This is a genomic window from Streptomyces sp. NPDC016469 (genome assembly GCF_040632905.1).
In the GTDB taxonomy this organism is placed as follows: Bacteria; Actinomycetota; Actinomycetes; order Streptomycetales; family Streptomycetaceae; genus Streptomyces.
Window position 1 is genome coordinate 169,046 of record NZ_JBEYCQ010000011.1, and the last position, 54,772, is coordinate 223,817.

A 54,772-nucleotide genomic window follows, 5' to 3' on the forward strand; every position below is an offset into this window, starting at 1 on the left:
TCCGAACGAAGTGCGGAAAGCAGAAAGACGACCGTGCGTTCGCGCTCCGACCAGGCAGTCGTGTCGAGTTCGACGGACTGGAGGAGCGAGCAGGCGACGGTGTAGCCGTTTCCGGCCAGTGCGGCATTCAGTGCCTCGGCCTCGTCGCGGGTGGAGGCGTGCGTGACGATCCGTTCCGGCCTGCGGTCCGCGACGGCGGTGGCGACGGGGACACCGCCGCCTCCGATGCGTACGACATCGGGCTCGGGCAGCCGTTCCAGTACGTGCGGGGCGCGGCCCTCGACGACCTGGAGCTGTACGCCGAAGGCGCGGGCGGCGGCCGTGGTGCGGGCGCAGGCGTCGGGGTCGCTGTCCACGGCGAGGACCGCCGCGCCGAAGCGGGCCGCCTCGACGGCCAGCGCGCCGCCCCCGGAGCCGATGTCCCAGACGAGGTCGCCGGTGCGGGGGCCGAGGTGGGCGAGCTGGGCGGCGCGCAGGACGGGGCCCTCACCCTCGCCGCTCTCCCCCGTCGGGCGGGCGCCCGGGTCCGGGTAGGCGCCGGCGGGCAGGGCCCATCCCCGTACGCCCTGCGGGTAGGCGGGGTGGCGGCCGGCGATCCAGGCGCCGTCGGCCTGCCGTTCGGGGCCGCCGCCGATGACGATGACGACGTTGGGGTCGCGCCAGACGTGGTCGGCGGCGGTGTCCGAGGTGACGACGGTGACCTGTTCGCGGTCGGTGCCCAGCTCCTCGCAGATGACGAACGTGCGGTGGACGCCTTCGAGGAGCAGGGCCAGTTCGGCGGGTCCGGCGCCGGGCGAGGTGAGGACGGCGACCTTGTGGTGGGCGCGGCAGACGTTCACGGCGCGGCGCAGGGTGCGCGGGTGGGCGACGACCGTCTGGGCGTCCTCCCACGGCATGCCGGCGCGGGCGAAGGCGGTGGCGACGGAGGAGACGGCCGGGACGACCTCGACCTCCAGGCCGTGCTGCGGGGCGCGCAGGGTGCGGACGACGCCGAAGAAGCCGGGGTCGCCGTCGGCAAGGACGACGGCGCTGCCGCGGTGGCCTGCGATCCGGCGGGCGGCGAGGTCGACGGAGCCGAGGCGGATGCGTTCGGCGCTCCGGGGGACTTCCGGCAGGGCGAGGTGGTGGGCGGCTCCGGCGACCAGGGTGGCGGCCGAGAGCGCTGCGGTGGCCGCTCTGGTCAGCGGCGAGCCGTCCCAGCCGATCACTGTGACCCGGTCGGCCATCTTGGTGTCATTCTCCTGGAGTCGTCGCAGGCGGGGGCGGGTTGCCCGGGAGCAGGCAGGGTGAGGTTACCCGGTCGCCTCCGGCCCGGTGCCGGGGCCCCGGCGCGGGTCAGTTCCAGTCGTTGTAGGTGCCGTATCCGCCGGCGTCGGCGAGCTGTTCGGCGACGCCTTCCAGGTCTTCGGGGAGCAGGCCCCAGACGATGAGGTCGGTGCGGATGTCGGTCCATCCCCCGTCCGTGCCGTTCTCGGTCCGGGTACGCGATATGCGGGCGTTGCGCAGGACGCCCTCGCTGATGCAGCCGAGCTTCTGGGCGACCTGCTGGGAGGCGGTGTTGTCGGCGGCGGTGCGCAGTTCGATGCGTTCGAAGCCCTGGTCGCGGAAGAGCCACTGGGCGACGGCGAGCACGGACTCGGTGGCGTAGCCCTCGCCGCGGGCCCAGGGGGCGGTGATGTAGGCGGCCTCGGTGGACAGGGTGCGCCAGTCGGTGTTGCGGAGCCGTACGGAGCCGACGAGGCGCTGGGTGAGGAACTCGGTGACGGCCAGGGCGATCCCGTCGCCCTTGGTGCGGTGTGCCGGAGCGATTCTGCGCACCCAGCGTTCGGCGTCGACCTGGGTGTAGGGGTGGGGCGCGTCGGTCCAGGCGATGACCAGCTCGTCGTTCATCATCTCGATGTACGCGGGGATGTCCGCCATGTCGAATGGGCGCAGCACCAGCCGGTCCGTGCTGATGGAGATGTCCGGGAAGGTGGAAGTCATGCGCAGCTCCATGCCGAAGACCGTGTAAATGCACAGCATGCAGCATCGCGGGGGGCGCGTGCATGGCCGGGTGGGTACGGCGGAGCCCCGCACCCCCTGGTCGGGGTGTGCGGGGCTCCTTGCGCAAGTGGGGCGTACGGGTCAGGACTTGGCGTCACCGAAGGCGGGGACGACCGAGCCCTGGTAGGTGTCCTCGATGAACTTCTTGACCTCGTCGGAGTGGAGGAGCTTCACGAGCTTCTGGACGCGGGGGTCCTTCTCGTCGCCCTTCTTGACGGCGACGATGTTGGCGTACGGGTTGCCGTCGGCCTTCTCCAGGACGAGTGCGTCCTTCGAGGGCTTCAGCTTGGCCTCGATGGCGTAGTTGCCGTTGATGACGGCGGCGTCCACGTCGTTGAGGGCGCGCGGGACCGTCGCGGCCTCCAGCTCCTTGAACTCCAGGCCCTTCTTGTCGGTGATGTCGCTCAGCTTGGCGCTGGTGCCGACACCCGCCTTGAGGGTGATGAGGTTGTTCTCCGCGAGCAGCTGGAGTGCGCGGCCCTCGTTGGTGGTGTCGTTGGGGACGGCGATGGTCTGGCCGGCCTTGATGGAGTCGAGGCCCTTGACCTTCTTGGAGTAGAGGCCGAGGGGTTCGAGGTGGACGGTGCCGACGGAGACCAGGTGGGTGTCGTTCTTCTTGTTGAAGTCGTCCAGGTAGGGCTGGTGCTGGAAGAAGTTGGCGTCGACCTGGCCGGTCTCGGTGGCGGTGTTCGGCAGAACGTAGTCCGTGAACTCCTTGACCTCCAGCTTGAGGCCGGCCTTGTCGGCGAGGTTCTTCTTGACGAAGCCGAGGATGTCGGCGTGCGGCGTCGGGGACGCGGCGACGACGAGGGTCTTGGAGACGTCGGTGTCGGTGCCGCTCTTGGCCGACGGGTCGGAGTCGGTGCCGCAGGCGGTGAGGCCGAGGGCGAGGGCGGTGGTGGCCGCGGCGGCGGCGGTGATCTTGATGCTGGTACGCACGAAAAGTGCCTCTTTCAGGTGGTGATGGTGGTGCGCCCGGACAAGGAGTGCGGGCTTGGTGGGGAGGAGAAGTCAGGAGGTGCGGCCGCGGCGGGCCAGCAGGCGGACGGCGAGGTCGCCGATCAGCTGGACGAGGGTCACGATGACGATCAGCAGCGCGACCGTGATCAGCATGAACCGGTTGTCGAAGCGCTGGAATCCGTAGGTGACGGCCTTGGAGCCGAGCCCCTCGCCGCCGACCGCGCCGGCCATCGCGGAGTAGCCGATGAGCACGATGACGGTGGTGGTGATGCCGGAGACCAGGGAGGGCAGGGCCTGCGGGAGGAGGACCTTGCGGACGATCGTCGGGATGGAGCCGCCCATGGACTGGACGGCCTCCACGAGCCCGTGGTCGACCTCGCGGACCGCCGTCTCGACGAGCCGGGCGAAGAACGGGATGGCGCCGACGGCGAGCGGCACGATCATCGCGGTGGGCCCGATGAAGGTGCCGACGACCCAGGTGGTGAACGGGATCAGCGCGATCAGCAGGATGATGAACGGCAGCGAGCGGCCGATGTTCACGATCACGCCGACGACCTTGTTCACCGGGGTGTTCTGGAGCAGTCCGCCCTTGTCGGTGAGGACGAGCAGGACGCCGAGGGGCAGTCCGACCAGGACGGTGACGAGGGCGGACCACAGCACCATGTAGAGGGTGTCGACGGTGCCCTGCGTCAGCAGCGGCTGCATTTCGGACCAGGTCACTTCGCCACCTCCTTGGTGAGCGGTGCGGGTACGGAAACGGGGGTGGCGTCCACGACCTCGGCCTGGAGGCCCTGTTCGCGCAGGAAGCCGATCGGGACGACGTTCTCCTCGAACCGGCCGGGCAGTTCGATGCGCATGCGCCCGATCTGCTTGCCGCCCACGGTGTCCATGGCGGCGCCGAGGATCGAGATGTCGATGTTGTAGGTACGGGAGAGCTGCGAGATCACCGGGCGGGCGGCGGCCTCGCCGTGGAAGGTGACGTCCACGACGGTGCGGTCGGGCGCCGAGGCGGTGCCGCCGACGGGGAACAGCTCGTGGGCCAGCTCGGAGCCGGGGGTGGCGAGCAGCTCGCCGACGGTGCCGGACTCGACCACCCGGCCGCCCCGCATCAGCGCGGCGGAGTCGCAGACGGTCTTGACGACGTCCATCTCGTGCGTGATGAGCAGGACGGTGAGCCCGAGCTGCTGGTTGAGGTCGCGCAGGAGCTGGAGGATGGAGCGGGTGGTCTCGGGGTCCAGGGCGGAGGTCGCCTCGTCGGACAGGAGCACCTTGGGGTCGCCTGCGAGGGCGCGGGCGATGCCGACGCGCTGCTTCTGGCCGCCGGAGAGCTGGCCGGGGTAGGACTTGGCCTTGTCGGCGAGGCCGACGAGGTCGAGGAGTTCGAGGGCCTTGCGGGAGCGCTCGCGGCCGGTGACGCCGAGTATCTCCAGGGGGAGTTCGATGTTGCGCTGCACGGTGCGGGAGGCCAGCAGGTTGAAGTGCTGGAAGACCATGCCGATGCGGCTGCGCGCCTCGCGCAGTTCCTTGCCGGCCCGGCGGCCCCGGCCCGCGAGGGCGGTGAGGTCCTGGCCGGCCACGGTCACGGTGCCGGAGGTGGGGCGTTCCAGCAGGTTGACGCAGCGGATGAGGGAGGACTTGCCGGCGCCGCTGCGGCCGATGACGCCGTACACCTCCCCCTCGCGTACGTGGAGGTCGACGCCGTCCAGGGCGGTGACCTCGCGGTCGCGCGAACGGTAGACCTTCGTGAGGCCCGTCGTGGTGATCACAGGGGTTTCCGTCACTGTCGAGTGCGCGGCGCGGTGTCCGCCGGGCACGGGGCATGCGTCCGGGTGATCCGGACGTTTTCGATCGGACGTTCCGAGCGGTTTCCCGGGGCGTCCCGGCGCGGCGGTCACCGCGGGCCGGGGCCCGTGCGGGCGCGTTCCGCTGGGTGCGGACGGCCGGGGGGAAGGGGTCTCGCTTCGGGGCGCGAGGCTCGGTCGTGGGCCCTCAGAAGGCGCGCATTCGACCCATACAACGAGCACCGGGCGTCGTGATCGCCTCGGTCGCAAGGGTGCGGCTGCTCGTCGTGGTCATGGGCACAAGTAAAACAGACGCAAGTTCGCCGCCGGACCGATTGTCCGAATAGCGGACAGTCATGGATGGGGCGGCGCGACGGTCTCGTGTCGGCCGAAGCTTTCCAGCCACACCGCTCTGACCTGCGGCGATGCCCTCGTAGGGGCCCCGGCCACGCCACACCCCCGGCGCCCGGAAGCAGCGCACCCTGTGGTCAAGGCCACGATCCCCGGCGAACCGGGGGCGAGGACCGCGGGTCCGGCGCGCCGTAATACCCTCGGCTCATGCTCGACGCCCTGACGGTCGCGGTCGCCGTGGCCGCCCTCGCCCTCGCCGCCTGGTGCGGATACGCCGCCTACCGGGACCAGCCCACCAAGGACTGGCACTTCATCGGCATGGCCGCCGTCTCGCTGCTGGCGCTGGCGCAGCTGGTCACGGGCATCGTGCAGCTGACCCGCGGGGAGCGGCCCGAGCAGGGCATGACCATCTTCATCGCGTACCTCGCCGGGGCATTCCTCGCCGTGCCGGCGGCGGGGTTCCTGTCGCTGAGCGAGCGGACCCGCTGGGGCTCGGTGACGGTGGCGGCGGGCGCGGTCGTCCTGGCCGTCCTCGAAGTACGGCTCTACGACATCTGGGGAAGCTGACCGTGACCGACACCGACACCACGCAGGCGACGGCCGGCGAGAAGCGGCCCTTCGACCTCGGCACCGGTCCCGGCCGGGTCCTCGTCTGGTTCTACGGCGTGTTCACCGTGGCGGCGGCGTCCCGTTCGATCGTCCAGATGATCCTGGACTTCGGCCGCGCGCCCCTGGCGTACGTGCTGTCGGCGGTCGCCGCGGTCGTCTACGGCTTCATCACGTACTCGCTGGTGCGCGGCGGCGAGCGGGCGCGCCGGACGGCGCTGGTGTGCTGCGCGGCCGAGCTGGCCGGGGTGCTGATCGTCGGGACGTGGACGCTGGTGGAGCCGTCCGCGTTCGCCGACGCGACCGTGTGGTCGTACTGCGGCCGGGACTACCTGTTCATCCCGGTGATCCTGCCGGTCACCGGGATGATGTGGCTGCGCCGCGCCCGGACCGCTTGACGGCCGGGGCGCGGCGCTCGCTGTACGGGAACGGCTAGGCGCTGGCCACGTACGCGGTGGGCGCCGGGGCCTCCTTCTCCAGCAGGATCATCATGACCCCGTCGCTGCCGGTCGCGTTGCCCACGGCGGCGTATCCCGCGCGCCGGTAGAGCCTCAGGTTGCCCTCGCTGCGGTGGCCGGTGTGCAGCCGGAAGCGGGTGGCCGCCCGCTCGTCGGCGAGGCCCGCCTCCGCCGCCCGCAGCAGCCGGGCGCCGAGGCCGTGGCCCCGCAGGCGGGGGTGGACGCAGAGCTTGCCGATCCGGCCCGCGCCCTCCTCGTCGATCGAGCCCCGCACCGAGCCGACGACCTCGTCGCCGAGCCGCGCCACGTAGACCAGGTTCTCCGCGATCTCGGCCCGCACCGAGTCGAGGGTCTGGACGAGCGGGTCGATGCGGTAATTGCCGTACAGCTCCGCCTCGCTCTGGAAACAGAGGTACTGCAGCTTCAGAATCTCTTCGGCGTCCCGCACGTCCGCCGCCGAGATGATCACGCTCATGCCCATGTGCGCATGCCTCCCGCTCACCTGATCCGCCGGTTGTCTCCCGCTCCTTTCCCACGGTCCAGGAGCGACAACCTCCGCCGCGAGCATTCTGCGCAGACATCCAAGGCATCGGGAACGGATGGGGCCCAAACTCCCCTGTGACATAGCCAACTCCCCTGCGATGTGACGGGAGCGGGATGCTGACGGGGAGTCGGGCCCGCCGTCCTACTTCTTCGCCGCGAAGTCCGCCGCCGCGAGCAGGGCGGTGTCCGGGTTGTCGGAGAAGATCCCGTCGATCCCGGTCGCGAAGTACGCCGCGAACGCGCCGAACGCGTCGCCGTACGCGTTGGGGTCGCTGCCGCGCCGGAAGTCGGCGGGCAGGAAGGTGTTCTCGTTGCGCATCGTGTACGGGTGGAGGACGAGGCCCTGCGCGTGGGCGTCGCGCACCAGGGTGGTGGGCTCGGTGAGCCGGCCGGCGGCGTCCTTGGGGATGACCAGGTCCAGGGTGGGGCCGATGCCCTGCGCGAAGGAGGCCATCCACTTCAGGCCGGCCGGCTTCACCAGGTCGTCCGTGGTGCGCGGGTCGCCGGACACCTCGAAGTCCCAGGGCCTGGTGCCCGCGCCGGAGAGCAGGACGATGCGCGGGGTCGCGACGAGCCGGGCCAGGCGCTGGACGCTGCCGGGCTCGAAGGACTGGAGGATCACCGGGGACTGGGCGCGGTGGCGTCCGTAGCGGCGCAGCAGCTTGGCGAGCGGTTCCTCCAGGCCGAGCCCGAGGCCCCGGAAGTAGCTGGGGTGCTTGGTCTCGACGTACAGCCAGACGGGCTTCCCGCGGCGGCGGCCCTCCCGGTCGGCCCAGCGCAGGACCTCCTCGAAGGTGGGGACCTCCCAGCGGCCGTCGTACAGCGTGTTCTTCTGGCGGTTGGCCGGAATGCGCTCCTTGGCGCGGAGCGTCTTCAGCTCGGCGAGGGTGAAGTCCTCGGTGAACCAGCCGGTGAGCGAGACGCCGTCGACGGTCTTGGTGGTCCGGCGGTTCGCGAACTCGGGGTGCGCGGAGACGTCGGTGGTGGCGGTGATGTCGTTCTCGTGGCGGCAGACGAGGTGGCCGTCGCGGGTGGGGACGAGGTCCTGCTCGATGATGTGCGCACCCATGTCCAGGGCGAGCTGGTAGGAGCCCAGCGTGTGTTCGGGGCGGTAGCCGCTGGTGCCCCGGTGGCCGATGACGGTCGGGACCGGCAGGTCGAGGCGGTGGCCGCCGTGTCCGCCGTTCCGGTCGGCCGCCTGCGCCGTTGTGGTGACGCCCAGGGCGGCGGTGCCGAGGACGGCGGCCCCCGCCCCGACGACGGTCCGGCGTCCCGGCGCGGCCTGCGCACGCTCTGTCATGAATGCTCCTCGCATGTGATGTACGGCACCTGTCGAGCGAGGATCGAGCGTAGGCAGGGGTACGGTCCTGGGGGCGGCACCTGGACGAACATGGCGCGAACACATGTCAACACGGCGTATCCGATGCGTGAACCGATGTGCGATCGGCCGGTACCCGCGAGTATCGTCCTCACCTGCATGGACCTTCACCATCCGTCGCCTCGGCCGGGCCCGGCCACTACACCGGAGGAAGCGTTGTCCCGTCTCGCACTCATCAAGGCAGTGCTCGGACCGATCCTGCGCCTGATGTTCCGTCCCCGGATGGAGGGCATCGAGAACATTCCGGGCAGCGGGCCGGTGATCCTGGCGGGCAACCACCTGACGTTCATCGACTCGATGATCATGCCGATCTGCTGCGACCGTCCGGTGTTCTTCATCGGCAAGGACGAGTACGTGACGGGCAAGGGGCTCAAGGGGCGGCTGATGGCCTGGTTCTTCACGGGCGTCGGCATGATCCCGGTGGACCGGGACGGCGGGCGCGGCGGTGTCGCGGCGCTGATGACGGGCCGGCGGATCCTGGAGGAGGGCAAGGCGTTCGCGATCTACCCGGAGGGCACCCGCTCCCCCGACGGCCGGCTCTACCGGGGCCGTACGGGCATCGCGCGGCTGACGCTGATGACGGGCGCGCCGGTGGTGCCGTTCGCGATGATCGGCACGGACAAGCTCCAGCCGGGCGGCTCGGGTCTGCCCCGCCCGGGCAAGGTCACGGTGCGCTTCGGTGAGCCGATGGAGTTCTCCCGCTACGAGGGCATGGACCGCGACCGCTATGTGCTGCGGGCGGTGACCGACTCCGTGATGGCCGAGGTGATGCGGCTGTCCGGCCAGGAGTACGTGGACATGTACGCGACCAAGGCGAAGGCCGCCTGATCCGGCGGAACGCACGAGAGGGCCCGCTTTCCCCGGCCTGGGGCGAGCGGGCCCTCTCGTGCGCGTCCTACTCGTGGACGATGCCCTCCTCCAGCTCCTGTCCGCGCAGCAGGAACCAGGCGGCGACCGCCGTCGCCACCAGGACGACGGCGCCGATGACCGAGGCGAGGTGCAGCCCGTCCACGAAGGCGTCCTGGGCCGAGGAGACCAGCTCGTGGGCTTCGTGCGGCGGCAGCAGGTGCGAGGACTCCACGGCGCCGCCGAGCGATTCGTGCGCGGCGTCCGAGACGGCGGGCGGGGTGCCCGGCGGGGCCTGGAAGCTCTTGTAGGCGCCGGTCACGATGGAGCCGAGCAGCGCGATGCCGAGCGCCGCGCCCAGCTCGTACGCCGTCTCGGAGACCGCGGAGGCGGCGCCCGCGTGCTCCTTGGGGACGCTGGAGAGGATGACGTCGGACGTCACGGTGAACGCGAAGCCCGCGCCCACGCCGACGATCAGGAGCAGCGCGCCGATCAGGGGGTAGGCCGTGTCCCGGTGGACGGCGGCGACCGCGGCCAGCGCCAGGCCGATCGCGCCGAGCCCGCCCGACACCACCACCCGTACGGTGCACCGCCGGGCGACCGTGCCCGCCAGCAGGCCCGCGGTGACCGCGCCCACGGCGGCGGGCAGTTCGGCGAGCCCGGCCTCCAGTGGTCCGCGGCCCTGGACCAGCTGGAGGAACTGGGAGAGGAAGAAGACGATCCCGGACAGGCCGAGGATGGTCAGCAGGTCGGCGAGGACCGCGCCGGAGAAGCCGCGGTGGTGGAAGAGCCGCATGTCCAGCAGCGGCGCGGTGAGCCGGAACTGACGGCGTACGAACCAGATCAGCGCCAGCAGGCCGGCGACGCCCACCAGGGCGGAGGTCCAGCTCGGGCCGTGCGCGGCCATCTCCTTGACGGCGTAGACGACCCCGATCATGCCGACCAGTGAGAGGCCCACGCTCGGCAGGTCCCACGGCCCGGGCGCCGGGTTCTTCGATTCGGGGATCATCTTGATCCCGACCGCCACGAGCACCGCCATGACGGGGAGGTTGATCAGGAAGACCGATCCCCACCAGAAGTGTTCGAGGAGGAAGCCGCCGACGACCGGCCCGACGGCCGCACCGGCCGAGGCCATGGCGCCCCAGATGCCGATGGCGAGGCTGCGCTCGCGGGGGTCGTGGAAGAGGTTGCGGATCAGGGCGAGGGTGGACGGCATCAGGGTGGCGCCCGCGACGCCGAGCAGCGCCCGCGCCACGATCATCATCTCGGGCGTGTGCGCGTAGGCGTTGAGCACCGAGACCGCGCCGAAGGCGGTGGCGCCGCAGAGCAGCAGCTTCTTGCGGCCGATGCGGTCACCGAGGCTGCCCATGGAGACCAGGAGCCCGGCGATCACGAAGGAGTAGACGTCACCGATCCAGAGCAGCTGGGTGCCGGTCGGCTCCAGGTCCTCGCTGAGGAACGGGGTCGCCAGACCGAGCACGGTCGCGTCGACGGCCACCAGCAGCACGGCGAGGACGAGGACGGCCAGCGCGATCCACCGCCCGGGGCGGTACGGGTCGACGGGGGGCACCGGGCGCTCTTCGACACTGCTCATTGCTCCACGCTCCGGCGTGCGCCGCCGAGCAGCAACTCGGCGATCATGTACGGGAAGTCCCGCGGGGCCACCCGGCCCGCCTGAACGGCCCACGCCCCGCTCCCGATGAGCCCGTACAGCGCCTCGGTCAGCCAGGCCGGGGTCAGGTCGATGCGGAATTCGCCGCGCTCCTGGCCGCGCCGGAAGAAGGCGGCGACGCGGGCGTCCAGCCGGTCCCAGCCGGCGTTCTGGTCGTCGCCCTCGAAGAGCTGGTTCTCGGTCACGAGGAACGAGAGCAGTCCGGCGCTGGGCTCGACGGCGACGACGAACCGGCGCAGCGCCTCCTCGCTCGTGCCCTCGTCCATCCCGGCGGCGTCGAGCGCGGCCTCGAACTCCTGGATACCCAGCTCCTCCAACGCCCTGACCAGGGCGTCCCGCCCGGCGAAGTGCCGGTGCAGGGTGGCGCGCCCGATACCGGCCGCCTTGGCCACCTCGTCCATGGTGGCGGTGGATCTACGGGTCAGCAGGGCGGCGGCACTGCGCAGCACCTGCTCACGATCAAGAGTCATGGGACAACACTAACCCGAATGAGACATCATCGTCTCATCGGGGTTGGCCGTGTCCTGTGCCGTCAGCTCCAGGGCAGCGAGGCGCGGTGCCGCCAGTACGCCTCCGGCTCCTCCACCAGGGCCTCCAGCCTGGCGCGCCGTTCCTCGTCGAGCACGGGTACGGTCGCGTGGAGGTTGCCGGAGAGCTGGGCGACGGTGGCCGCGCCGGAGAGCACGACGCCGGCCCACGGCTGGTGGAGCACCAGCGCCAGGGCGACCGCGTCGCTCCCGAGCCCTTCCTCGTCGGCGATCTCCCGCACGACGGCGGGCGCCTGGTCGCCGGACAGCCTGCCGTTGGCCATGCCCTCCTTGACGATGACGGTGAGCCCGGCGGCGTGCGCCTCGGCGAGCGCGGGCCCCGCCGAGGTCTCCAGCGCGTTGTAGGTGGCCTGGACCGTACGGAAGAGGGGGGCGCCGTCGACCGTGACGGCGAGCGCGGCGAGGATCGCCTCGGCCTGGGCGGGACCGCTGGTGGACAGGCCGACACTGACCCCCTGGTCCGCCAGTTCGGCGAGGCGGGCGTGGAGCTCCTTGTCGGTGAGCGCCGGGCTGTCCGGGGTCACCGAGTGGATCTGGTAGAGGTCGAGCCGGTCGCCGAGCAGCGCGGCGGTCTCGGCGCGCTGGCGCTCGAACGCGGCGATGCTGTGGTCCTTGACCTCGTGCACCTCCGCGTCGAGGCCCCAGTCGGCGGTGTAGGTGTAGCCCCATTTGCTGCCGACGACGATGTCGTCCGCCTCGGGGTGCGCGGCCAGCCAGCCGGCCAGGAACTCCTCCGCGCGCCCGTAGGAGCGGGCCGCGTCGAAGTAGCGGACGCCCTGCGCGTAGGCGGCGTCGAGGAGTTCGTGCGTACGGTCGCGCAGGGCGTCGGGCGAGCGGCCGGCGGGCAGGTCGCGGTCGCGGTGGAGGTTGATGTAGCCGGGCCGGCCGACTGCGGCCAGGCCGAGCCCGATGTGGGCGGTGGGGGTGGTCGCTTCGGACAGTCGGGCGAACGGCATCGCGGGCTCCTCGTCGTCGGGCGGGACGCGGTGGGGTGTCCCCGAAGTCCCCCGCGCCCGCCGGGGACACGGGGACACCTCTCACCCTCCAACGTAGCCCGCGACGCGTCGACGACTACTTGCGCGCGTCCGCCCAGGCGTGCTGCACGGCGAGGTCGGCCTTGACCTCGGCCAGCTGGACGGCGACGGCCGAGGGGGCGGTGCCGCCCCGCCCGCTGCGGGAGGCGAGGGCGCCGGCCACGTTGAGGACCGTGCGGACCTCCGGGGTCAGGTGCTCGGAGATCTTCGCGAACTGCTCGTCCGTCAGCTCGTCCAGCTCGATGCCGTGGTGCTCGCACTCCTTGACGCACTCGCCGGCCACCTCGTGGGCGACGCGGAACGGCACGCCCTTCTTGACCAGCCACTCCGCGATGTCCGTGGCGAGCGAGAAACCGGCCGGGGCCAGCTCCTCCATGCGCTCCCGGTTGACGGTGAGCGTCGCCATCATGCCGGTGAACGCGGGGAGCAGGACCTCCAGCTGGTCGCAGGAGTCGAAGACCGGCTCCTTGTCCTCCTGGAGGTCGCGGTTGTACGCGAGCGGGAGGGCCTTGAGCGTGGCCATCAGACCCGTGAGGTTGCCGATGAGCCGGCCCGACTTGCCCCGGGCGAGCTCGGCGATGTCCGGGTTCTTCTTCTGCGGCATGATCGAGGAGCCGGTCGAGAAGGCGTCGTGCAGGGTGACGAAGGAGAACTCCTTCGTGTTCCAGATGATGATCTCCTCGGCGATCCGGGAGAGGTTGACGCCGATCATCGCGGTGACGAACGCGAACTCGGCGACGAAGTCCCGGGACGCCGTGCCGTCGATCGAGTTGCCCACCGAGCCCCGCTCGAAGCCCAGGTCGGCTGCGACCGCCTCCGGGTCGAGCCCCAGCGAGGACCCGGCCAGCGCGCCGGAGCCGTACGGCGAGACGGCGGTCCGCTCGTCCCACTGCCGCAGCCGCTCCGCGTCCCGGGACAGGGACTGCACGTGGGCCAGGACATGGTGGGCGAAGAGCACCGGCTGAGCGTGCTGGAGGTGCGTACGGCCGGGCATGGCGACGTCCGGGTGGGCCTCGGCGAGGCCGACCAGGGCGTCCTGGAGGTCGGCGATCAGGGAGCCGATGATCCGGGCGTGGTCGCGCAGGTACATCCGGAAGAGCGTGGCGATCTGGTCGTTGCGGGACCGGCCGGCGCGCAGCTTGCCGCCGAGGTCGGGGCCCAGCCGCTCCAGCAGGCCGCGCTCCAGGGCGGTGTGGACGTCCTCGTCGGCGATGGTGCCGGTGAAGGAGCCGTCGGCCACATCCGCTTCGAGCTGGTCGAGCCCGGCGATCATCCGGTTCAGCTCGTCCTCGGTGAGCAGGCCGGCCTTGTGGAGGACGCGGGCGTGGGCACGGGAGCCGGCGATGTCGTACGGCGCGAGGCGCCAGTCGAAGTGGACGGAAGCGGACAGCCGGGCCAGCGCCTCGGCCGGTCCGTCGGCGAAGCGGGCGCCCCAGAGACGTACGTCGCCGTTGCCGTTGCCGTTGCTCACTACGTGCTCCTCGGGAGTGCCACGATCAGTAATAGGCATAACTATGCAGTCGACTGCATGCTTTGTCAAAGCAGGTGTCGGAGCCGCATGGCCGCCGGTACGGTCGGTCTCCGGAGCACCTGGGGGGATCATGAACGAAGCCCGACCCGCTGCCGCTGCACCGGGAGCTGTGCACCGGGGATGCGGTCCCGCCGGGCGCCGCCGCCGGGCTCGGCGAGTGCGGGGACCGACGCGAGGACGCGGACACGCTGTGGGACCTGGTCCGTCACCCGGACCCGGCCGTGCGCGCCCAGGCGGTGACCGGGCTGCGGGCGCTGGACGCGGTGCGGCGGGAGGGGCCGGCGCCGTTGCTGGACGAACCGCCATCCGCCGTCGTACGGGCGGCGGCCCGGGCCCTGCTCCCCCACGCGGGCGAGTTCCCGGTGGAGTGGCTGCGCGAGCGCGACACCCCGGAGTCGCGCCGGGCGGTGCGGGTGGGGGCGCAACGGCTGCTGCGGGCGGCGGGCCGGCCCCGTTTCAGCTGACGGACCGTTTTTTTGCGGCGGTCGGACGAAACGCGGCCTAAAGTCCCTGGCATGCGAAGACTTGTGACAACCGCCGCCGTTCTGCTCGCCCTCGGCACCGTCGTCGGCGCCGGCCGCCCCCCGCTGGCCACCGCCCCGCTGCCGACCCGGCTCGCCGACACGGGCGGCGGCACCCAGCTGATCACCGCCATGGCGGACTCCACCTCGTCCACCGCCGGCACCCTCACCTGGTGGGACCTGCGCGACGGGAAGTGGGTCGCCGCCGGGACCGCTGCCGCCCGGTTCGGCTCGAAGGGGCTCACCGAGGGCAGCACCCGCCAGCAGAGCACCTACACGACACCGACCGGCCTGTACGACCTGCCGTACGCCTTCGGGGTCAAGGCCGCGCCCGCCGGCACCCGCTACTCGTACCGGCAGGCCACCACCAAGTCCTGGTGGTGCGAGGACAACGAGGCCGCCGCCTACAACCGCTGGGTCGAGCCGCTGCCCTCCGACTGCCGGGCATCGGAGTCCGAGCAGATCACCGCGTACCCCACGCAGTACGCCCGCGCGCTCGTCATCGGCTTCAACTACGACGAGCCGGTGCGCGGCCGGGGCGCCGGGATCTTCCTGCACGTCAACGGGAGCGGCGCGACCGCCGGTTGCGTCTCCGTACCGGCGGACGCGATGGACCGCATCCTGGCCTGGGCCGACCCGGCCCGCACCCCGCACATCGCGATCGGCACCGTAGGGGGCACGACCGCGATCACCAACTACTGACGGCTCCCCGCGACCGGACCTTGCCGCCCGGCTCCTCGCTACGACTCCCGCGGGGAGGGCGGCGGGGACGGCCGGCCGTGATCCGCCACGGATCCGACCGGCCCCCCGGCGAGCGGCGTGGAGTCCAGATAGCGGATCTCGTAAGCACGCTCGGCGAAGCGCCAGCCCTCCTGGGTGCGCCGGTAACGGTCGTGGTAGATCGCGTAGTTGAGGTGCGAGGCGCCGTCACGCAGCCGGATGATCTCGGAGAGGCAGGCCCGCCCGGTCGCGGTGTCCCCCGAGACGGTGACGACGCCGGGGTGGGCCGTCTGGACGAAGACGTCGAAGCCGGCCTCACGCCGCCGCCCGAGCCCTCGGATGCCGTCGCGGCCGACGGCCTCGATCCCGGCGTCAGGGATGCGGACGACGCCGTCCGGCACGAAGAGCGAGGCGAGTCGGTCGTGGTCGTTCATCATCGCCGCGTCCGTGAACTCCGCGCGGAGCGCCTCGATCTCGACGCGGTCCCGCCACCCGTCCGCCTCGCTGCCCGGTCCGTCGCTCACGAGACGGCCGCCGACCGCGGTGCGGTCGGCGCGGGTGGCGACGAGGTCGACGACCGTCCCGTCGCGGTGGTGTTCTCCCAGTGTCCTCGCGACCGCGTCCGTCACCGCGGCGACGAGCCGGGCCGTGGTCCGCGGCCCGTCGGTCCGGGTGAACGCGTCCTCCCCGATGGCGAACGTCACGGTCGGCGCCACCTCTTGGCGCGCCACACCGCCGACCGCCCAGCGGCCGACCGCGAGTCCGACGAGTCGTACGACCACGGGATCGCGGGCCCGCTCCCCGTAGACGGAGGTGACCGCTCCGGTGAGCCGGGCGATGAGGTCGCTCTCGTGGCCGTCGATCTGCGACTCGAGAGCGTGGACGGTGAGATGGGGCATGCTCGTTCGTCTCCTTCTGTACCGGTCGGGGGGAGGCGGCTCAGCCGGGGGAAGCCGTGCGGGCGCGGCGCAGGGGGGCCAGTGCCGTGGTCCAGCCGACTACGCGGTCGAGCAGGTCCTCCAGCGAGTGCGTCCGGGACGCGGCCGGCGCGAACACCCTGAAGTCCTCGAAGTCCGTGGCCAGGTGAAGAGAGACCTGGGCCTGCACGTCGGCGAGCCCGAGCAGACCGCACAGCTGCCGCAACTGGGCCGTGGACCCCGCGCCGCCGGCGACCCCGTAGGCGACGATCCCGGCGGCCTTGTCCGCCCAGCCGGCGTGCACGAAGTCGATGGCGTTCTTGAGCGCGGCGGGCAGCTGGCTGTTGTACTCCGGCGTGACGAACACGAACCCGTCGAACGACTCGACCGTCCGCACCCATGCCTGTGCCCCTGGTCCTCCGGTTCCTCCCATGGCGGGGGGAACGGCCTGGTCGAAGAGGGGGAGCCGGAACTCGGCGAGATCGACGAGCTCGAACGCGGCATCGGCCCTCCGCGCTGCGACTTCGTGCACCCACCCCGCCACCTGCGGGGCGAGCCGCCCCGGACGGGTGCTGCCGATGACGATGCCGATCCTGGTCATGCCGTGTCCTCCTGTCGCGATTCCTGCGTCGGACACGGGCAGGCGGTCGCCGTCGTGGCCGGCCGCCGTGCCCGCACCCGTACCGACGCGGCAGGGGCCCCGATCGTCAGGAGCCGGGCGGCGCCGCGTGGCCGCCTGACATCCGCGGGGGCTGGTCCGTCGTCTCTCACGGAGGATGCTCACGTGACGACTGGAAGGCGCTGACCCATGGAGATCACGGACGGGAACGAGGATGCCGCGGCGGGCCCCGGGGACGAACCGCTCCTCTCGGAACGGCGCAACCTCGCGAATCTCGCGTACCGCCTGCTCGGCTCGCTGACGGAGGCGGAGGACGCCGTCCAGGAGGCGTACGCCCGTTGGTTCGCGCAGTCCGCGGAGCGCCGGGCCGCCGTCGCGAAACCCGCGGCCTGGCTGACCACCGTCGTGAGCCGCATCTGCATGGACCAGCTCCGTTCGGCGCGGCTGCGCCGGGAGCGGTACGTCGGTGAGTGGATTCCGGAGCCGGTGCCGGCACGGGCCGAGTGGCCCGGCATGTCCCACGGATCCACGGCGAGGGATCCCGCCGACCACATCACGCTGGACGAGTCCGTCGAGATGGCGTTTCTGGTCGTGCTCGACGCGATGACACCGGCCGAACGCGTCGCCTTCATGCTGCACGACGTGTTCCGGGTGCCGTTCAACGAGGTCGCGGAGATCGTCGGCCGCACCCCGGGGGCCTGCCGCGAGCTCGCCTCCTCGGCGCGCCGGCGCGTGGCCGCCGCCCGCACCGGCGGGGCGCGGACCCGGCAGCGTTCCTTCGTGGTGGGCGAGTTCCGGCAGGCGTGGCAGGCCAAGGACGTGGACGCCCTGGTACGGCTCCTCGACCCGTCGGTCGTCGCGGTCGCCGACGGGGGCGGTCGCGCGACGGCCTCGCCGACGCCGCTCCGGGGCCATCTCCGGGTCGCGGAGTTCCTGGTGCGTCTGGCGGGCCTCGCCGGCCGGCTGGACCTCCGCGAGCGGACCGTCAACGGGCAGCCCGGACTCGTCGCGATGGACGGCGATCAGGTGCTGTCGGTGTACGCGTTCGACATCGAGGAGTCCCGCATCCTGCGCATCTGGGCGATCCGCAACCCGGACAAGCTGCGGCCGTGGAGGTGAGGCTCTCGCCGGCCTGCCTCCTGACAAGCGCCGCTGCGGAAACGTCGAACAGCCGGACCGCCGGCGCGCGGAGACGCGGCGCCCGGACCGGTCCGATCCGGATTCCAGGAAAGGAAGCACCGATGTCGTTCCACTCCCTCACCCTGCACCTGACCGTGCGCGGCGCGGACGAGGCGTCCGCCTGGTACCGACAGGCATTCGGAGCCGAGGAGCTCACCAGGCTGGAGGTCCCCGGCGGCCGGCTGATCCACGTCCAGGTCCGGGTCGGGCCGGTCACCCTGATGCTGGCCGACGAGTTCCCCGAAATGGATTCCTACGGTCCGCAGCACTTCGGCGGCACCTATGGCGCCCTCTATCTGCACGTCGACGACGTCGATGACGCCTGGCAGCGGGCGGTCGGTGCCGGAGCCACCGTGATCCGGCCGCTGGGCGATGCCTTCTGGGGCGAGCGGGAAGGCCAGCTGCTCGACCCCTTCGGTCATCGGTGGGGGCTCACTCAGCGTCTCCGTGACGTCCCGCTCGCGGAGCTGCAGGAGCTCACGACCGAAGCGTTCGCCGGCCTCACCGCGGACTGAACGCCCCGCCCGGCACCTTCGGCCGGGCCGCCCGGCCACCGCACACCACCGGGAGGCCGTCCGGCGGATGCCGCCCGGCCTCCGCGGCGTCCCCGCCGGCCGGGTCCTAACGCTCGTTCTGCGCCAGCCGCAGCAGATGGTCGGCGAGCTCCTGCCCGCCGGACGGATCGCGGCTGATCAGCATGAGCGTGTCGTCGCCCGCGATGGTGCCGAGGATGTCGTGCAGTTCGGCCTGGTCGATGGCCGAGGCGAGGAACTGCGCGGCGCCCGGCGGCGTACGCAGCACCACCAGGTTGGCCGAAGCCTCCGCCGAGATCAGCAGCTCGGCGGAGAGCCGGCGCATCCGCTCCTCCTTGGCGGAGCCGCCCAGCGGCGCCTGCGGGGTGCGGAAACCGCCCTCGCTCGGCACCGCGTAGATCAGCTCGCCGCCGGTGTTGCGGATCTTCACCGCCCCCAGTTCGTCCAGGTCCCGGGAGAGCGTCGCCTGGGTGACGCTCAGCCCGTCGTCCGCGAGGAGCTTGGCCAGCTGGCTCTGCGAGCGCACCGGCTGCCGGTTGAGGATGTCCACGATCCGGCGGTGGCGCGCCGTGCGGGTCTGCGGCACCGAAGGCCCGCCGAACTCGGATTCCTGCGCCTCGGTCATCGTCGTCGCCTCATTCTCCGGAGCGCTTCTCTCCGGATCGTCCGTCCCCATATGCCGCGTCGAGGGCGCCCGGCAGCGCCCGGAGGAACGCGTCCACCTCCGCGTCACCGATGGTCAGCGGCGGCATGAGCCGCAGGACGTCGGGCGCGGGCGCGTTCACCAGGAGGCCGGCACCCTGAGCCGCCTGTTGCGCCTGGGGCGCGAGGGGCTCGGTGAGCACGATACCCAGCAGCAGGCCGGAGCCCCGGACGTGGGAGACCAGAGGGTGCCCCAGCCCTTCCACACCCTCCCGGATGCGCTCGCCCAGCCGCTTCACCCGGTCGAGGGCGCCGTCGGCGGCGAGGGTGTCCAGGACCGCGAGGCCGGCGGCGCAGGCGACCGGGTTGCCGCCGAACGTCGTGCCGTGCTGTCCGGGTGCGAGGAGGTCCGCCGTCGCGCCGAAGGCGATCGTGGCGCCGATCGGGAGTCCGCCGCCGAGCCCCTTGGCGAGGGTGACGACGTCGGGATCGACGCCCTGGTGGGCCTGGTACTCGAACCACGTGCCGCACCGGCCGATGCCGGTCTGGACCTCGTCCAGGACCAGCAGGGTGCCGGTGGCCCGGGTGATCTCCCGGGCGGCCTCCAGATACCCCTTGGGCGGGACCACGACGCCGTTCTCGCCCTGGATGGGCTCGATGATCACCAGCGCGGTGTCGGTGGTGACGGCGGACCGCAGCGCCTCCACGTCCCCGTACGGCACATGGCTGACGTCGCCGGGGAGCGGGGCGAACGCCTCGCGCTTCTTGGGCTGGCCGGTGAGCGCGAGCGAGCCCATGGTCCGGCCGTGGAAGCCGCCGTCGGTGGCGACCATGTGGGTGCGCCCGGTCAGCCGGCCGATCTTGAACGCGGCCTCGTTGGCCTCGGCGCCCGAGTTGCAGAAGAAGACCCGGCCGGTGCGGCCGAAGAGCGCGAGGAGCCGTTCGGCGAGCGCGACGGGCGGTTCGGCGATGAACAGGTTGGAGACGTGCCCGAGGGCCGAGATCTGGGCGGTGACCGCCTCCACGACGGCCGGGTGGGCGTGGCCCAGCGCGTTGACGGCGATGCCGCCGACGAAGTCGAGGTACTCGGTGCCGTCCGCGTCCCAGACGCGGGCGCCCTCGCCGCGCACGAGGGACAGCTTCGGAGTGCCGTAATTGTCCATCAGTGCGTGCTGCCAGCGCTGCGCGAGTTCGGCGTTGCTCATGACTCCCCCTGTGCGTCGGGCACGACCATCGTGCCGATTCCCTCGTCGGTGAAGATCTCCAGCAGGATCGAGTGCTGGACCCGGCCGTCGATGACGCGGGCGGTCTCCACCCCGTTGCGTACGGCGTGCAGGCAGCCCTGCATCTTGGGCACCATGCCGCTGGACAGGTCGGGCAGCAGCTTCTCCAGCTCGGTGGCGGTGAGCCGGCTGATCACGTCGTCGCTGTTGGGCCAGTCCTCGTACAGGCCCTCGACGTCGGTGAGGACCATCAGCGTCTCGGCGTTCAGCGCGGCGGCGAGTGCGGCGGCCGCGGTGTCGGCGTTGACGTTGTAGACGTGGTGGTCGTCGGCGGACCGGGCGATGGAGGAGATGACCGGGATGCGGCCGTCGTCCAGCAGGGCCTGGATGGCGCCGGTGTCGATGGCGGTGATCTCGCCGACCCGGCCGATGTCGACCGCCTCGCCGTCGATGGTGGGCCGGTGCTGTACGGCGGTGATGGTGTGGGCGTCCTCGCCGGTCATGCCGACGGCGAGCGGGCCGTGCTGGTTGAGCAGGCCGACCAGCTCGCGCTGGACCTGGCCGGCGAGCACCATGCGGACGACGTCCATCGCCTCGGGCGTGGTGACGCGCAGCCCGGCCTTGAACTCGCTGACCAGGCCCTGTTTGTCGAGCTGGGCGCTGATCTGGGGGCCGCCGCCGTGCACGACGACGGGCTTGAGGCCTGCGTGGCGCAGGAAGACGACGTCCTGGGCGAAGGCCGCCTTCAGCTCCTCGTCGATCATGGCGTTGCCGCCGAACTTGATGACGACGGTCTTGCCGTTGTGCCGGGTGAGCCAGGGCAGGGCCTCGATGAGGATCTGCGCCTTCGGGAGTGCGGTGTGCTTCCGCGCCGTCGTCATGAGCTGTACGCGCTGTTCTCGTGGACGTAGTCCGCGGTGAGGTCGTTGGCCCAGATGACCGCCGACTCGGTGCCGGCGGCGAGGTCGGCGGTGATCCGGACCTCCCGGAAGCGCATGTCGACCAGCTCGCGGTCCTCGCCGACCGCGCCGTTGCGGCACACCCAGACGTCGTTGATGGCGACGTTGAGCGCGTCCGGCTCGAAGGCGGCCTTCGTGGTGCCGATGGCGGAGAGCACCCGGCCCCAGTTGGGGTCCTCGCCGTGGATGGCGCACTTGAGGAGGTTGTTGCGGGCGATGGAACGGCCCACCTCGACGGCGTCGTCCTCGGTCGCGGCGTTCACGACCTCGATGCGGATGTCCTTGGAGGCGCCCTCGGCATCCCCGATGAGCTGCCGGGCCAGGTCGTCGCAGACGGTGCGGACGGCCTCGGCGAACTCCTTCTGCTCCGGGGCGATCCCGCTGGCGCCGGAGGCCAGCAGCAGTACGGTGTCGTTGGTGGACATGCAGCCGTCCGAGTCGACCCGGTCGAAGGTGGTGCGGGTCGCGTCGCGCAGCGCGGCGTCAAGACCGGCGGCGTCCACGTCGGCGTCGGTGGTGAGCACGACGAGCATGGTGGCCAGGCCCGGGGCGAGCATGCCCGCGCCCTTGGCCATGCCGCCGACGGTCCAGCCCTCGCCGCCCGCGACGGCGGTCTTGTGCACGGTGTCGGTGGTCTTGATGGCGATGGCGGCCTTCTCGCCGCCGTGCTCGCTGAGGGCTGCCGCGGCCTTCTCGATGCCGGGGAGCAGCTTGTCCATGGGGAGCAGGATGCCGATGAGCCCGGTGGAGGCGACGGCGATCTCGCCCGCGCTGTGGCCCTTCAGGACCTCGGCCGCCTTCTCGGCGGTGGCGTGGGTGTCCTGGAAGCCCTGCGGGCCCGTACAGGCGTTGGCGCCACCGGAGTTGAGGACGACGGCGGAGACCTCACCGCCCTTGACGACCTGCTCGGACCAGAGGACGGGCGCGGCCTTGACGCGGTTGGAGGTGAAGACGCCCGCGGCGGCGCGGCGCGGACCGTTGTTGACCACGAGGGCCAGGTCCGGGTTGCCGTTCTCCTTGATTCCGGCGGCGATGCCCGCCGCCGAGAATCCCTGTGCTGCCGTGACGCTCACGGTGCGACTCCGATCGTGGAAAGACCTGTGTCCTCGGGCAGTCCGAGGGCGAGGTTCATGGACTGCAGGGCCCCGCCCGCGGTGCCCTTGGCAAGGTTGTCGATGGCGCTGATCACGATGATCCGCCCGGCCGCCTCGTCGTACGCGACCTGGATCTGCACGGCGTTGGAGCCGTACACGGCGGCGGTGGCGGGCCACTGCCCCTCCGGGAGCAGGTCCACGAAGGGCTCGTCCGCGTACGCCTTCTCGTAGGCGGCGCGTACGCTTTCGGCGCTCGTCCCGGGCTTCGCCTTCGCGCTGCACGTGGCGAGGATGCCGCGGGGCATGGGCGCGAGGGTCGGGGTGAACGAGACGGTGACCGGCTCTCCGGCGGCGGCGCTGAGGTTCTGGATCATCTCCGGCGTGTGGCGGTGGACGCCGCCGACGCCGTACGGCGACATGTTGCCCATCACCTCGGAGCCCAGCAGGTGCGGCTTGGCCGCCTTGCCTGCGCCGGAGGTCCCGGACGCGGCGACGATCACGGCCTCGGGCTCGGCGAGCTGCGCCACGTACGCCGGGTACAGCGCGAGCGACACGGCGGTCGGGTAGCACCCCGGCACCGCGATCCGCTTGGTCCCGGCGAGGGCGGCGCGAGCGCCGGGGAGTTCGGGCAGGCCGTAGGGCCAGGTGCCGGCGTGCGGCGAGCCGTAGAATTTTTCCCAGTCGGCGGCGTCCCGGAGGCGGAAGTCGGCGCCCATGTCGACCACCAGCACCTCGTCGCCGAGCTGTTCGGCCACGGCGGCGGACTGGCCGTGCGGCAGGGCGAGGAAGACCACGTCGTGCCCGGCGAGCACGTCCGCGGTGGTGGGCTGGAGGATGCGGCCGGCCAGGGGGCGCAGGTGCGGTTGGAGCGCGCCGAGGGGCTGGCCCGCGTTGGAGTTGGCGGTGAGTGCGCCGATCTCCACCTCGGGGTGGGCGAGCAGCAGACGGAGCAGTTCCCCGCCCGCGTATCCACTCGCTCCTGCCACTGCTGCGCGTACCGCCATCAAAAGCCTCCTCGTCGATGGCATGACTATACGCAGTGATGCACTTTTATGCAAAGAATGATCCGTGGAGCGGCGCCCGATCCGGCCCCTAGGGTGAGCGCATGGCAACGATCAAGCATGTCCAGGTGACCTTCGACTGCGCGGACCCCGAGCGCGTGGGGCGCTTCTGGTGCGAGGTGCTCGGGTACGTCGCGCCGGAGCCGCCGGAGGGGTTCGACTCCTGGGACGCGTACAACGCCTCGCTGCCGGCAGGGGAGCGGAACACGTGGTTCGCGGCCTCCGACCCCACCGGGGCCGGCCCGCGCATGTACTTCCAGAAGGTTCCCGAGGGCAAGGTCGCCAAGAACCGGCTGCACCTCGATGTCCGGGTGGGCACCGGCCTCGTCGGCGAGGAGCGGCTTGCCGTGCTGGAGTCCGAGTGCGCGCGGCTCCTGCCGCTCGGCGCGGTGCGCGGGAAGCTGCTGCCGGCCGACGAGGAGAACGAGTCCTGCCTGAACATGCAGGATGTCGAGGGCAACGAGTTCTGCCTCGACTGACGCTGCCGGTCCGGCGCGCCCCGGGCACGTACGCTCACGCCATGCCGGCCCCCTCCCCCAGCCCCCGTCTGCACCGTGTCGCGGTCCTCGTGCTCGACGGGGCGAAGCCGCTCGACGTCGGCATCCCGGCCCAGGTGTTCACGACCCGGGCGAGCATGCCGTACGAGGTACGGGTGTGCGGCGCGGCCCCGGGGCTGGTGACCGGGGGTGACGGTCTCGCGTACCACGTCACGCACGGGCTCGCCGCGCTGGCCTGGGCGGACATCGTCTTCGTACCCGGGTACCGCCAGCCGGACCGGGAGGATCCGCCCCGGGCCGTGATCGACGCCCTGGTCGCCGCGCACGAGCGGGGGGCGCGGCTCGCCGCCATCTCGACCGGGGCCTTCGCGCTCGCCGCGACCGGGCTGCTCGACGGCCGCCGGGCCACCACGCACTGGCACTACACACGGGCGCTCGCCGCGAAGTACCCGCTGATCCGGGTGGACGAGAACGTGCTGTTCGTCGACGAGGGCAGCGTCCTCACCTCGGCCGGCGCCGCGTCCGGGATCGACCTGTGCCTGCACGTCCTGCGCGGCGACCTGGGCGTCGCCGCGTCCAACCATGCGGCCCGGCGGCTCGTCGCGGCTCCGTACCGCAGCGGCGGGCAGGCTCAGTACGTGCCGCGCAGCGTGCCCGAGCCGCTGGGCGAGCGGTTCGCGGCAACGCGTGAGTGGGCGCTGCACCGGCTCGGCGAACCCCTGACGCTCGACGCGCTGGCCCGGCACGCGGCGGTGTCGCCCCGCACCTTCTCGCGGCGGTTCGCCGAGGACACCGGATACACCCCGATGCAGTGGGTGATGCGGGCCCGTATCGACATGGCCCGCGAACTCCTCGAACGCTCGGAGCGGGCCGTCGAGCAGATCGCCGCCGACGTGGGGCTCGGGACCGGCGCGAATCTGCGGCTGCACTTCCAGCGCATCCTGGGCACCACACCGAGCGAGTACCGGCGCACCTTCGCCCAGGGCGAATAGGGCATACCGCCGCCCGGGGCCGGCTGGCGGGATCCTTGCGGACCGTGGCGATCACGCCGCTGTCCGGGGCGCGCGGCGCGCGCGATCGTTGAGGGCGAAGAGAGAAGGGACATCTCACGTGACTCGCATCGCCATCAACGGATTCGGCCGCATCGGACGCAACGTGCTGCGCGCGCTGCTCGAACGCGACAGCGACCTCGACCTGGTCGCCGTCAACGACCTCTCGGAGCCCGCCACCCTCGCCCGGCTGCTGGCGTTCGACACCACCGCGGGCCGGCTGGGCCGCCCCGTCACCGTGGACGGCGACACCCTCGTCGTGGACGGCCGCCGCATCAAGGTGCTCGCCGAGCGGGAGCCCGCGCGGCTGCCCTGGGCGGAGCTGGGCGTCGACATCGCCGTGGAGGCCACCGGCCGCTTCACCTCGGCGAAGGCGGCCCGCGCCCACCTCGACGCCGGAGCGAAGCGGGTGCTGGTCGCCGCGCCCTCGGACGGGGCGGACGTGACGCTCGCGTACGGCGTCAACAGCGACGCGTACGACCCCGAGCTGCACACGGTCGTGTCGAACGCCTCCTGCACGACCAACGCGCTCGCCCCGCTGGCCAAGGTCCTGGACGACCTCGCCGGCATCGAGCACGGCTTCATGACGACCGTGCACGCTTACACCCAGGAGCAGAACCTCCAGGACGGCCCGCACCGCGACGCCCGCCGCGCCCGTGCCGCCGGCGTCAACATCGTGCCGACCACGACCGGCGCAGCGAAGGCCATCGGGCTCGTGCTGCCCCGGCTCGACGGCAAGCTGTCGGGCGACTCCATCCGGGTGCCGGTCCCGGTGGGGTCGATCGTGGAGCTGAACACCACCGTGGCGCGCGACGTGACCCGCGAGCAGGTGCTCGACGCGTACCGGGCGGCGGCCGAGGGCCCCCTGGCGGGCGTGCTCGAATACTCTGAGGACCCGCTCGTGTCGGCCGACATCACCGGCAACCCGGCGTCCTCCATCTTCGACTCGGAGCTGACCAGGGTCGACGGCCGCCACATCAAGGTGTCCGCCTGGTACGACAACGAGTGGGGCTTCTCCAACCGGGTGATCGACACCCTCACCCTGCTGGCCGGCCGCTAGAACGGAACACGGGGGCGGTCACCGGCCGCCCCCGACTCCCTTGGCCGCGCGCCGAGTTCACCTTCCGTTCGCCGTGCAACCTTCTCCGCGTCGTACGTGTCTCCTATGCGAGCCCTCACACCTCGTACGCCATTGGCTCCACGTACGCGACCAAGGAGAATTTTGTGGGCATTCGCACCATGCTGACCGTGGCCGTATGCGCCGCCACGGCGCTGACCGGCGGCGTGGCCGTCGCGGCGCCCGGCGGCGCGCACACGGGCACGGCCGGGGGAACGGCAGGCACCACCGTCCGCGAGGACTTCAACGGGGACGGGTATCAGGACGTCGTCGTCGGCGCGTCGGACGCGCCGGTGAACGGGCAGCTCTACTCCGGATACCTCACCATCGCCTACGGTTCGGCGCAGGGCCTGAGCGCCGCCCGCACCATGACCATCGACCAGAGCACTCCGGGCGTGCCGGGCGCCCCCGGCGAGGGCAATCTGTTCGGCTTCCGGCTGGTCCCCGCCGACCTCGACCACGACGGGCTCACGGACCTCGCGGTATACACGAACGAGGCCCTCCCGACCAACCGCGGCTCCGTCATCGTGCTGTGGGGCCGCACCGGCGGCATCACGGGCGAGGGCGCGGTCCGCATTCCCGGGCCGGAGTCCGGCGAGATGGGGAACAACGTCATCGCCGGCGACTTCAACGGCGACGGCGACGCGGACCTGATGATGGCGCACGGCTGGGGGGACGGGGACCTCGAACAGCGGAGCGTGCTGTACGGGCCGTTCAGCCGGGCCGGGAAGCCCGTCCGCGAGCAGCGCATCACCATGTTCACCTCGGACAACTACATGGGCAACCCCGCCGTGGGCGACTTCAACGGCGACGGCATCGACGACCTGTGCACGTTCTTCAGCTACGAGGAGCACGCCGAGGGAGGGAGCCTGTGGCTGGGCACCCCCCAGGGCCTGTCGACGACCTCCACCCGGCTGCCCTCCGGCTCGTCCCCGGCGGTCGGCGACTTCGACAAGGACGGCAAGGACGACCTCGCCGTCCGCGTGGTGCCGAACGGCATCTACGAGGACTTCCCCACGGACCCGGGCACCGTCAAGATCTACTACGGCTCCGCGTCCGGTCCCAGCACCACCCGGACCAAGGTGATCACCCAGGACACCGCGGGCGTGCCGGGGGTCGGCGAGAAGGGCGACCAGTTCGGCGCCCGGCTGAGCGCGGGTGACGTCAACGGCGACGGGTACGACGACCTCGCGGTGGGCGTGCCGTTCGAGGCCCTGGAGTCCAAGGCCGGCGCGGGCGCGGTGGTGCTGCTGAGGGGCGGACCGGGCGGTCTGAGCGGCACCGGCGCCAAGTCCTTCCACCAGGACACGACGGGTATGCCGGGCGTGGCCGAGGCCGGTGACCACTTCGGCGGTTCGGTGCGGCTGCTGGACGTGAACAAGGACGGCAAGGCGGATCTGACCGCCGGTGCCCCCGACGAGAACCTGGAGGCGGTCGCGGACGGCGGCGCGATCTGGTCGCTGCGCGGCGCCTCGACGGGGCTGACGACGACCGGCGCCCTCGCCTTCAACCCGGTGGACCTGGGCACCCTGGTGAAGAAGGCCCGTTTCGGCTCGAACCTGGCCGGCGACAACGGGGCCGGCCTCTACAGCTACTGAGCAGAGCCGGGAGGGCCCGTTCCGCGGTCGCGGAACGGGCCCTCCCACGTCTCTCCGGCGTCAGGCGCGCTCGTCCCGCCCCTTGGCCTCGCGCTCGGCGTTCCGCTCCTTGATGCGGATGTTTTCCTTGCGGACGTCCGCCTGGGTGGCGCGCTCCTTGCGCAGCCACTCGGGGTTGTCCTGCTTCAGGGCTTCGATCTGCTCGGTGGTCAGCGCCTCGGTGACCCCGCCCCGGGCCAGGCCCGAGATGGAGACGCCCAGCTTGGACGCGACGACCGGGCGGGGGTGCGGGCCGTTGTCGCGCAGGTCGCGCAGCCACTGGGGCGGATCGGCCTGGAGGGCCGCCAGCTCGGCGCGCGAGACGACACCCTCCTGGAATTCGGCGGGGGTGGCGTCGAGATACACACCCAGCTTCTTCGCCGCGGTCGCGGGCTTCATCGTCTGGGCGGTCTGGTGGGACTTCATGGGGACAAGGGTATCCAGCGCGTGCGGTGCCCTCGACCACGGCCGGTAACCTGGCGGGGTGACAGGCCCCGAAGCAACCCCCTCGTTCCGGCTGGCGTACGTCCCCGGAGTGACCCCCGCCAAATGGGTGCGGATCTGGAACGAGCGCCTGCCGGACATCCCCCTGACCCTCGTCCAGGTCCCCGCGCACGGCGCCCAGGAGCTGCTGCGCGCCGGTGACGCCGACGCGGCGTTCCTCCGGCTGCCGGTCGAGGGCACGGACCTCAGCGCGATCCCGCTGTACACGGAGACCACGGTCGTCGTGGTCCCCAAGGACCACCTGATCGCGGCCGTGGACGAGCTGTCGGTCGCGGAGCTGGCCGACGAGATCGTGCTCCACCCGATGGACGACGCCCTGCCCTGGGAGCAGCTGCCCGGCCGCCCCGCGCTGGAGCGGCCGGCGACCACGGCGGACGCCGTCGAGCTGGTCGCGGCGGGCATCGGCGTCCTCGTCGTCCCCCAGTCGCTGGCCCGGCTGCACCACCGCAAGGACCTGACGTACCGGACGCTGACGGACGCGCCGGAGTCGCGCGTCGCACTGTCGTGGCCGCAGGAGAAGACCACCGACCAGGTGGAGGACTTCATCGGGATCGTCCGCGGCCGGACCGTGAACAGCTCGCGCGGCCGGGCGGGAGCGGCGTCCGCCGCCCAGCCGAAGGACAAGGACAAGGCGAAGCGCGCGTCCGGTGCGGGGGCCGGTAAGGGCTCCCGGGGCGGATCGGGGGCTACGGGCGGCGCCAAGAACGCCCGGGGTGCGCGGAGCGGTGCGGCGCCGAAGCGGGGCAAGCCGCGCCGGAGGCCGTAGAGCGGGACCCGCCGGGCCGCCGTTGTCAGACCCGCCTGGCAGCATCGGGAAGCATGACGCACACCGAACGCCCGATGCCGCCTCTCGACGCCGACGAGCGCACCGGCCTGGAGAGCTGGCTCGACTTCTACCGGACCACCGTGGCCCAGAAGTGCGAGGACCTCACCGACGAGCAGGCGCGCAGTGCCTCCGTACCGCCGTCGTCGCTGACGCCGATGGGGCTCGTCCAGCACCTCGCGGAGGTCGAGCGGAACTGGTTCCGGCGGGTCCTGTCCGGCGAGGACGTCCCGCCGGTGCACGGCGGACCGGTCCGGCCCGAGGGCCACGACGGGGGCTTCGAGCTCGCCGGGGGCGCCACGCTCGCCGGTGCCCTCGCGGCCTGGCGGGAGGAGGTCGCCGTGTCCCGCGCGGTCTGCGCCGAGCACTCCCTGGAGGACTCGGCGCCCTTCATGGGCGGCGAGGTGAAGCTCCGCTGGATCTACCACCACATGATCGGCGAGTACGCCCGCCACAGCGGTCACGCCGATCTGCTCCGTGAGCGGATCGACGGGAGCACCGGTGTCTGACGGGCCGGGCGTCGGCGCCGTTCGGGCGGATGTCAGGATGGTTGTATGACGAGCCAGGTTTACTTCGACATCACCATCAACGACGAGCCCGCCGGGCGGATCGTCTTCAATCTGTTCGACGACATCGTTCCCAAGACCGCCGAGAACTTCCGCCAGCTGGCGACGGGCCAGAACGGCTTCGGTTACAAGGGCTCCTCCTTCCACCGGGTCATCCCGCAGTTCATGCTCCAGGGCGGCGACTTCACGCGGGGCGACGGCACGGGCGGCAAGAGCATCTACGGCAACAAGTTCCCCGACGAGAACTTCGAGCTGGCGCACACCAAGCCGGGCCTGCTCTCCATGGCCAACGCCGGCCCGAACTCGAACGGTTCGCAGTTCTTCATCACGACGATCGTGACGTCCTGGCTGGACGGCAAGCACGTCGTCTTCGGTGAGGTCGCCGACGAGGACAGCATGATCCTGGTCAAGCGCATCGAGGGCCTCGGCTCGCAGAGCGGCCGCACCCAGGCGAAGATCACCATCGCGGACTCCGGCATCCTCTGATCCCGGATCCCCTGCGCACCGAACGCGCCGTCCGACGTCTTCCGTCGGGCGGCGCGTTTTCGCGTGCGGAGACGCGTGCACTGTCAACCGATAGTTGACACTCTCCGACTGTCAACTTATGGTTGACACATGACGAATCCCGTAGTCCCCTCGCAGCCCGTCCGTCTCGACGACCTGATCGCGGCCATCAAGAAGGTGCACTCCGACGCCCTGGACCAGCTCCAGGACGCCGTCATCGCCGCCGACCACCTCGGCGACGTCGCCGACCACCTGATCGGCCACTTCGTGGACCAGGCGCGCCGCTCCGGCGCCTCCTGGACCGATATCGGCAAGAGCATGGGCGTGACCCGCCAGGCCGCCCAGAAGCGCTTCGTCGCCAAGGACCCGGGCGAGGGCACCCTCGACCCGAGCCAGGGCTTCGGCCGCTTCACCCAGCGCGCCAAGAACGTGGTGATGGCCGCCCAGAACGAGGCCCGGGCGGCCGGCAACACCCAGATCGGCACGGAGCACCTCGTCCTCGGCCTGCTCAGCGAGCCCGAGGGGCTCGCGGCGGCGTTCATCAAGGCCCAGGGCGTGGTCCTGGACGCCGTCCGGCAGGCGGCCACCGAGGCGCTGCCCCCGGCCACCGAGGGCGAGATCCCCGAGCTGATCCCGTACAACGGTGACGCGCGCAAGGCGTTGGAGCTCACCTTCCGCGAGGCCCTGCGGATGGGGCACAACTACGTCGGCACCGAGCACATCCTGCTCGCCCTGCTGGAGCACGAGGACGGCTCCGGCGTGCTCAACGGCCTCGGCATCGACAAGGCGGCCGCCGAGCAGGCCATCGCCGAGGCGCTGTCCATCCTCACGGCCGGCAAGCAGACGCCCGCCCAGGAAGGGTGACCCGACCGCCGCGCCGCCGGAGCCCGCCCCCTACTCCAGGCGGAGGCTCCAGCGGCGCGAGCGGCCGGTGAGGGTGACGGTGGAGAGCGGACCGACGTCGACGTTCCAGTACGTGGACGGCGGAGCCTTCAGCGCGTACACGAGGGCGGCGCGGACCACGGCGGGTTCGGCGACGGCGACGATCGCGCCGTCGCAGGCGGGCCGGGTGTCCAGCCAGCCGCCTATCCGCGAGATGAAGGCGAGCAGCGGCTCGCCGCCGTGCGGCGCGGAACGCGGGTCCGCCAGCCAGGCGTCCACGGCCGCCGGCTCCCGGGCGGTGACCTCGGCGAGGGTACGGCCCCGCCACCGCCCCATGTCGCAGTCGCGCAGGGCCGGCTGGACCAGGGGATGGAACCCCAGCGCCTCACCGGTCGCGCGGCTGCGCGGGGTCGGCGAGCAGTAGCGCAACTCGGCGGAGCCCAGGGGCGCCAGGGCCGGGGCGGCGAACCGCACCGCGTACCACCCGGCCTCGTCGAGCGGCCGGTCGTCATCGAAGCGCTCGCCGAGCAGGGCGGAGCCGCGCGCCGCGGCGAGGAGCGTGACCCGAACACTCATGGCCGCGATCGTGAGGCGGAATGCGACCCGGGTCAAGGGGTCGTTCGCGCACACCTACGCCCGAGTAGGTCAGGGGGCGGGCGGCCGGGCCGCCGGGGTCCCCTCCCAGGCCGTACGGAGCCGGCGTACGCCCTCCGTGATCTCCGGCGGCCCGGCGACCGAGGCGAAGCTCAGGCGGATGTGCGGTGCCGGGGGTTCGGCGGAGAAGTACGGGCGCCCCGGGGCGACGGCCACGCCCGCACGCAGGGCGGACTGGACCATCGCGGACTCGTCCGTACCCGCCTCGGAGCCGGGCAGGGTCAGCCAGAGGTAGCCGCCGCCGGCCGGGACGTGGGGCAGTCCGAGGCCCGGCAGGGCCACCCGCAGGGCCGCCGTCATCGCCGCGCGACGGGCGCCGAGTTCGGCCGATACCGCGCGCAGGTGGCGGGCCCAGGCGGGCGAGCCGACCAGTTCGAGCGCGGCCTCCTGGAGCGGCCGGGGGACGAAGAAGCTGTCCACGATCTGGATGGAGCGCAGCCGTTGCAGGGCCGGGCCCCGGGCCGCGACCGCGCCCACCCGCAGGCTGGGCGAGGCGGCCTTGGTGAGCGAGCGGGTGTGCACGACGACGCCGTCGGGGTCGTCGGCGGCGAGCGGCCTCGGCAGCGGGCCCGCGTCGTCGTGCGCGAGGAGGCGGGCGAAGTCGTCCTCGATGACGAAGGCCCCCGTCTCCCGGGCGATCCGGACGACCTCGGGGCGCCGGGCCTCGGAGAGCACCGTGCCCGTCGGGTTCTGGAACAGCGGCTGACAGACGAAGACGCGGGCCCCGGTCGCCCGGAACGCGGCGGCGAGCAGGTCGGGCCGGACGCCCTCGGAGTCCACCGGGACCGGCACCGGCCGCAGTCCGGCCGCGCGGGCGGCAGCCAGCATGCCGGGGTACGTGGGCGACTCGACCAGCACGGGCGCGCCGGGCGGGGCGAGGGCCCGCAGCGCGGTGGCCAGGGCGCTCTGCCCGCCCGCGGTGATCAGCACGTCGGCGGCACCGAGCGAGGGCCCGATGTCGCGGGCGAACCAGGCGCGCAGTTCGGTGAGCCCGTCGATGGGCGGGCGGCTCCACGCGCCCGGGCGGCGGCCGGCCCGGGCCAGGGCGGCCGCCAGGGCCCGTTCGGGCTGGAGCGAGGCGTGCAGATAGCCGCCGTTGAGCTCGATGACCCCGGTGGGCGGGGCGGCGAGGCTGAACAGGAGGCCGGACACGTCGACGCTGCGGGGCACCGCCTCCGGGGACCCGTCGCCGCTGAGCGACACCTCCTGCCAGGAGGTGTCACCGGCCGGGGGCGCCGGGCGGGCGGCGGGCTGCGCCCGGTAGGCGCCGGAACCGGGGCGGGTCACGACGAGCCCTTCGGCGGCGAGCTGGGCGATGGCCCGCGACACCGTCACCGGGCCGGCCCGGAAGCGCTCCACCAGGGACCGGCTCGACGGCAGCTTCTCACCCGGGGAGTAGCGGTCGAGCTCGGACCGCAGGGCTGTGACCAGATCCGCCACACTGCTACGCTCATGCATGAGAGCAGAGAGTAGCGCTACTGCGCCCAACACGATAGCGGTCACCCCCGCCGAGAACCGCCCGCGCCCGTCCGCTCCGGCTTCCGCCCCGGCCCGCCGGGGAACGCTGCTCGCGCTGCTGGGCGTGGTGACGTTCTCGCTGACCTTCCCCTCCACCGCCTGGGGCCTGGAGAGCTTCGGCCCCTGGTCCCTGGTCGCGTTGCGCAGCCTGCTGGCGGCCGCGCTGGCCGGCGGCTTCCTCGTCGCGGGCCGGGTCCGGGTGCCGGCCCGGGAGCACTGGGCGGGGCTGGCCGTCGTGGCCGGCGGGGTGGTGGTCGGCTTCCCGCTGCTGACGACGCTGGCGCTGCGGACGTCCACGACCTCGCACGCCGCGGTGGTCGTGGGGCTGCTCCCGCTGACCACGGCGGTCTTCTCCTCGCTGCGGACCGGGACGCGCCCGCCCCGCGCCTTCTGGGCGGCGGCGGTGGCCGGGGCGGGCGTGGTGATCGCCTTCACCGTGGCGCAGAGCGGCGGGGCGCTGTCGGCCGGGGACCTCTTCCTGTTCGGCGCGCTGCTGGTGTGCGCGGCCGGGTACACGGAGGGCGGCAGGCTGGCGAAGGTGATGCCGGGCTGGCAGGTGACCGGCTGGGCGCTGCTCCTCACGCTGCCGCTCAACCTCGCGGGCGCCGCCGTCGCGCTGGCGCACGAGCCGGTGCGGCTCAGCGCGCACGGGGTCGTCGGGCTGGTCTGGGTGTCGGCCGTCTCCACGTTCCTCGGGCTGTACGTCTGGTACCGGGGCATGGCGGAGATCGGGGTCGCCCGGGCCAGCCAGCTCCAGCTCGCCCAGCCGCTGCTGACGCTGATCTGGTCGTTCTTCCTGCTCGGCGAGGAGGTCGCGGCGGCGGCCCCGGTGGCGGCCGTCGCCGTCCTGGTCTGCATCGCGCTCACCCAGCGCGCGTCCCGCACCCGGACCTAGACTGGTCAGCACGGCACGCAACGCCACCCGCGAGGAGGTCACTCCCGATGGAGGCACACCAGGGCGACCGGCTGCTGACGCACGGCAGGACCGTGGGGCAGCACGACCGGGTCGCGGAGGTCGTCGAAGTGCTCGGGTCCGGGGGCTCTCCCCCGTACCGCGTCCGCTTCGAGGACGGACACGAACATCTGCTCGCACCGGGCCCCGACACCGTCGTGCAGCACACGGGCTGCGCGTCGGGCCGGGACGCGGACATCACGTAACCACTAACGCGGCGGCCTGGCACGGGACCGGTAGTGGTCGGCGACCACCCGGTCCATCGCGCCGATCCGGTCCGCCGTCACGCTCTTCGCCGAGAAGTACGCGTGGCCGCGGACCTGGTCGTGTGCGGCGGCGAGGGCGAGGTGGCGGGACAGCTCCGCCGGGTCCTGCCAGGCGGCGGGCTGGGCCGGGTCGCCGCACTTGTACAGCGCCTCGCCGATGAAGAGGTCGACGCCCGTGCCGCGTACCGTGTCGGACCACCACGGCACGAGTTCGGCATAGTCCGCGGCGGCGTTGCCGATGTGCCAGTACAGCTGCGGGACGACGTAGTCCAGCCAGCCCTTCTTGATCCAGCCGCGCGTGTCGGCGTACAGGTCGTCGTACGTCTGCACCCCCGCCCGCGTACGCGAGCCCGCCGGGTCCGTGTCCGCGTTGCGCCAGACGCCGAAGGGGCTGATCCCGAAGCGGACGCCGGGCTTCAGCGACGCGACGCGCTCGGACATCTCGCGCACCAGCCGGTCCGTGTTGTCCCGGCGCCAGGCCGCCCGGTCGGGGAAGCCGGCGCCGTACTTCTCGTAGGCGGCGCCGTCCGCGAAGCTCTGGCCGGCCACCGGGTACGGGTAGAAGTAGTCGTCCCAGTGCACGGCGTCGATGTCGTAGCGGCGGACCGCGTCGAGCATCGCGTCCTGGACGAAGGCGCGGACCTCGGGCAGGCCCGGGTTGTAGTAGAGCTTGCCGCCGTACGGGAGCACCCAGCCGGGATTGCGGCGCGCCGGGTGGGAGGCGGTCAGGCGGGACGGGTCGGTGTGGTTGGCGACCCGGTACGGGTTGAACCAGGCGTGCAGCTCCAGGCCCCGGTCGTGCGCCTCCCGCACGGCGGTGCCGAGCGGGTCCCAGCCGGGGTCCTTGCCCTGCGTCCCGGTCAGGCACTCGGCCCACGGCTCGTACGCGGATGGCCACAGCGCGTCGGCGGTCGGGCGGACCTGGAGGATCACCGCGTTCAGCCGCCGCGCCACGGCCTGGTCGAGGAGGGTGACCAGCTCGTCCCGCTGCGCGGCGGCGGACAGCCCCGGCTTCGACGGCCAGTCCGTGTTGGCGACGGTCGCCACCCACATGCCGCGCAGCTCGCGCCGCACCACGTCCCGCCCGGCGGCCGGACCGGGCAGGGCCCGCGCCCTCCGGGGCCGCGCGACGGCGTCACCGGCCACCGTCGCCGCCCCCACCGCTCCCGCGGCCGCCCCGGCCGCACCCGTCACGAACCCTCTCCGGGCCATTCCTCGCATCGCGTCGCACCCGCTCTCTCTCCGTACACGCCCGATCCCTGCCGTATTCCCGCATTCCGGGCACAGGGGGTGTCCAGAGCCGAGCATGCACGCCCCGGGCTGCTATCCCTGGTAAGGCGCGGAGTAACGTCGGGGAGTCGTGGTGGAGCCCGGAACCAGACGGAAGCCGCCGAACGGGAACAGCGAAAGGCACGAGGTGACGGACTCTATGGCCGACATTGCACGCGTCGGAGTGGTGGGCTGCGGCCAGATGGGCGCCGGCATCGCGGAGGTGTGCGCGCGCAGCGGCCTCGACGTCAAGGTGGCCGAGACGACCGGCGAGGCGCTGGAGATCGGCCGGACCCGGCTCCACAACTCCCTGTCGAAGGCCGCCGAGCGCGGCAAGATCACGGCGGAGGAGCGCGACGAGACCCTGGGCCGGCTCAGCTTCACCACGGACCTCGGCGAGTTCGCCGACCGCGATCTCGTCATCGAGGCCGTCGTGGAGAACGAGCAGGTCAAGACCGAGATCTTCCAGGTGCTCGACCAGGTGGTGACCCGCCCGGACGCGATCCTGGCCTCCAACACCTCCTCGATCCCGCTGGTGAAGCTGGCCGTCGCGACCTCCCGCCCGGACCAGGTCATCGGCATCCACTTCTTCAACCCGGCGCCGGTGCAGCGGCTCGTGGAGCTGATCCCGGCGCTGACGACCTCCGACGAGACGATCAAGCGCTCGGAGGCCGTGGTCCAGGACATACTGGGCAAGCACCCGATCCGCGCCCAGGACCGCTCCGGCTTCGTCGTGAACGCCCTGCTGATCCCGTACCTCCTCTCGGCGATCCGGATGTTCGAGTCGGGCATCGCCAGCCGCGAGGACATCGACAACGGCATGGAAATGGGCTGCGCCCACCCGATGGGCCCGCTCAAGCTCGCGGACCTCATCGGCCTGGACACGGTCGCCTCGGTCGCCGACTCGATGTACGCCGAGTACAAGGAGCCGCTGTACGCCGCTCCCCCGCTGCTCCAGCGCATGGTCGACGCGGGGCGCCTGGGCCGGAAGTCGGGGTCGGGGTTCTACCCGTACGCGTGACGGCCCGTCGGCAGGCCCGGCGCTGACGCTGCCGGGCCTGTCTGCCGGGAACGCATGGCCCGCGGCCGGACGGACCGCAGGCACAACGGCGCTCCTTGAGCAAAGAGCGTTCAAGTGGAAAGCTCCCCACTGTCAGCATTCCCTGCCAGGACCCTTCTCCAGGAACGCTCGCTCCAGAGCCTCGCGAAGACCGACCCGCCGGCCCTCCTGATGCGCACGCATGAACTCGGTCGCCCCCAGCGCTTCGCGGGCGCGTCCGATGCAGTGCTCCCGGTGTGCGGCGAGGAGGGCGAATCCGAAGAGGCGCGGGGCACCTGCCGGATGCCAGGCTCTGTCCACAGCGCCGAGCAGGACCGCGGCCGGACGGGAATCACCGCGCAGGGAGAGCACCCAGGCCAGGGTCTCGCCGAGTGCCGCCTCCCCCATGTTCTCGTCGATCTCCCTCATGTGCCGGAGCGCGCGGCGGAGATACCGCAAGGCGATCTCCGACCGTCGTGCTTCTCCGTGGTCCACTGCGAGAGCCCACAGGAGGTAGCAACGATGCCAAGTGTCACCACGGGTTTCGGACATCTCCAGTGCCTGTTCGAGAAGGCGGGTGGAGCGGTCTCTGTCGCCCTGGATCACGGCGGCGAACCCGAGCTGGGCGACGCATTGCGCCTCGGTCAGCAACGAATCGGAGAAATGCCCGGCGGCCAAGGCCGAGTGCGCGTGCTTCGCCGTGGCCTCCATGTCTCCGGCGACCAGGGCCACCAGGCTGCGCATCTGCAGGAAGGCGGCGGAAATCTTGTTCCGGTCCGTCCCTTCCCTCGCGGAGCCGGCGGAGCCCTCGAACGCAGTGTCGGCCAGAACGCGTTCTCCGCGACTGATCATGTCCTGGGCACCCCTGTGGTCTCCGTGGAGCAGCAGCAGGAAACTGGACACCCAGGCGGCTCGGCACCAGGCGATGGTGGCCTCCGGAGACGGGGGGTGCGGATGCCGTTCGAAGATCTCTCGCATCCATCCCGCTCCCTCGCCCACGTTCGCCGAGGTCAGGCAGTGGAGCCAGAAGCCGAGGGAGGCGTGCAGAACGGTGTCCGGCGCTTCCCCGGCCAAGGGCGGCGCGGTGACGATCTGACGCAGGTTGGCGTGTTCCACGCGCAGACGGCGCAGCCAGCCCGCCTCTTCCGACGATCCGTACGCAGCCCCGGCCTGTGCGGCAAGGTGGAGGTACCAGGCGCGGTGCCGGCGCCACGCATGCTGTGCCCGGCCGCTGTCCGCGAGGCGTTCCTGCCCGTAGGCGCGAACGGTTTCGAGCATGTGCAAGCGGGTCCGGGTGCCTGTGACGACTCTGGTGAGCAGCGATTTGTCCACCAGACCTGCCAGAGCCTCGAAGGCGCCGTCTTCGGCGTTCGCTCCTGAGCTGTCCTGATCGACCGGTCCGCAGAGGCGCTCGGCATCTGTCAGCAGCACCCCACCGGTGCAGAGCGACAACTGCTGCCAGGCCCGTCGCTCGTCCTCGGTGCACCACTCGTAGCTCCAGTCGAAGAGCGCGCGCAGCGCCTGGTGCCGCGGATGTGCGGTGCGCTCGGATCCGCCGGGCCCGAGCAGCCGGAATCGGTGGTTGAGCCGCTCCAGAAGCTCGTCCGGTGTGAGCGTGCGAAGCCGCCGCGCGGCGATCTCCAGGGCAAGGGGCAGGCCGTCCAGCTTCTGGCAGACGCGGGCGACAAGATGCCGATTCTCGTCGGTGATGCGAAAGCCTGGTGAGGCGGCCTCGGCCCGATGGGAGAAGAGAACCATGGCAGGCGAGGCCGCCCACTCCTGGTCCTCGGTACTCGCACCGTCCGGGTGGCCGGCCATCGAAACCCTCAGGTCCAGCGGGTTGACCTGCAAGACGTACTCCGCCCCCATGCCGAGGGGCTGTCGGCTGGTAGCGAGGACACGCAATTGCGGCAGCCGCGCGAGCAGGTCACTCACCGTGCGGGCGCATCCGGTCAGCACATGCTCGCAGTTGTCGAGCAGCAGCAGGACCTCACGTCCGCGCAGCGCCTCGGCCAGGGCGGCGATCCCGTCCTGGCCGGAGGCGACTTGAACACCCACGGCCGAGGCGATCGCCTCGGTGATCGCATGCTGGTCCATGAGGTCTGCCAGTTCGACGCCATGCACACCGCCCGCGAACCGCTCCCGCACGTTCCGGACGACCCGCCCGGCCAGCCGGGTCTTGCCCACCCCGCCGACCCCGGTCAGGGTAACGACCCGGTACCTGTCCAGAAGCTCCTCGGCGGCTGCCAATTCGGCCTCACGACCCACGAAGCTGGTGGCCTCCGTTTCACCGAAGCTGTACGGGAGGGCGCCGACGGCCGCCGGGGGCGCCCCCTCCGCGTGCACCGCGAGTCGCAGCCGCTCCCAGCGCCTCTCCCAGTCACGAGGTTCGCCACCACAAGCGCTCACGTAGGCGAGCACGACGTCCCGGGTGGGAAGCCGGTGCCCGGCAGCGGCCTGCGACAGCGCGCTGGAGGAGAAATGGGAAGCACTCGCCATCTCCGCGTAGGTGAGTTCCGCGCTCTCCCGGAGGGCCCGCAGCCCCAGGGCGAAGCGTTCCAGTGGCCCCGCCTCGGGATCCAGCGGCCTCTCCCGGCGCCCCGGCCTGCCTGCCAACTGGTTCTACCTCCAGGTGAATGGGGTTGATTAGTTGATTATGGCCAGGCCCGGGGAGTGGTGAACAAACTTCGTCAACCTCGATGCTCGACGTCATCATGTCCCGCCAGGAATGCGAGCACTGATGACCCCTGAGACCGTCGTCCTCCTGCAGGGTGGTGCGCTCACCCTGGTCAATCTCATGGCCACCGACGCATGGACCCACGCCCGTGAGAGGTTCGCCCGTCTGCTCAGCCGCGGCACCGGTGACGGCGACGAGGTCGTCCTCGAACGCCTGGACACAGCCCGACGGGAGGTGATCACCGCACACGCCGAGCAGGACGCGAAGACTCTGACCGCCATCGAGGGCGAGTGGCTGCTTGCCCTGCGTCGTGCTCTCGTCGCGGACCCCGAAGTGCTTGCAGGGTTGCGATCCTTCGTCGCGGATTTCGGCGCACCCCCGTTCAGGGGTGCCGCGAGCTTGGCGTCCGGAACGTTTCACAACTCGCCCGTACAGGGCAGCGGAACGCAGACCATCAACTACGGGTCCGGGTCCATCGGCGGAGCGGAGCAGTGAGCGAGAAGGACGGGATCCCCTCCATCACCGGTGCGTTCGATCATTCACCGGTGCAGGTCTCGGGCACACAGAACATCACCTACATCGCGCACCGCCCGGTGCCGAGTAGGCGTGAGGCTTTCGCGGCACTGGAAAACAGCCAGTACGAGACGGCCTTCACCACTTTCAGCACATTGCTCGTCCGACAGGCGGACGACGCAGAGGTGCGTCTTGCTCTCGCGCTCTGCCTCCTGCGAGGACGCCATCCCTGCCGTTGCGATTCTCGGACCCTGGAACAGGTCAACGCCCACCTCCGGGTGGCTCAGCGCTCGGCGCCCCACCTTCCTGGCCCTCGCCTGGCCTTCCTTCTCCTCCGTGACGCCCAACTGTTCCGCTGGAACGCCCAGCGTCGCGGGCCCACGCAGGAAGACCATCGTCTGCTCTGCCGGATGAAGCCCGAGCCGGCGGCGATGCTGCTCAAGCACGTGCCTGCCCAGGAAAGCGTTCTGTGGCAGGAGTTGGCCCGGATCGCCGTCGGCGAGAAATCCAGAACCCGCACTGCCACTGCGCCGGCTCACCGTTCGCACAGGCCGCCCAGAAAGAGAAATCGTCCATGAGCCAGTCCCGACTGCGCGCAGGATCGGTGCGCAGGTACTTCATCGACTCGCCGGATCCCGAGTCTCTGGTTTCGGCCCGGGGGAGGCTGGCCGAGGCCGACGCCTCACGGACGAAGGCGCTCGACAGGACGCACGTCGAGGCCGAGTGCCGCAAGCTTCGGGACCACCGACTCATCGGTGCGGGTCTGTGCGTGGCCGTACTTCTCGTCTGCGTTCTCAGCGAAACGCACTGGCTCGGTTTCCTCTCCGCGATCGGGGCCTTCGTCTGTGCGGTGAGAGCGTTCGTCTCGCCGCGTCAGCACGCGGCGAAGGCGGGGGAAGCGATGCGAGGGGCCCTCGCTGAGGCCGAGTGGAGAAGGAGCGAAGCCGAGGCAGCCATCCATGAGTACCAGCGGCTGTACGACCTTGCCGAACCCAAGCCCAGCGACGAAGCGATGGACCGGATGCTCGAACAGGACGTCGAGGCGGTACGTGCGCGCGCGATGCGCAGTCTCTCACTGGACACCGACGACCTCGTCCGACCGATTCGCGCCGGAGCGCCGGACGACGTCGACTGGTCGCCCTTCAACTCAAGTAGTCCGCAGAAGCCCCTCGTCGTCTACGGGCCGGCCTTCGGTGAGGGCCTGAAGGTCTCGTCGGCCGTCGGCAAGGACGGCCGACGGCGCTACGGCCGCTACTCGGTCATGGTCATCTGCACCACCCGCTACCACATCGCCGTCTATCGCTGCGTCCTCGACTTCTTCACCGGGCAGCTCAACCACGAGAGCACCATGGAGATGCACTACCAGGACGTCGTGTCGGTCCGTACGCACTCCGACCCCGACCCCGGCCGGCGCATCGAGATCGAAATACGCGAATCGCAGAAGCACCTCTTCCCCCGGGGGACCGAGCGGTGCTTCGAGCTCATCGTCTCCGGCGGCATCACGCTCCGCATGGTGACCGGTCTGACCCACCGCGAGACCACGGACTTCCGGACCTCCGGTGAGGGCGGAGTGGTCTATCAGGGCGAGGACCCCGACTTCCAGGCGGTGGCCGATGCCGTTCGCATGATGCTCCGGGAGAAGAAGGGCGGCGTGGAGGGACCCTCGCTCTTCGGCTGAGGACCTACCGGTTTTTTGAGCACGTTCGGCCAGAGCTACACATGCGGGGAGAGGGTTATGTGGAAACGCATTCTGTACTGGAGCCTGGTGTTCTTCGGGACACTCGTGACGATGGGACTCATCACATGGGCGCTCCTCGGCGATCTGGACCAGGCCGGTCAGGTGGCGAGCGTTTGCGGTGCGATCGCAGGTGTCGTCTCCGCCGCGGTCCCGCTGATGATCCTTCTACGGACCCCGAATGGCACACCGCCGGTCATCACCATGCGTGCCGGTCGTGGTTCGCTCCTGGCCCAGGGAAGCATCGAGCGGTCACACGCCCGGGCGCCTCACGGCGCCCGCTCGCAGCCCGACGCTGACGAGAGTGTGCAGATGGCTGCAGGCGACGGCTCCGTTCTCTCCGGCTCCGATATGCGCGATGTAACGGCTGGAGAGGAAAGCGCCACGCGATGACACGGAAACCAGACTTCGACGCACGCCCAGAACGGCCCCGGCCCGTGCCACCACCCCCTGCCCATCCTCCCGTGACCGTGTTCACCGCGGGTGACGGGGCGACCATGGCCGGCCGGGACATCAACTCCACCACTCATCACACGACGAAGAAGGGCGGCCGCGGCGCGTGGTGGATCGTGCTCGGGATCCTGGTGGTTGCCGGAACCGGCGCGGGTGCCTACTGGGCCGCGCGCGGAGACGGGGTGTCCGTCTCTCGGATCGGGGCTCAGCCGGGCGAAGCCGGTGTCCGCGAGACCTGGGCCGCAACGACCGAGGCGGTGCGGAAGCGCGACGCGGAGACCGTTTGCGCTCTGATGACCGTGGAATATCGCGCGCTGCTGGAGAAGACGACCCCGGGCACGTGTGCCGATGCCGTGGGCGAACTGTTCTCCAGCTCGGAATCTTCAACGCTGAACGCTGCCGGCTCGGGCAGCCTGCAGAAGGTGACGGTACAGGGAGGGTGGGCGGAAGTTGCTCAAGCGGGCCCCGGCTCCGCGGAGCCGTCGTACAGCTACATGGAACGGTTCGGCGACAGATGGCGCTGGACTCATCAGGTCCTTTTCGCTGAGTTCCATCCGGACGAGTGCCCCGAGGCCAACTGGAACAACGTGTCGTCACGGGACCCCCGTTGCAGCCGGACCACGCTCTTCCCTTCCGGTACTCCTTGAACAGGAGGAGGGACTCCGCTACGGGGTCCCCGGGGCCCGTACGCGCGGGGACCGCGGATCCCTCGCGCGTACGGAGCCGGGGTCAGCCCAGTCGTAAGTGGTGCAGCATCATCAGCCCGGCCGCCATGCCCGCCGCCGGGACCTCGCCGCGGGCGATCAGGTCGGGGACCAGCTTCAGGGGTATCCATTCGCGGCGTGAGGATTCGAAGGCGTCGCACGGTTCACCCGTCCAGTCGGCCTCCTCGCCCCAGTAGAAGTGGTGCCGGGCGTCGGTGAGGCCGTTGGAGGGTTCCACGGTCAGGAGCGGGTGGAGCGGGCCCGGGCGCCAGCCGGTCTCCTCCTCCATCTCGCGGGCGGCCGCCGCCACCGGTGATTCGCCGTCCTCCACGACGCCCGCCGCCAGCTCCCAGCCCCAGCTGTCGGTGATGAAGCGGTGTCGCCACAGCAGCAGCACCTCGTTCGCCGCGTTGACGACGGTGGCCGCGGCCACCGGGCGCAGCCGGATGACGTAGTGGTCGAGCCGGCCTCCGTCGGGGAGCTCGACGTCGGCCAGGTTGACCCGGAACAAACGGTTCTCGTACACGGGTTGTTCGTTCAGGTTCATCCACTGCACGGTTCTGCCACCCTTCGATCGTTGGTGGCCGTATCGCAGCAGAGTTCGGCTCACAGCGGTACGCGCAGCGCCCCTTCCACGCGTTCGGCGGCCCGTTCCGCCTCGGTACTTCCGCTGGCGGCCAGGTCCGCGCGGACCGCCCGCAGCCGGTCGCGCAGCCGCTGCGACTCCATGCCCCGGGCCCGGTCCGCCATTTCGACCGCCGTGGCCGCCGCCCGGTCCGCCTCGCCCCGGCGCAGCTCGACCGTGGCGAGCATGGCGAGGCGGTGGACCCGGCCCCGGTCGTGCGCGGGGGTCCGGACCGCCGCCACCGCGTGCTCCCGGGCCGCCGGCAGGTCCCCGAGGCTCAGCAGCGCCTCGGCCACCTGCACATCGACCAGGCCCGGCTGCACGTAGCCCGTCTCGTCCGGCTCCCGGCCCGGCCTGATGCGGGCGGCCTCGGACTCGGCGCGGCCGATGCACGCCAGCGCGCTGCCCCGGTCCCCGAGCCGGGCGTACGCCTTGGCCTGCATCGCGTGGAGGTCGGAGGCGAGCGCGGGGGTGATCTCGCGGCCGGCCGCGCGCAGGGCCGCCTCCGCGAAGGCGACGGACTGGCGGAACTCGGCGAGGAACAGCGACTGGTTGACCAGGAGCGCGATCACGTAACCGCCGAGCGCCCGGTCTCCGCTCGCCTTGGCCAGCCGCAGCGCCTGGTGGAAGTAGCGCTGGGCGAGGCCGTGCGCGTCGGAGTCGTAGGCGCAGATGCCGGCGACGGCCACCAACGCGCCTGCGGCGCGGTGCAGCTGACGACCCGTCGCGTCGCTGTAGCCGCCGCGCAGCAGCGGGGCGGCCCCGGCGTTGAGGAAGCCGACGACGCGCGCCCGGGTCGCGATCCCGCCCGCCTTGCGGTACATCAGTTCGTAGTGGTCACGGGCGGCCCGCAGGGTTGCCAGATCGGCCGCACCGACCCTGGACGGCCCGGCCCGCGACACATCGGCGTCCTCCGGCGGGTTCTCCCACTCCCAGACGGGCATCACGGCGCCGGTCCCGGTGACGGCCGGGGCGGCGACGACGTGCGGGCGCTGCTGGGCGTCGCAGCGCCACACCGCGGTGGCCCGTTCCACGAAGCCGGTGAGCGAGGAGCCCTGGACGGGCGGGCGGCCGCCGTCGGGGGCCGCCATGCCGATGTCGTCCAGCGACACGGCCCTGCGCAGGCGGTCTCCCAGCACCTCGCAGATCAGGTCGGGCACCTGGCCGCGCGGGCGCTGGCCCTTCAGCCAGCGGGCGACGGCGGTGTGTTCGTACCGCAGCCCGAGACCACGCGCGCGGCCGGCCCGGTTCACATGGGCGGCCAGTCCCGCCCGGGAGACACCGGCCTCCTCGATCAGGGCCTCCAGCGCGGTGTTGGGCTCCCTCGGCCCCATGTCCCCCTCCGGTGGTTCGGCACGCCAGGACGTGTCGCCCCAGTGGAGCACGATTCACACGGGGTGTGAACGGAATGCCCGAACCGTCCCTCCGCGCACGCTGCCGGAGCGGCCGGTGGCTCGCTTGAATGAATGCCCTCGCAGGGCGCGGACGGGCCGTCTGCTCCCCCTCGTACAGCAAGGCGGCCCGCAGCCGCGCTGTCCACCCCGCCGGCCTGCCCGACACTCCGCGGCGGAGGCGGACGGCGAGCACACAGGAGGGGCGTGTCCGGTGGCCGGACACGCCCCTCCTTCTCGTGTTTCGCGCGGGGTGACTACGCTCCGCGCAGTACCGCGCCCGTACGCTCGGCGGCCAGGGTCACCGCCGCGTCACGGGCGGCGCTCGCCTCGTCGACCGTCAGGGTCCGGTCGGTGGCGCGGAAGCGCAGCGCGTACGCCAGGGACTTGCTGCCCTCACCGATCTGCTCGCCCGTGAAGACGTCGAACAGCCGCAGCGACTCCAGGAGTTCCCCCGCGCCCTCGCGGAGCGCGCGCTCCACGTCGGCGGCGGGCACGTCCTGGCCGACGACCAGCGCGACGTCCTGGGTCGCCACCGGGAAGGTGGAGATCCGCGGGGCCCGCAGGACGCCGTCGACGGCCTGCTCCAGGATGTCGAGGTCGACCTCCATGGCGCAGGTGCGCTCGGGCAGGTGGAGCTCCTTGATGACGCGCGGGTGCAGCTCACCGGCGTGCCCGAACAGGGTCTCCTCGCCGGCCACGGTCACGTACAGCGCGGCGCAGCGGCCCGGGTGCCAGGGGGCGTGCCGGTCGGCGCGGACGGTGACCTCGACCCCGGCCTCGCGGGCGACCGTACGAGCGGCCTCGACGGAGTCCGCCCAGTCGGCCGGGCGGCCCTTGCCCCACCAGCCGGCCTGCTCGCGGGCGCCCGCGAGGACGACGGCGGCACGGCGCGGCTGACGCGGGAGCGCGGCGTCGAGCGAGGCGATGTCCTGCTCCGAGGGGCGCCGGTCGACGGGCAGCCGGACGGGCTTGGTCTCGTCGCCCGTGGGCCTGAAGACGAGGCCGGTCTCGAAGAGCGCGAGGTCGTGGCTGCCGCGGCCGTCGTTGCGCCGCAGTGCGCCGAGGAGACCCGGCAGCAGGGTGGTGCGCAGCGAGGGCTCCTCGTCGGAGAGCGGGTTGACGAGCTTCACCGTGCGGCGGCGGGCGTCGTCCGCCTCCAGGCCGAGCTGGTCGAGGACCGCCTCGCCGATGAACGGGTAGCTCAGCGCCTCGACGTAACCCGCGCCCGCGAGCGCCCGGCCGACGCGGCGGTGCAGCCGCTGGCGGTCGGTGAGGCCGCGGCCGGAGGGCGGGGTCGGGAGCGTGGAGGGCAGGTTCTCGTAGCCCTCCAGGCGAATGACCTCTTCGGCGAGGTCGTTCGGCTCGGTGAGGTCGGGCCGCCAGGACGGCGTGGTGACCAGGAGCTCGTCCTGCCCGTAGACGTCGCAGCCGACCTCCTGGAGGCGGCGGACGACGGTCTCGCGGCCGTAGGCGACGCCGGCGACCTTGTCGGGGTGGTCGGCCGGCATGGTGATGGTGCGGGGCCCGGACGGGGCGCTGACCTCGGTGACGCCCGCCTCGGCGGTGCCGCCGGCCAGCAGGACCAGCAGGTCGACGGTGCGCTGCGCGGCAGCGGCGGCGGCCTGCGGGTCGACGCCGCGCTCGAAGCGCTTGGACGCCTCGGAGGGCAGCTTGTGGCGGCGCGCGGTGCGGGCGATCGAGATCGCGTCGAAGTGCGCGGCCTCGATGACGACCTCGGCGGTGTGCGCGCCCTCGGCGGCGTCGGCGATCTCCGTGTCGGCGCCGCCCATGACGCCCGCGAGACCGATGGGGCCGCGGTTGTCGGTGATGACGAGGTCGCCGGAGTCCAGGACGCGGACCGCGCCGTCGAGCGTGGTGAGCTTCTCGCCCTGCTCGGCACGGCGGACCCCGATCGGGCCGTCGATGCGGGTCCGGTCGTAGGCGTGCAGCGGCTGGCCGAGTTCGAGCATCACGTAATTGGTGACGTCCACGGCGAGCGAGATCGGCCGCATGCCCGCCTTCTGCAGCCGGCGCTGCATCCAGATCGGGGTGCGGGCCTCGGGCTGGAGCCCGACGACGGTGCGCGCGGTGAAGCGGGAGCAGCCGATCGGGTCGGAGACCTTGACCGGGTAGCCGTACGCGTTGGGCGCGGGCACGTCCAGGAGCGCCGGGTCGCGCAGCGGCAGGCCGTAGGCGATGGCGGTCTCGCGGGCGACGCCGCGCATCGACAGGCAGTAGCCGCGGTCGGGTGTGACGGCGATGTCCAGGACCTCGTCGCGGAGCTCCAGGAGCTCGATCGCGTCGGTGCCGGCCTCGTACTCGGGCGGGAGCACGATGATGCCGTGGGTGCCGTCGTCGCCCATGCCGAGCTCGTCGGCGGAGCAGATCATGCCGTGCGAGGTCTTGCCGTACGTCTTGCGCGCGGCGATCGCGAAGTCGCCGGGGAGCACGGCGCCGGGCAGGACCACGACGACCTTGTCCCCGACGGCGAAGTTACGGGCGCCGCAGACGATCTCCTGCGGCTCGCCGGTGCCGTTGGCGGTGCCGACGTCCACCGTGCAGAAGCGGATGGGCTTCTTGAAGCCCTCCAGCTCCTCGATGGTCAGCACCTGTCCGACGACCAGCGGACCGGTGAGGCCGGCGCCGGTCTGCTCGACCGTCTCGACCTCCAGGCCGACGGCGACCAGCTTGGCCTGCACGTCACGGCCGGTCTCGGTGGCCGGCAGGTCGACGTATTCCCGCAGCCAGGAAAGCGGGACGCGCATCAGATCTCCATCCCGAAGGGCCGGGTGAACCGGACGTCACCTTCGACCATGTCTCGCATGTCTTCGACGTTGTGGCGGAACATCAGCATCCGTTCGATGCCGAACCCGAAGGCGAATCCGCTGTACTTCCGGGGGTCGACGCCGCAGGCGGTGAGCACCTTGGGGTTGACCATGCCGCAGCCGCCGAGCTCGATCCAGCCCTCGCTGCCGCAGGTGCGGCAGGGGCGGTCCGGGTTGCCGACGGACGCGCCGCGGCAGACGTAGCAGACCATGTCCATCTCGGCGGACGGCTCGGTGAACGGGAAGAAGTTCGGCCGCAGCCGGGTCTTCATGTCCGGGCCGAAGAGCGCCTGGACCATGTGGTCGAGGGTGCCCTTCAGGTCGGCCATGGTCAGGCCCTCGTCCACGGCGAGCAGCTCGATCTGGTGGAAGACCGGGGTGTGCGTGGCGTCGAGCTCGTCGGTGCGGTAGACGCGGCCGGGGCAGACGACGTACACCGGGGGCTCGCGGTCGAGCAGCGTACGGGCCTGGACCGGGGAGGTGTGCGTACGCAGGACGACACCGGACTCGTCGGTCTTCGCGCCGTCGGCGCCCTGGACGAAGAAGGTGTCCTGCATCTGCCGGGCCGGGTGGTCGGGCACGAAGTTGAGGGCGTCGAAGTTGAACCACTCGGCCTCGGCCTCGGGGCCCTCGGCGATCTCGTAGCCCATGGCCACGAAGACGTCGGCGACGCGCTCCATGAAGGTCGTCAGCGGGTGGCGGGCGCCGGCCGGGGTGCGGTCGTAGGGCAGGGTGACGTCCACCGCCTCCTCGACCAGCACGCGGGCGTCACGCTCGGCCTCCAGCTCCGCCTGGCGTGCCGCGAGGGCGCGGCCCACGGCGGCGCGGGCCTGGCCGACGCGCTTGCCGGCCTCGGCCTTGGCCTGCGGGGGCAGTGCGCCGATCTCGCGGTTGGCGAGCGACAGGGGCGAGGTGCCACCGGTGTGCGCGGTCTTCGCCTGGGCGAGCGCGTCGAGGTCACCCGCGGCGGCGAAGGCGGCGAGCGCCTCGTCCCGGATGCGCTCGATCTCTTCCGGTTTCAGTGCCTCGACCTCGACTGGGTCGTACGACTTGTTCGGTGCCGACATCTCTTCCCGTACTTCCGATTGGCTGAGTGCTGCGCTTACCGGGGGATACTCCCGGACCCCCGTGACCTCGCTCGAAGACCGGAGGACGCAAAGGTGCCAAGGGTCGAGTCTAAGGGTCGCGGGGCGGGTGGGGCGCCCGTGGGCCGCTCGGGGCCTTAACTCAGGTAGGCCGGCGTGCTCACGGGCAGCATAAATCGGAACTCCGCGCCGCCTCCGGGGCCGCGGCCGACCGTGATGGTGCCGCCGTGCGCCTCGACGATGCCCTTGACGATGTAGAGGCCCAGGCCCGTGCCGCCGCGCTTGCTGCCCCGCCAGAAACGGGTGAAGACGCGGCTCATCGACTCCTCGGGGATGCCGGGACCTTCGTCGCTCACGGTGACGGCCGCTCCCCTCTCGTCGCTCTTCGCCGGTGCGGGTGCCACGTCGATGGTGACAGTTCCCTCACCGTGCCGCACCGCGTTTTCCAGCAGGTTGCCGAGCACCTGGTCGACCTTGTCCGGGTCGGCCCACACCGCGGGCAGCGGCTGGCAGGTGCGGACGAGGAAGCGGCCGGGGTCCTGGCCGGCCGCGGTGTGGGCCTGGACGTGGCGCTCGACGGCGGCGGTCAGGTCGACGGGCTGGCGGCGCAGCTCCAGGCGGCCGGAGTCGATCCGGGAGATGTCCAGGAGCTCGGTGATGAGGCGGGTGACCCGGTTGGCGTCCGCGTACACCGTCTCCAGCATCAGGCGCTTCTGGTCGTCGGTGAACCGCTCCCACTTGGCCAGGAGCGTCGCCGTGAAGCCCTTGACCGAGGTCAGCGGCGAGCGCAGTTCGTGGGCGACGGTCGCGATGAGCTCGGCGTTGCTGCGCTCGGTGCGGCGGCGGGCCTCCGTGCCGCGCAGGCTGACGACCAGGCGGCGGACCGGGCCGGTGGGGGTTTCGCGCACATAGCGGGCGGAGACCAGGACCTCGCGCCCGCCGGGCAGCAGGAGGTTGCGCTCGGGCTGGCCGGTCCGGGTGGCGAGGCCGCCGTAGGGGTCGGTCAGCTCCCACCAGCGGCGGCCCTTGAGGTCTTCCAGCGGCAGCACCTGCTCCACCGGGCGGCCGAGGGCGGCGGCCTCCGGCACGGCGGTGATCCGGACGGCGGCGGCGTTGAAGCAGATGATCCGGCCGGTCCCGTCCGCGACGACGAGCCCGTCGGGGAGGTCGTCGGGGTCCAGCCCGAGGCCGCCCGCCGCGGCGTCCGCGAAGATCGCGTGTGCCGCGCGGGGCCCACTCATGCCGACAGCCATTCCCGTACCCCACTCTCGAACCGGTGGGCCCCCGAGCTCGTCACCCTACTAGTCGTCGGTGACGGAGCGACACCCTGCGGCGGCTCTCCGTCGGCGGCCGGGGGCGTGGCGGGGGCTCAGCCGGTGGTGCGGCGGGGACGCTGGGCGCGCGCGGAGGCGTACAGGCAGACGGCGGCGGCGGTGGCGAGGTTCAGGCTCTCCGCCTTGCCGTGGATCGGCACCCGCACCACGGCGTCGGCCAGGGCGCGGGTCTCCTCCGGCAGGCCCCACGCCTCGTTGCCGAAGACCCAGGCGGTGGGCCCGCCCATCGTGCCGGCGTCCAGCTCGTCGTCCAGGTCGTCCGCGCCCGCCCCGTCGGCGGCCAGGATGCGGACGCCCGCCTCGCGCAGCCCGCGTACGGCCTGTTCGACGGGGACGCCCACGGCGACCGGCAGGTGGAAGAGCGAACCGACCGAGGCGCGCACCGACTTGGGGTTGTACAGGTCGACGGAGGCGTCGGTCAGGACCACCGCGTCGGCGCCCGCCGCGTCGGCGCAGCGCAGCACCGTTCCGGCGTTGCCGGGGTCGCGGACGTGGGCCAGGACGGCGACCAGCTTGGGCCGGGCCGCGAGGATCGCGTCGAAGGGCGAGTCGAGGAAGCGGCAGACCCCGATGAGGCCCTGCGGGGTGACGGTCTGGGAGACGTCGGCCAGGACGTCGGCGCCGGCGAGGTGGACGCGGGCGCCGGCCGCGTGGGCGGCGTCGATGATGGCGGCGTAGCGTTCGGCGGCCTCGACGGTGGCGAAGAGCTCGACCAGGGTCGGTTCGCCGTCGCCGCCCCGGTGCCCGGCGGCCTCGCGCACGGCCTGCGGCCCCTCGGCGATGAACCGGCGCTCCTTGCCGCGGAAGTTGCGCCTGGCCAGCCGCCGGGCGGCGGCGACGCGCGGCGAACGCGGGGAGATCAGTTCGGGGGTGCCCATGTCGGCGGCGGGCCTCTCTGCGTCGGAAAAGGGTGCTGGGGGTACAACGCACCGGACCCGCAGACGGCGGGCGCCTGCGGGTCCGGCTCAAGTGCCAGGAAGTGCGGCCTGGGTCAGGCGGCCTTCGGGGCGTTGACGTCGCTCGGGAGGGCCTTCTGGGCGACCTCGACGAGGGCGGCGAACGCGTTGGCGTCGTTGACCGCGAGCTCGGCCAGGATCTTGCGGTCCACCTCGATGTTGGCGGCCTTCAGACCCTGGATGAGGCGGTTGTACGTCATGCCGTTCTGGCGGGCAGCCGCGTTGATGCGCTGGATCCAGAGCTGACGGAAGTCGCCCTTGCGCTTCTTGCGGTCGTTGTAGTTGTAGACCAGGGAGTGGGTGACCTGCTCCTTGGCCTTGCGGTACAGGCGCGAACGCTGACCGCGGTAACCGCTGGCCTGCTCGAGGATCGCCCGGCGCTTCTTGTGTGCGTTGACTGCCCGCTTGACGCGTGCCACTTGTTAACTCCTTGTAGCGGGGCCGTGGTCGTACTCACACGGCCCGGAAACGAATGGGTCCCGGTCGGATCGAGGGCGCGTCCCCGGGCTCACCGGGGACGACGGCCTCACTTGCCGAGAAGCTTCTTGACCTTCTTGGCGTCGGCCGGAGCCGCGACGACCGTGCCGGTCAGCGAGCGCGTCTTCTTGGACGACTTGTGCTCGAGCAGGTGGCGCTTGCCGGCCCGCTCGCGAAGCACCTTGCCGGAGCCGGTGATCTTGAAGCGCTTGCTGGCACCGCTGTGCGTCTTGTTCTTCGGCATCGCGCCGTTCTCTCCTCGTCAGTGGCGCCCCTCTCGGTGCGGGCACCGGACTGCGGGGGCGTCAGATCTTGATGGGGGTTCCGGGAGGACCCGGGGGTGCCTGGGTGGCACCCCCCGCGGTCACGCCTCGGAAGGTGTCTCGGCCTCGGCCTCGGGCGCCGCCTCGGCCGGAGCCTCGGGGGCCTGGTCCGCGGGCGCGGCGTCGGGGGTGGTGTTCCCCTGGCGCTCCGCCTTGCGGGCGGCCTGGGCCTCGCGGGCCTCGGCCATGGCTTCGGTCTTCTTCTTGTGCGGGCCCAGAACCATGATCATGTTCCGGCCGTCCTGCTTCGGGTTGGACTCGATGAAGCCGAGTTCCTCCACGTCCGAAGCGAGACGCTGGAGCAGCCGGAAGCCCAGTTCGGGGCGGGACTGCTCACGACCGCGGAACATGATCGTGATCTTGACCTTGTCGCCCTGCTTGAGGAACCGGACGACGTGACCCTTCTTGGTGTCATAGTCGTGCGGGTCGATCTTCGGCCGGAGCTTCATCTCCTTGATGACCGTGTGCGCCTGGTTCTTGCGCGCTTCACGGGCCTTCATGGCCGACTCGTACTTGAACTTCCCGTAGTCCATGAGCTTGCACACGGGCGGACGGGCGGTTGCCGCCACCTCGACCAGGTCGAGGTCGTACTCCTGTGCGAGTTCCAGGGCCTTGGCAAGCGGCACAATCCCAACCTGCTCGCCACTGGGACCGACAAGTCGCACCTCGGGCACGCGAATCCGGTCGTTGATGCGGGGCTCGGCGCTGATGGATCCTCCTCGGTAGCACCACGCGACCGCCTGGCGGACAGCCGCGTAACGTCTTTTTCAGACAGACCAACCGCATCGGAGCAACAAAAATGCCCCGGACGGGACACAGGCGGGGCTCCTGGAAAACCGGAACACCGCCACGGTGAACCGCGGGGCGCATCGGGCGGCTCCATCGTCCGTACGGAACGATGGGGACCGCCTGACCGGTGACCCGCCGCCCTGAGGGCGGCCAGGTGGGAGAGCGGAGCCTCCACTTGTGGGCCGGGCACATAGCTGTCCGGCCGGTCGTTACACAAGGTTAGCAGCTCGGCCCTGCGGGCACCAACCGACCGTCTCATCGGCTCCCGCAGACGGAGGGCCGTCGCCGGGGGCCTATCGTAAGGCGCATGAGTGACGCGACCCCCAGCAGTGATTCCCCCGGCTTCGACGAGATGGCCCGCGACATCGCGGAGGTGCCCGCCGTCGAGGTGATCGTGACGGTCGCCGTCAACCTGATGAGCGCCGCCGCCGTGAAGCTCGGCCTGACCGACGACGGTGACGCGCACAAGGACCTGGACGAGGCCCGCAAGCTGGTCCACGCGCTGGCCGGTCTGCTGGACGCCAGCACCACCGAGATCAGCTCCTTCCACGCCGCCCCGCTGCGCGACGGCCTGAAGTCCCTCCAGCTGGCCTTCCGTGAGGCGTCGCTCGTCCCGGACGAGCCGGGCCAGGGCCCGGGCGAGAAGTACACCGGCCCCGTTTTCGGCTGAGCCGCCGCCCCTCTCCCGTACGCGCACGAGCCCCCGCCGGTCCGCCCGGCGGGGGCTCTTCGCTCCGCGGGCGCGGGTCAGACCTCCGCGGTCGTCTCCCCGCCGCGCATGGAGGGGTGGGTCAGCCGGTGGGCGAGCGCCGCGAGGATGCCGCCGGCCAGGGGGGCCACGATGAACAGCCACAGCTGGGAGAGGGCCGCGCCGCCCGCGAACAGGGCCGGGCCGAGGCTCCGGGCCGGGTTGACCGAGGTGCCGGTGAGCGGGATGCCGACCAGGTGGATGACCGCGAGGGAGATGCCGATGGGCAGCCCGTCGAAGCCGACGACCGCGACCTTGTGGGTCACCGCGAGGACCACGAAGACCAGCAGGAAGGTGAGCACCACCTCGGCGAGGAAGGCGCCGCCGATGTTGATGTGCACGTCGGAGCGGTCGCCGTAGCCGTTGCTGCCGAAGTGCCCGCTCGTCTTCAGCCCCGGCACCTGCTTGGCCAGCAGGAACAGCAGCGCCGCGCCGGCGATGCCGCCGACGAACTGTGCGATCCAGTACGTCACGGCCGTGCGCACGTCGATCCGCCGGGCGGCCAGCATGCCCAGGGTGACCGCCGGGTTGATGTGGCAGCCGGAGACCGGGCCGAGGGCATAGGCGAGTGCGAGCAACACGAAGCCGAAGGACAGGGCGATGCCCACGACCCCGATGAACTCGGTGCACAGCACCGCCGAGCCGACACCGAAGAAGACCAGCAGCAGGGTGCCGAGGAACTCCGACACGGCTGTCCGCGTCTGCATACAACCACCTCGCGAAGATCGTCCCTTTTCTTCGCAATTCTCCGGTGGGGTGCGGCTCCGCGCGCGCTGAGCCGTACGGGCGCTCAGCGCGTGAACAGGGGCTCACCCGGCGTGTGCGCCCCGGCCGGGAGCAGCGCGAGGTCCAGGCCCCGGACCAGCCGGGCGCGCAGCACCTCGTCGGCGGCCAGCGCGCGGGCGACCCGGCCCGCCGCCCCGGCCGGGTCGGCGTCCGCCGCGAGGACCAGGGCGAGGGTGCCGTCGGCGCTGCCGGGGCCGAGGTGGGCGCGGAGCACGGCGGGCTCGGCGGCGACCGCCGCGCGGACGGCGGCGGTGACCGCGGGGTCGTCCAGCGGGTCCGCGCTGGTACGGCCCTCGGCGAGGGCGCGCAGGGCGGCCCCGGTCAGCTCGAAGGCCACCGGACCGGCGAGGTCGAGCACCACCGTGTCGGCCTTCTCGTGCGCGGCGGCCTGGAGCGCCTGGTGCAGGGGTACGGCGACGGGGCGGGCCTGCGGGTCCCACTGGGCCAGCGACGCGGTGGAGGTGAACGCGGGCAGGGCCCGGCGGTCCCCGGCCTGGAGGGTGGGCACCGCCATGTCACTGGTCTTCTCGCGCCGCAGCCCCCGCTCGTCCTCCTCCACCTCGCCGAGGACGGCCACGACGGGGACCAGGAGCCGGGCCCCCTTCAGCGCTTCGAGGACCGGCGCGATCGCCGCACGGTCCTCGGCCCAGGCGGCGAGCGCCGAGGCCAGGGCGGGGTCGGCGGTGCCGTCGTCGTCGGAGAAACCGGGGTCCGGGATGTTCTTCTGCGCCACAGGGCGAGCCTAGTGCCTGGCCGGCGGCGCACGGTCAGCGGTTCCGGCCGAGCGGGGAGCGGCCGCGCCACAACAGCGCGCCCGCCGCCAGCAGGAGCACGCCGAGGCCCCCGGCCGCC

59 protein-coding genes (2 of these 59 cut by a window edge) are annotated in these 54,772 nt (G+C 71.9%); 24 read left to right on the forward strand and 35 right to left on the reverse strand.

Features of this window, described 5'->3' with window-relative positions; all coding sequences use genetic code 11:
* The 5 genes from cbiE to ABZ565_RS15245 all read right to left on the reverse strand — a co-directional run.
* On the reverse strand, positions 1-1,226 hold the 5' portion of the coding sequence (gene cbiE, locus ABZ565_RS15225; RefSeq protein WP_361025702.1) for a precorrin-6y C5,15-methyltransferase (decarboxylating) subunit CbiE. The gene continues 13 nt to the left of window position 1, outside the view; the window shows 1,226 of its 1,239 coding nt (coding positions 1-1,226); the start codon lies at positions 1,224-1,226; the stop codon falls past the left edge of the window.
* A 109-nt stretch (positions 1,227-1,335) separates the two neighbouring features.
* Positions 1,336-2,022 (reverse strand): GNAT family N-acetyltransferase, encoded by a 687-nt coding sequence (locus ABZ565_RS15230; RefSeq protein WP_361025705.1) that lies wholly within the window; start codon positions 2,020-2,022, stop codon positions 1,336-1,338.
* Positions 2,023-2,124: 102 nt separating this feature from the next.
* Positions 2,125-2,982 (reverse strand): MetQ/NlpA family ABC transporter substrate-binding protein, encoded by an 858-nt coding sequence (locus ABZ565_RS15235; protein WP_361025708.1) that lies wholly within the window; start codon positions 2,980-2,982, stop codon positions 2,125-2,127.
* A gap of 72 nt (positions 2,983-3,054) precedes the next feature.
* Positions 3,055-3,723 carry a methionine ABC transporter permease gene (locus ABZ565_RS15240; RefSeq protein ID WP_360862422.1) on the reverse strand — a complete coding sequence of 223 codons (669 nt, stop codon included), beginning with the start codon at positions 3,721-3,723 and terminating at the stop codon, positions 3,055-3,057.
* Positions 3,720-4,769 (reverse strand): ATP-binding cassette domain-containing protein, encoded by a 1,050-nt coding sequence (locus ABZ565_RS15245; RefSeq protein WP_361025711.1) that lies wholly within the window; start codon positions 4,767-4,769, stop codon positions 3,720-3,722. Before ABZ565_RS15245 ends, ABZ565_RS15240 begins: the two co-directional genes overlap by 4 nt.
* 573 nt (positions 4,770-5,342) lie before the next feature.
* Here ABZ565_RS15245 and ABZ565_RS15250 point away from each other — a divergent pair.
* Together ABZ565_RS15250 and ABZ565_RS15255 are read left to right on the forward strand one after the other, a co-directional pair.
* The gene (locus ABZ565_RS15250) at positions 5,343-5,702 is read left to right on the forward strand and encodes a hypothetical protein (RefSeq protein ID WP_361025714.1); all 360 of its coding nucleotides are present in this window, start codon (positions 5,343-5,345) and stop codon (positions 5,700-5,702) included.
* Positions 5,703-5,704: 2 nt separating this feature from the next.
* Positions 5,705-6,139: a hypothetical protein gene (locus tag ABZ565_RS15255; protein WP_361025717.1), complete on the forward strand. Its 435-nt coding sequence runs from the start codon at positions 5,705-5,707 to the stop codon at positions 6,137-6,139.
* 34 nt (positions 6,140-6,173) lie between these two features.
* On the opposite strand, the gene ABZ565_RS15260 is transcribed toward ABZ565_RS15255, so the two are convergent.
* Together ABZ565_RS15260 and ABZ565_RS15265 are read right to left on the reverse strand one after the other, a co-directional pair.
* Positions 6,174-6,680: a GNAT family N-acetyltransferase gene (locus ABZ565_RS15260; protein ID WP_361025720.1), complete on the reverse strand. Its 507-nt coding sequence runs from the start codon at positions 6,678-6,680 to the stop codon at positions 6,174-6,176.
* Positions 6,681-6,884: 204 nt separating this feature from the next.
* The gene (locus ABZ565_RS15265; protein WP_361025723.1) at positions 6,885-8,042 is read right to left on the reverse strand and encodes a glycerophosphodiester phosphodiesterase; all 1,158 of its coding nucleotides are present in this window, start codon (positions 8,040-8,042) and stop codon (positions 6,885-6,887) included.
* A gap of 234 nt (positions 8,043-8,276) precedes the next feature.
* Between ABZ565_RS15265 and ABZ565_RS15270 the strand changes: the two genes are divergently transcribed.
* Positions 8,277-8,948, forward strand: a complete 672-nt coding sequence (locus ABZ565_RS15270) for a lysophospholipid acyltransferase family protein (protein WP_073967842.1) — start codon at positions 8,277-8,279, stop codon at positions 8,946-8,948.
* A gap of 67 nt (positions 8,949-9,015) precedes the next feature.
* Here the strand turns inward: ABZ565_RS15270 and ABZ565_RS15275 are convergent, their stop codons facing one another.
* The 4 genes from ABZ565_RS15275 to argH all read right to left on the reverse strand — a co-directional run bounded on the left by ABZ565_RS15275 (position 9,016) and on the right by argH (position 13,691).
* Positions 9,016-10,560 (reverse strand): MFS transporter, encoded by a 1,545-nt coding sequence (locus ABZ565_RS15275; protein ID WP_361025726.1) that lies wholly within the window; start codon positions 10,558-10,560, stop codon positions 9,016-9,018.
* Positions 10,557-11,108, reverse strand: coding sequence for a TetR/AcrR family transcriptional regulator (locus ABZ565_RS15280; RefSeq protein WP_361025729.1), 552 nt, complete (start codon positions 11,106-11,108; stop codon positions 10,557-10,559). The genes ABZ565_RS15275 and ABZ565_RS15280 overlap by 4 nt, the downstream gene beginning before the upstream one ends.
* 62 nt (positions 11,109-11,170) lie before the next feature.
* Positions 11,171-12,142, reverse strand: coding sequence for an aldo/keto reductase (locus tag ABZ565_RS15285; RefSeq protein ID WP_361025732.1), 972 nt, complete (start codon positions 12,140-12,142; stop codon positions 11,171-11,173).
* Positions 12,143-12,257: 115 nt separating this feature from the next.
* Complete coding sequence (argH, locus tag ABZ565_RS15290) at positions 12,258-13,691, reverse strand: argininosuccinate lyase (RefSeq protein ID WP_361025735.1); 1,434 nt, start codon at positions 13,689-13,691, stop codon at positions 12,258-12,260.
* Between the two features lie 281 nt (positions 13,692-13,972).
* On the opposite strand from argH, the gene ABZ565_RS15295 reads away from it, so the two are divergent.
* Both ABZ565_RS15295 and ABZ565_RS15300 read left to right on the forward strand, forming a co-directional pair.
* Positions 13,973-14,215, forward strand: a complete 243-nt coding sequence (locus tag ABZ565_RS15295; protein WP_361025738.1) for a hypothetical protein — start codon at positions 13,973-13,975, stop codon at positions 14,213-14,215.
* Between the two features lie 51 nt (positions 14,216-14,266).
* A complete protein-coding gene (locus ABZ565_RS15300; RefSeq protein WP_361025741.1) occupies positions 14,267-14,974 on the forward strand; it encodes a L,D-transpeptidase family protein in 708 nt (235 codons plus the stop codon).
* A 38-nt stretch (positions 14,975-15,012) separates the two neighbouring features.
* Here ABZ565_RS15300 and ABZ565_RS15305 read toward each other — a convergent pair whose 3' ends face one another.
* Both ABZ565_RS15305 and ABZ565_RS15310 read right to left on the reverse strand, forming a co-directional pair.
* Entirely contained in the window at positions 15,013-15,891 is an 879-nt protein-coding gene (locus ABZ565_RS15305; RefSeq protein ID WP_361025744.1) for a nuclear transport factor 2 family protein, read from the reverse strand.
* Positions 15,892-15,931: 40 nt separating this feature from the next.
* Positions 15,932-16,510: an NAD(P)H-dependent oxidoreductase gene (locus tag ABZ565_RS15310; protein WP_361025747.1), complete on the reverse strand. Its 579-nt coding sequence runs from the start codon at positions 16,508-16,510 to the stop codon at positions 15,932-15,934.
* A 207-nt stretch (positions 16,511-16,717) separates the two neighbouring features.
* On the opposite strand from ABZ565_RS15310, the gene sigJ reads away from it, so the two are divergent.
* Both sigJ and ABZ565_RS15320 read left to right on the forward strand, forming a co-directional pair.
* The gene (sigJ, locus tag ABZ565_RS15315; RefSeq protein ID WP_361025749.1) at positions 16,718-17,647 is read left to right on the forward strand and encodes an RNA polymerase sigma factor SigJ; all 930 of its coding nucleotides are present in this window, start codon (positions 16,718-16,720) and stop codon (positions 17,645-17,647) included.
* Between the two features lie 122 nt (positions 17,648-17,769).
* Positions 17,770-18,222 carry a VOC family protein gene (locus ABZ565_RS15320; protein ID WP_361025752.1) on the forward strand — a complete coding sequence of 151 codons (453 nt, stop codon included), beginning with the start codon at positions 17,770-17,772 and terminating at the stop codon, positions 18,220-18,222.
* Positions 18,223-18,328: 106 nt separating this feature from the next.
* Here ABZ565_RS15320 and ABZ565_RS15325 read toward each other — a convergent pair whose 3' ends face one another.
* Genes ABZ565_RS15325 through argC form a run of 5 tightly spaced genes read right to left on the reverse strand, consistent with a single transcriptional unit; the run spans position 18,329 to position 23,162 of the window.
* Complete coding sequence (locus ABZ565_RS15325) at positions 18,329-18,865, reverse strand: arginine repressor (protein ID WP_361025755.1); 537 nt, start codon at positions 18,863-18,865, stop codon at positions 18,329-18,331.
* Between the two features lie 10 nt (positions 18,866-18,875).
* Positions 18,876-20,087, reverse strand: a complete 1,212-nt coding sequence (locus tag ABZ565_RS15330) for an acetylornithine transaminase (RefSeq protein WP_361025758.1) — start codon at positions 20,085-20,087, stop codon at positions 18,876-18,878.
* Positions 20,084-20,986, reverse strand: coding sequence for an acetylglutamate kinase (gene argB, locus ABZ565_RS15335; RefSeq protein WP_361025761.1), 903 nt, complete (start codon positions 20,984-20,986; stop codon positions 20,084-20,086). Before argB ends, ABZ565_RS15330 begins: the two co-directional genes overlap by 4 nt.
* A complete protein-coding gene (gene argJ / locus ABZ565_RS15340) occupies positions 20,983-22,137 on the reverse strand; it encodes a bifunctional glutamate N-acetyltransferase/amino-acid acetyltransferase ArgJ (protein WP_361025764.1) in 1,155 nt (384 codons plus the stop codon). Before argJ ends, argB begins: the two co-directional genes overlap by 4 nt.
* The gene (gene argC, locus ABZ565_RS15345) at positions 22,134-23,162 is read right to left on the reverse strand and encodes an N-acetyl-gamma-glutamyl-phosphate reductase (protein ID WP_361025767.1); all 1,029 of its coding nucleotides are present in this window, start codon (positions 23,160-23,162) and stop codon (positions 22,134-22,136) included. Before argC ends, argJ begins: the two co-directional genes overlap by 4 nt.
* A 101-nt stretch (positions 23,163-23,263) precedes the next feature.
* Between argC and ABZ565_RS15350 the strand changes: the two genes are divergently transcribed.
* From ABZ565_RS15350 to ABZ565_RS15365, 4 genes are all read left to right on the forward strand, one after another.
* The gene (locus ABZ565_RS15350; protein ID WP_361025770.1) at positions 23,264-23,698 is read left to right on the forward strand and encodes a VOC family protein; all 435 of its coding nucleotides are present in this window, start codon (positions 23,264-23,266) and stop codon (positions 23,696-23,698) included.
* A gap of 41 nt (positions 23,699-23,739) precedes the next feature.
* Positions 23,740-24,708 (forward strand): helix-turn-helix domain-containing protein, encoded by a 969-nt coding sequence (locus ABZ565_RS15355; RefSeq protein WP_361025773.1) that lies wholly within the window; start codon positions 23,740-23,742, stop codon positions 24,706-24,708.
* Between the two features lie 118 nt (positions 24,709-24,826).
* Complete coding sequence (gap, locus tag ABZ565_RS15360; protein ID WP_361025776.1) at positions 24,827-25,825, forward strand: type I glyceraldehyde-3-phosphate dehydrogenase; 999 nt, start codon at positions 24,827-24,829, stop codon at positions 25,823-25,825.
* Positions 25,826-25,989: 164 nt separating this feature from the next.
* Positions 25,990-27,480, forward strand: coding sequence for an FG-GAP and VCBS repeat-containing protein (locus ABZ565_RS15365; protein ID WP_361025779.1), 1,491 nt, complete (start codon positions 25,990-25,992; stop codon positions 27,478-27,480).
* 60 nt (positions 27,481-27,540) lie between these two features.
* Here ABZ565_RS15365 and ABZ565_RS15370 read toward each other — a convergent pair whose 3' ends face one another.
* Positions 27,541-27,945 carry a DUF5997 family protein gene (locus ABZ565_RS15370; RefSeq protein WP_361025782.1) on the reverse strand — a complete coding sequence of 135 codons (405 nt, stop codon included), beginning with the start codon at positions 27,943-27,945 and terminating at the stop codon, positions 27,541-27,543.
* Between the two features lie 58 nt (positions 27,946-28,003).
* On the opposite strand from ABZ565_RS15370, the gene ABZ565_RS15375 reads away from it, so the two are divergent.
* From ABZ565_RS15375 to ABZ565_RS15390, 4 genes are all read left to right on the forward strand, one after another.
* Positions 28,004-28,789: a LysR family transcriptional regulator substrate-binding protein gene (locus tag ABZ565_RS15375; RefSeq protein WP_361025785.1), complete on the forward strand. Its 786-nt coding sequence runs from the start codon at positions 28,004-28,006 to the stop codon at positions 28,787-28,789.
* 53 nt (positions 28,790-28,842) lie between these two features.
* A complete protein-coding gene (locus ABZ565_RS15380) occupies positions 28,843-29,355 on the forward strand; it encodes a DinB family protein (protein WP_361025788.1) in 513 nt (170 codons plus the stop codon).
* A 45-nt stretch (positions 29,356-29,400) separates the two neighbouring features.
* Entirely contained in the window at positions 29,401-29,898 is a 498-nt protein-coding gene (locus tag ABZ565_RS15385; protein WP_361025791.1) for a peptidylprolyl isomerase, read from the forward strand.
* 129 nt (positions 29,899-30,027) lie between these two features.
* Positions 30,028-30,780, forward strand: a complete 753-nt coding sequence (locus ABZ565_RS15390; RefSeq protein WP_361025794.1) for a Clp protease N-terminal domain-containing protein — start codon at positions 30,028-30,030, stop codon at positions 30,778-30,780.
* A 30-nt stretch (positions 30,781-30,810) separates the two neighbouring features.
* On the opposite strand, the gene ABZ565_RS15395 is transcribed toward ABZ565_RS15390, so the two are convergent.
* Positions 30,811-31,374, reverse strand: a complete 564-nt coding sequence (locus ABZ565_RS15395; protein WP_361025797.1) for a histidine phosphatase family protein — start codon at positions 31,372-31,374, stop codon at positions 30,811-30,813.
* A 69-nt stretch (positions 31,375-31,443) separates the two neighbouring features.
* The gene (locus ABZ565_RS15400) at positions 31,444-32,910 is read right to left on the reverse strand and encodes a PLP-dependent aminotransferase family protein (protein WP_361025800.1); all 1,467 of its coding nucleotides are present in this window, start codon (positions 32,908-32,910) and stop codon (positions 31,444-31,446) included.
* Between ABZ565_RS15400 and ABZ565_RS15405 the strand changes: the two genes are divergently transcribed.
* The gene (locus ABZ565_RS15405) at positions 32,909-33,865 is read left to right on the forward strand and encodes a DMT family transporter (RefSeq protein WP_361025803.1); all 957 of its coding nucleotides are present in this window, start codon (positions 32,909-32,911) and stop codon (positions 33,863-33,865) included. The two genes, ABZ565_RS15400 and ABZ565_RS15405, sit on opposite strands and share 2 nt — an antisense overlap.
* 47 nt (positions 33,866-33,912) lie before the next feature.
* Entirely contained in the window at positions 33,913-34,128 is a 216-nt protein-coding gene (locus ABZ565_RS15410) for a DUF1918 domain-containing protein (protein ID WP_361025806.1), read from the forward strand.
* Between the two features lie 3 nt (positions 34,129-34,131).
* On the opposite strand, the gene ABZ565_RS15415 is transcribed toward ABZ565_RS15410, so the two are convergent.
* Complete coding sequence (locus ABZ565_RS15415) at positions 34,132-35,382, reverse strand: family 10 glycosylhydrolase (protein WP_361025809.1); 1,251 nt, start codon at positions 35,380-35,382, stop codon at positions 34,132-34,134.
* A 235-nt stretch (positions 35,383-35,617) separates the two neighbouring features.
* Between ABZ565_RS15415 and ABZ565_RS15420 the strand changes: the two genes are divergently transcribed.
* A complete protein-coding gene (locus ABZ565_RS15420; RefSeq protein WP_361025812.1) occupies positions 35,618-36,478 on the forward strand; it encodes a 3-hydroxybutyryl-CoA dehydrogenase in 861 nt (286 codons plus the stop codon).
* Positions 36,479-36,610: 132 nt separating this feature from the next.
* Here the strand turns inward: ABZ565_RS15420 and ABZ565_RS15425 are convergent, their stop codons facing one another.
* Positions 36,611-39,112: a helix-turn-helix domain-containing protein gene (locus tag ABZ565_RS15425; RefSeq protein WP_361025815.1), complete on the reverse strand. Its 2,502-nt coding sequence runs from the start codon at positions 39,110-39,112 to the stop codon at positions 36,611-36,613.
* 124 nt (positions 39,113-39,236) lie between these two features.
* Between ABZ565_RS15425 and ABZ565_RS15430 the strand changes: the two genes are divergently transcribed.
* From ABZ565_RS15430 to ABZ565_RS15450, 5 genes are all read left to right on the forward strand, one after another.
* On the forward strand, positions 39,237-39,668 hold the full coding sequence (locus ABZ565_RS15430; RefSeq protein WP_361025818.1) for a hypothetical protein: 432 nt from the start codon (positions 39,237-39,239) through the stop codon (positions 39,666-39,668).
* Positions 39,665-40,264 (forward strand): hypothetical protein, encoded by a 600-nt coding sequence (locus ABZ565_RS15435; RefSeq protein ID WP_361025821.1) that lies wholly within the window; start codon positions 39,665-39,667, stop codon positions 40,262-40,264. The genes ABZ565_RS15430 and ABZ565_RS15435 overlap by 4 nt, the downstream gene beginning before the upstream one ends.
* Entirely contained in the window at positions 40,261-41,364 is a 1,104-nt protein-coding gene (locus tag ABZ565_RS15440; protein WP_361025824.1) for a hypothetical protein, read from the forward strand. The genes ABZ565_RS15435 and ABZ565_RS15440 overlap by 4 nt, the downstream gene beginning before the upstream one ends.
* A gap of 57 nt (positions 41,365-41,421) precedes the next feature.
* Positions 41,422-41,814, forward strand: a complete 393-nt coding sequence (locus ABZ565_RS15445; protein WP_361025827.1) for a hypothetical protein — start codon at positions 41,422-41,424, stop codon at positions 41,812-41,814.
* Positions 41,815-41,885: 71 nt separating this feature from the next.
* Positions 41,886-42,521, forward strand: a complete 636-nt coding sequence (locus ABZ565_RS15450; RefSeq protein WP_361025830.1) for a hypothetical protein — start codon at positions 41,886-41,888, stop codon at positions 42,519-42,521.
* Positions 42,522-42,603: 82 nt separating this feature from the next.
* Here ABZ565_RS15450 and ABZ565_RS15455 read toward each other — a convergent pair whose 3' ends face one another.
* From ABZ565_RS15455 to infC, 9 genes are all read right to left on the reverse strand, one after another.
* The gene (locus tag ABZ565_RS15455) at positions 42,604-43,134 is read right to left on the reverse strand and encodes an NUDIX domain-containing protein (RefSeq protein WP_361025833.1); all 531 of its coding nucleotides are present in this window, start codon (positions 43,132-43,134) and stop codon (positions 42,604-42,606) included.
* A 50-nt stretch (positions 43,135-43,184) separates the two neighbouring features.
* The gene (locus ABZ565_RS15460) at positions 43,185-44,537 is read right to left on the reverse strand and encodes a transcriptional regulator (protein WP_361025836.1); all 1,353 of its coding nucleotides are present in this window, start codon (positions 44,535-44,537) and stop codon (positions 43,185-43,187) included.
* Positions 44,538-44,851: 314 nt separating this feature from the next.
* Positions 44,852-47,362, reverse strand: coding sequence for a phenylalanine--tRNA ligase subunit beta (pheT, locus tag ABZ565_RS15465; RefSeq protein WP_361025839.1), 2,511 nt, complete (start codon positions 47,360-47,362; stop codon positions 44,852-44,854).
* The gene (pheS, locus tag ABZ565_RS15470; protein WP_361025841.1) at positions 47,362-48,489 is read right to left on the reverse strand and encodes a phenylalanine--tRNA ligase subunit alpha; all 1,128 of its coding nucleotides are present in this window, start codon (positions 48,487-48,489) and stop codon (positions 47,362-47,364) included. The genes pheT and pheS overlap by 1 nt, the downstream gene beginning before the upstream one ends.
* A 155-nt stretch (positions 48,490-48,644) precedes the next feature.
* A complete protein-coding gene (locus ABZ565_RS15475; RefSeq protein ID WP_361025844.1) occupies positions 48,645-49,748 on the reverse strand; it encodes a PAS domain-containing sensor histidine kinase in 1,104 nt (367 codons plus the stop codon).
* Between the two features lie 128 nt (positions 49,749-49,876).
* Entirely contained in the window at positions 49,877-50,719 is an 843-nt protein-coding gene (locus ABZ565_RS15480) for an RNA methyltransferase (protein WP_361025847.1), read from the reverse strand.
* Positions 50,720-50,832: 113 nt separating this feature from the next.
* The gene (gene rplT / locus ABZ565_RS15485; RefSeq protein ID WP_018103794.1) at positions 50,833-51,216 is read right to left on the reverse strand and encodes a 50S ribosomal protein L20; all 384 of its coding nucleotides are present in this window, start codon (positions 51,214-51,216) and stop codon (positions 50,833-50,835) included.
* Positions 51,217-51,323: 107 nt separating this feature from the next.
* Complete coding sequence (gene rpmI / locus ABZ565_RS15490; protein ID WP_018103793.1) at positions 51,324-51,518, reverse strand: 50S ribosomal protein L35; 195 nt, start codon at positions 51,516-51,518, stop codon at positions 51,324-51,326.
* A 120-nt stretch (positions 51,519-51,638) separates the two neighbouring features.
* Positions 51,639-52,307, reverse strand: a complete 669-nt coding sequence (infC, locus tag ABZ565_RS15495; RefSeq protein WP_361025905.1) for a translation initiation factor IF-3 — start codon at positions 52,305-52,307, stop codon at positions 51,639-51,641.
* Between the two features lie 386 nt (positions 52,308-52,693).
* Here infC and ABZ565_RS15500 point away from each other — a divergent pair, with 386 nt between their 5' ends.
* Positions 52,694-53,056 (forward strand): DUF1844 domain-containing protein, encoded by a 363-nt coding sequence (locus ABZ565_RS15500; RefSeq protein ID WP_361025851.1) that lies wholly within the window; start codon positions 52,694-52,696, stop codon positions 53,054-53,056.
* 77 nt (positions 53,057-53,133) lie between these two features.
* Here the strand turns inward: ABZ565_RS15500 and ABZ565_RS15505 are convergent, their stop codons facing one another.
* From ABZ565_RS15505 to mycP, 3 genes are all read right to left on the reverse strand, one after another.
* The gene (locus tag ABZ565_RS15505) at positions 53,134-53,841 is read right to left on the reverse strand and encodes an MIP family channel protein (protein ID WP_361025854.1); all 708 of its coding nucleotides are present in this window, start codon (positions 53,839-53,841) and stop codon (positions 53,134-53,136) included.
* 83 nt (positions 53,842-53,924) lie between these two features.
* Positions 53,925-54,653, reverse strand: coding sequence for an SseB family protein (locus ABZ565_RS15510; protein ID WP_361025857.1), 729 nt, complete (start codon positions 54,651-54,653; stop codon positions 53,925-53,927).
* Between the two features lie 34 nt (positions 54,654-54,687).
* Positions 54,688-54,772 carry the end of a type VII secretion-associated serine protease mycosin gene (gene mycP, locus ABZ565_RS15515; RefSeq protein ID WP_361025860.1) on the reverse strand. Its footprint extends 1,088 nt past the window's final position, so only the last 85 of its 1,173 coding nucleotides appear in the window; its start codon lies off the right edge, out of view — the gene reads right to left on this strand; it ends in the stop codon at positions 54,688-54,690.

Bases quoted from the DNA above. Each gene is read 5' to 3' on its own strand.
- ABZ565_RS15230 (WP_361025705.1), bottom strand. From the start codon at position 2,022: ATGCTGTGCATTTACACGGTCTTCGGCATGGAGCTGCGCATGACTTCC.
- ABZ565_RS15250 (WP_361025714.1), top strand. From the start codon at position 5,343: ATGCTCGACGCCCTGACGGTCGCGGTCGCCGTGGCCGCCCTCGCCCTC.
- ABZ565_RS15260 (WP_361025720.1), bottom strand. From the start codon at position 6,680: ATGGGCATGAGCGTGATCATCTCGGCGGCGGACGTGCGGGACGCCGAA.
- ABZ565_RS15265 (WP_361025723.1), bottom strand. From the start codon at position 8,042: ATGACAGAGCGTGCGCAGGCCGCGCCGGGACGCCGGACCGTCGTCGGG.
- ABZ565_RS15275 (WP_361025726.1), bottom strand. From the start codon at position 10,560: ATGAGCAGTGTCGAAGAGCGCCCGGTGCCCCCCGTCGACCCGTACCGC.
- ABZ565_RS15280 (WP_361025729.1), bottom strand. From the start codon at position 11,108: ATGACTCTTGATCGTGAGCAGGTGCTGCGCAGTGCCGCCGCCCTGCTG.
- ABZ565_RS15285 (WP_361025732.1), bottom strand. From the start codon at position 12,142: ATGCCGTTCGCCCGACTGTCCGAAGCGACCACCCCCACCGCCCACATC.
- ABZ565_RS15300 (WP_361025741.1), top strand. From the start codon at position 14,267: ATGCGAAGACTTGTGACAACCGCCGCCGTTCTGCTCGCCCTCGGCACC.
- ABZ565_RS15305 (WP_361025744.1), bottom strand. From the start codon at position 15,891: ATGCCCCATCTCACCGTCCACGCTCTCGAGTCGCAGATCGACGGCCAC.
- ABZ565_RS15310 (WP_361025747.1), bottom strand. From the start codon at position 16,510: ATGACCAGGATCGGCATCGTCATCGGCAGCACCCGTCCGGGGCGGCTC.
- sigJ (WP_361025749.1), top strand. From the start codon at position 16,718: ATGGAGATCACGGACGGGAACGAGGATGCCGCGGCGGGCCCCGGGGAC.
- ABZ565_RS15320 (WP_361025752.1), top strand. From the start codon at position 17,770: ATGTCGTTCCACTCCCTCACCCTGCACCTGACCGTGCGCGGCGCGGAC.
- ABZ565_RS15325 (WP_361025755.1), bottom strand. From the start codon at position 18,865: ATGACCGAGGCGCAGGAATCCGAGTTCGGCGGGCCTTCGGTGCCGCAG.
- ABZ565_RS15330 (WP_361025758.1), bottom strand. From the start codon at position 20,087: ATGAGCAACGCCGAACTCGCGCAGCGCTGGCAGCACGCACTGATGGAC.
- argB (WP_361025761.1), bottom strand. From the start codon at position 20,986: ATGACGACGGCGCGGAAGCACACCGCACTCCCGAAGGCGCAGATCCTC.
- argC (WP_361025767.1), bottom strand. From the start codon at position 23,162: ATGGCGGTACGCGCAGCAGTGGCAGGAGCGAGTGGATACGCGGGCGGG.
- ABZ565_RS15350 (WP_361025770.1), top strand. From the start codon at position 23,264: ATGGCAACGATCAAGCATGTCCAGGTGACCTTCGACTGCGCGGACCCC.
- ABZ565_RS15355 (WP_361025773.1), top strand. From the start codon at position 23,740: ATGCCGGCCCCCTCCCCCAGCCCCCGTCTGCACCGTGTCGCGGTCCTC.
- ABZ565_RS15370 (WP_361025782.1), bottom strand. From the start codon at position 27,945: ATGAAGTCCCACCAGACCGCCCAGACGATGAAGCCCGCGACCGCGGCG.
- ABZ565_RS15380 (WP_361025788.1), top strand. From the start codon at position 28,843: ATGACGCACACCGAACGCCCGATGCCGCCTCTCGACGCCGACGAGCGC.
- ABZ565_RS15385 (WP_361025791.1), top strand. From the start codon at position 29,401: ATGACGAGCCAGGTTTACTTCGACATCACCATCAACGACGAGCCCGCC.
- ABZ565_RS15390 (WP_361025794.1), top strand. From the start codon at position 30,028: ATGACGAATCCCGTAGTCCCCTCGCAGCCCGTCCGTCTCGACGACCTG.
- ABZ565_RS15395 (WP_361025797.1), bottom strand. From the start codon at position 31,374: ATGAGTGTTCGGGTCACGCTCCTCGCCGCGGCGCGCGGCTCCGCCCTG.
- ABZ565_RS15405 (WP_361025803.1), top strand. From the start codon at position 32,909: ATGAGAGCAGAGAGTAGCGCTACTGCGCCCAACACGATAGCGGTCACC.
- ABZ565_RS15400 (WP_361025800.1), bottom strand. From the start codon at position 32,910: ATGCATGAGCGTAGCAGTGTGGCGGATCTGGTCACAGCCCTGCGGTCC.
- ABZ565_RS15410 (WP_361025806.1), top strand. From the start codon at position 33,913: ATGGAGGCACACCAGGGCGACCGGCTGCTGACGCACGGCAGGACCGTG.
- ABZ565_RS15420 (WP_361025812.1), top strand. From the start codon at position 35,618: ATGGCCGACATTGCACGCGTCGGAGTGGTGGGCTGCGGCCAGATGGGC.
- ABZ565_RS15430 (WP_361025818.1), top strand. From the start codon at position 39,237: ATGACCCCTGAGACCGTCGTCCTCCTGCAGGGTGGTGCGCTCACCCTG.
- ABZ565_RS15440 (WP_361025824.1), top strand. From the start codon at position 40,261: ATGAGCCAGTCCCGACTGCGCGCAGGATCGGTGCGCAGGTACTTCATC.
- ABZ565_RS15445 (WP_361025827.1), top strand. From the start codon at position 41,422: ATGTGGAAACGCATTCTGTACTGGAGCCTGGTGTTCTTCGGGACACTC.
- ABZ565_RS15460 (WP_361025836.1), bottom strand. From the start codon at position 44,537: ATGGGGCCGAGGGAGCCCAACACCGCGCTGGAGGCCCTGATCGAGGAG.
- pheT (WP_361025839.1), bottom strand. From the start codon at position 47,362: ATGCGCGTCCCGCTTTCCTGGCTGCGGGAATACGTCGACCTGCCGGCC.
- pheS (WP_361025841.1), bottom strand. From the start codon at position 48,489: ATGTCGGCACCGAACAAGTCGTACGACCCAGTCGAGGTCGAGGCACTG.
- ABZ565_RS15475 (WP_361025844.1), bottom strand. From the start codon at position 49,748: ATGAGTGGGCCCCGCGCGGCACACGCGATCTTCGCGGACGCCGCGGCG.
- ABZ565_RS15480 (WP_361025847.1), bottom strand. From the start codon at position 50,719: ATGGGCACCCCCGAACTGATCTCCCCGCGTTCGCCGCGCGTCGCCGCC.
- rpmI (WP_018103793.1), bottom strand. From the start codon at position 51,518: ATGCCGAAGAACAAGACGCACAGCGGTGCCAGCAAGCGCTTCAAGATC.
- ABZ565_RS15500 (WP_361025851.1), top strand. From the start codon at position 52,694: ATGAGTGACGCGACCCCCAGCAGTGATTCCCCCGGCTTCGACGAGATG.
- ABZ565_RS15505 (WP_361025854.1), bottom strand. From the start codon at position 53,841: ATGCAGACGCGGACAGCCGTGTCGGAGTTCCTCGGCACCCTGCTGCTG.